The organism is Pseudomonadota bacterium (genome assembly GCA_034660915.1).
In the GTDB taxonomy this organism is placed as follows: domain Bacteria; phylum Desulfobacterota; class Anaeroferrophillalia; order Anaeroferrophillales; family Anaeroferrophillaceae; genus DQWO01.
Genome location: JAYEKE010000032.1, coordinates 1 through 49,679 on the forward strand (window position 1 = coordinate 1; position 49,679 = coordinate 49,679).

A 49,679-nucleotide genomic window follows, 5' to 3' on the forward strand; every position below is an offset into this window, starting at 1 on the left:
GGACAATCGAAATGATTGCCCTGAAGGTATATTAAACGCTATAGGGTGGAATTGGCAAAGACAAAGGAGCTACTTGTTTTGGATGGATTTAGTACTGGAGGGCTCCGCGCTAGCGGTTCAGTTCAACTTGTTATTATACTGAAACATGAATTATTGAATAATATTTTTTCTTTAATTGACAATATTTAATATTTCAGTATATTGCAATAATATATGCTTTTGAAACATATTCTAATTCCCAATATCTAGTTTTAACCGGAGAAAACATTATGGGAGATAAGAGAAAGGAAGTCAAGGAATTTTGGCAGATTTACAAAGATATCGTGATTAAAACAGGAGTTCCGGTTGAAAAGGCTGTCTGGTATGTTCGCTGGGCGGAAAAATTCGCGAAGTCTATAAAGGGGAAGCCGCTACGGATGCGGAATCGGCAGGATGTGGAAATATTTCTTGCCGATCTGGGGGAAAATGGCAGCCCTTGGCAGGTGGAACAGGCCAAAGCGGCGCTGGGCATTTTGTATAGTGATTTTCTGAAAATTGATCTGGAAAAAGAGTCTCCTGAACCGGAGACCTTTCGTGATGCCGGTTCCCTGGTAGCCGAGGCAAAAAATCGCTATATTGATGCCTTTGAAGGACTCAGAAATGCTTTGCGTGTCCGGCATTATTCTCTGCGTACAGAGCAGTCCTATGGAAGCTGGCTGGCCCGGTTTCTTGCTTTTCATGATCTAAAGTCACCGAAGGAGCTTGGCAGTGAGGCAATCAGAGAATATCTTAATTACCTGGCCCGGGTGCGCCAAGTGTCAGCAAGTACCCAGAATCAGGCTTTAAACGCTATCGTTTTTTTCTACCGGGAAGCGTTGGGTAATGATGCTGGAGATTTCAGTGATTTTGTCCGGGCCAGAAAGCCACGGCGTCTGCCGGTGGTCCTGTCCCGGGAGGAAGTGGAAAGCTTGCTGGTCAACCTGGACGGTGTGTACCATCTGCAGGTCGGTTTGTTGTATGGGGGTGGCCTGCGTTTGATGGAATGCCTGCGCCTGCGGGTGAAGGATGTTGATTTCAGCCAGGGGCAGATCATGATTCGGGATGGCAAGGGCCAGAAAGACAGGCTGACGGTCCTGCCGGAGAAATACGTGCCCTTGCTGCAGGGACATCTGGTCATGGTTCGCAAACTGTTCGAGCAGGACAGTGAACAGGGAATTGCCGGTGTCTATATCTGGCCTTCCCTGGCGCGCAAATATCCGAACGCGTCCAAACAGTGGGGTTGGCAGTACCTGTTTCCAGCCAGGCGTTTGTCGGTTGATCCGCGCAGCGGCGAGGTCCGCCGGCATCATCTGCACGAAAGCGGCTTGCAGCGGGTGGTTAAGAAGGCGGCGGAGAAGGCCGGACTGGTGAAAAATGTCGGCTGCCATACCATGCGCCATTGTTTTGCCACCCATCTGCTGGAAGGCGGTTATGATATCCGTACGGTGCAGGAACTCATGGGGCATGAAGATGTTTCGACGACCATGATTTATACCCATGTCTTGAATCGGCCGGGGATTGCGGTTCGCAGTCCGGCTGATTTTTAAAGGCAGCCTTTACTTCGTACTGAACTGATTGGTAGCAGAGCAGGAACTAATGCCGAAAACAGAACCATTTGAACAGCACGCGGATCTCTATGATGCCTGGTTTGATCATCATCAGGATATCTATGAGGTTGAACTCAAGGCCATCGGGCGATTTATCCATGACGGGCAGGGCCAGGGGCTGGAAGTGGGTGTTGGTTCGGGGAAATTTGCCCTGCCCCTGGGGATTAAAACCGGGGTTGATCCTGCTGCCGTGATGCTGAAAAAGGCTGCCGCCGCCGGCATCAAGGTCTTTCGCGGGGTGGCCGAATTGCTGCCCTTTGCCGATCAATCCTTCGATTTTGTCCTGATGGTGACCACCATTTGTTTTGTTGACGATCTGGTGCAGTCATTCAGGGAAGCGTTCAGGGTTCTTAAGAACTCTGGATTTATTGTGGTCGCCTTTGTGGATAAGAACAGTAATCTTGGCCGGCAATATCAGCAACGGAAAGAAAACAGCAAATTCTACCGGGAGGCGGAATTTTTCTCACCTCCCGAGGTTCTCACAGCTTTGGAAACGGCTGGCTTCCGAAAATTTGAAGTGGTCCAGACACTTTTAGACTCTGAGACAACGGCCGAGATTGAAAATGGTTATGGCAAAGGGGCCTTTGTGGTGATAAAAGGGATGAAGTAAATAAAAATCTTTTTCAGGGAGGTGGTTTATGGATCATCTGTATATTCTCTGGACCAATGATCAGCTGGAAACCGCAGAGAAAATGGTGTTTATGTACGGGAAAAACTCTCTGCTGCGTGGCTGGTGGGACCAGGTGACCATCATTATCTGGGGCGCGACGACAAAGCTGGCGAGTAAAAATGAACAGATTCAGGCCGGTCTTAAAGATCTGCGGGGGGCCGGGGTTGAACTGCTGGCCTGCAGGGCCTGTGCTGATCAGTTGGGGGTAACCGAGGTCTTGGAAACGCTTGGGGTCAAGGTTGTTTATACCGGGGAGCTTATGACTCGACTGCTGAAGGATAATGAAAAACTGCTTACCGTGTAGCTGCTGAACGGATGGCATGGGTGATGCAGGAGTATCTCCGCTGGTTGCCGGTTTTAAAATTTGCCGCCAGGGCTTGAAAATGTTATCGTGTGGATTATATTGGTTAATAGATCATAATGGACAGTCCTGTTGGTATGGACTGAATATGGTAAGAATTTAACTGGAGGTGGGAAAAATGAAACTGAAACAGATTTCAATCTTTCTGGAGAATTCACCGGGTCGTCTCTATGAAGCAACCAGGGCGCTGGGTGACGCGGGGATTAATTTGCGGGCTTTGACGCTGGCGGAAGCGTCCGATTACGGGGTCTTAAGATTGCTGGTTTCCGATGTTCCCAAGGCCAGGCGGGTGATGATGGAAAAACATTTTCCCGCCCGGGTGGATGAAGTGGTGGCAGTGGAGATCAACGATAAGGCCGGCAGCCTGGCGGATGTTTTGAAACCGTTGAAGGATGCCAATATCAGTGTCCAGTACATGTATGCTTTTGCTGGTTTTGTCAGCAATTCGGCGGTGATGATTTTCCGTTTCAGTGAGACGGATAAAGCTATCGATATTCTGCAGCAAAACGGAATGAAGTTGTTGGACTCCAAAGCTTTTGGAATCCTTGAAAGTGCTGAATAATTATCAGGATGAAGGTTGAAGGAGGCCAACTATGACCAGTAAAACGAAAATGAGCTTTAAAAAATTTGCCGTGATTGGTGCCGGGCCGGTGGGCTGTATTGTTGCTGCTTTCCTGGCTAAAGGAGGCTATGATGTCACCTTGTGTGATATCGTGCCGGAGCTGGTGGCGCCAGCGGCTGATTCCGGAATTGTTATTGAAGGGGTGGAAAATTTTCAGCAGCAGGTTAGCCGCGGTATTACCAATATTGATGATCTGGCGGAAGATCCCCCTGATGTTATTATCATTACGGTCAAGGCAACGGTTCTTCACCTGATTGCCTCGTCCATCCAGGGGTTTTATCGTCAGGGCATGTATGTGGTGAGTTGGCAGAACGGCATCGATACCGAGCTGGTCCTGGCTGAAAGCCTGGAAAAGAAAGCAATCCTCCGGGCAGTGGTTAACTATGGCTGTGGCCTGGTGAAGCCCGGCCAGGTTCATATGGCTTTTCACCATCCACCTCATCTTTTGCAGGAACTTGATCCGGCCAGCAAACCGGCGGCTAAAGCCATTGCCGCGGCCCTGTCCAAAGGTGGCCTGGCCGCCGAACGGACGGAGAACATTATTGATATGGTCTGGCGGAAGTCAATTATGAATGCCTGTATGAATCCCGTCTGCGCGGTGACCGGGATGACCATGGCCGAGGCCATGCGCGACCCGATTGTCTTTCAGCTGGTTGACGAGTTAGCTAAGGAAGCGATCAAGGTGGCCCGGGCCAATGAAATTTCCCTGGGCTGGGAATACTACCCTTATGCGATCAATTATATGAGCAATGCCGGCGACCATAAACCGTCCATGTTGATGGATATTGAGAATAAACGTCGGACTGAGGTGGATTTTATCAACGGTAAAATCGTTGAATATGGTCAGCGGGTGGGGATGGAAACCCCGTATAACCTGATGATCCGCGGGCTGGTGAAGGCGCTGGAGTCAAGGTGAGATTTGTTTGTTTTCCCGGGGACGCAGGCCCAGCAGGCGGCGGATGTCTTCCAGGATCAGGTAGAGGTTGGGAATCAGAATCAGGGTAATGCCGGTGGCGAACATAATGCCGAACCCCAAGCTGATGGCCATGGGGATGAGGAATTTCGCCTGCATGCTCTGCTCCAGGATCATGGGAATCAGGCCGAAAAAAGTGGTCAGTGAGGTCAGCATGATGGGGCGGAAACGCCTGGTGCCGGCACTGATGGTCGCCGGCAGCAGTTTCATTCCCCGCCGGCGGTTGGTATTGATGGTGTGGATGAACAATAAAGAGTCATTGACTACTACCCCGGATAGAGCGACAATTCCGAAGATACTGAGGATGCTTAAATCGTAGCCCATGATCAGATGTCCCAACAGGGCACCGACCATCCCGAAGGGAATGGCGGTCATGATCAGCAGCGGCTGGCTGTGGCTGCGAAAGGGGATGGCCAGCAGGGCATAGACCCCCAGCAGCGCCAGCAGAAAACCTTTTTTCATGCTGTTGACGGAATCACGCCTTTCTTTTTCTTCTCCTTCCATGGAGAAGCTGAGTCCGGGATAATCTCTGGCCAGCTGGGTCAGCTCGGTCTGCTGGATATCGGCAATAATTTCCTCGGCGTTGGCGGTTCGGTCCTCCACATTGGCGGTGATATCAATAACTCGCTTGCGGTTGTAGCGATTGATTTCGCTGTACCCTCGGCCGGCGGTTATCTCGGCGGCCCGCTCCAGGGGTAGTTCACCGCCGTCCGCGGTCCGGATACGCATGTCTTCCAGACTGCTGAGATGTTCGCGGTCGGCCTTCGGATAGCGGACCATGATTTTGACTTCGCTGCGGCCGCGCTGCAGACGCAGGGCTTCAGCCCCGTAAAAAGCAGCGCGTACCTGGCGCCCAAGATCTTCTTCGGTGATGCCCAGGGTGCGGGCTTCAGGTTTTAACCTGATTTTCAGTTCTCTTTTTCCCTGGGAAAAATTATCGGCGATGTCTGAGACTCCCGGATACATTTCCAGGGTCTGCTTTATCTGGTCCGCGGCATTCTTAAGGATGTGAAAATCATCATGGGCGATCTGGATATCGATATTGGCTCCCATATGTACCAGGTTCGAGGTAAAAACCAGGGATTCGATGCCGGGGATTTCGCCGACCCGTTTTCGCCAGCGTTGGGACAGCTCCGTTGCCGTAATTTCACGATTTTCACTGGGAATGAGCACCAGGGCGATATCGCTCAGGTTTGAACTGCTGGCGGCATAACCTCCTGCCGGGCCACCCTTGGCAATGTTGCCGCCGACCACCGCGTAGAGATGGCGAAAAATGCTTTGTCCGTCCGGCAGGGTTTTATCGTAGTCAGCGATGGTGGCCATACCCTGTTTGACCAGATGTTCTTCAATCCCGGCGGTTTGTTTCACCGGAGTTCCCTGGGGCATTTCCAGGGAAACCATGATGATGTCGCTTTCCACTGCCGGCATGAAGCGAAACTTGATAATGCCGCCACCCACCAGGCCGAGAGAAATCAGAAGAATGGACAGGGCAACCGCCAGGGTTGTGTAGCGATTATGCAGAGACCGGCGCAGGAACCGGCGGTAGGGCCCCTGGATGAAGCGTTCCAGGGCTTTACCGAATTTTAGCCGCAGGCGTTCAATGGTGCCAAAAAAACCGCTGGCCGGGGGACGGAGTTTTCCCCATGACAGGTGGGCCGGCAGGACGAAAATTGATTCAATCAGGGAAATCAGCAAAACACTGATAACCACCATGGGGATGACCTTGATAAATTTCCCCATGATGCCTTCAATGGTCAGCAGGGGGATGAAGGCGGTAATGGAGGTGAGGACGGAAAAAACCACCGGTCCGGTAACTTCCATTGTTCCTCTGACAGATGCCTGGTTGAACGGCTCACCCTTTTGCCGGTGGGCATAGACATTTTCGCCGACGACGATGGCATCATCAACCACAATACCCAAAGCCATGATGAAGGCAAAAAGTGAGACCATGTTGATGGAAACATCCATAAAAGGCATCAGCAGCAGGGCGCCGCAGAATGAGATGGGAATGCCCAGCATGACCCAGAGCGCCAGGCGAATTTCCAGAAACAGGCTGAGAGCAATGAAGACCAGCGCCAGGCCGTAAAGGGCATTTTTGCGCAGCAGGTTCATCCGGCTCTGGAGTAGTTCAGAGGTGTCATTCCAGGTGTCCAGCTTCACCGATTCCGGCAGTTGCAGCTGTTTATCATGAACATACTTTTTCACCATTGCCGAAATGTCCGTCGGTTTTTGCTTGCCCACCCGGAATACTTTAATCATGGCCGCCGGCTGATTATTGAAACGGGCTTCTTCGTCGGTTTCAGCAAAGGTATCTTTTACCTGCCCCAGTTCTTCCAGAGTAACTTCGGTGCCGTCGGGATTGTTGATGATGACAATGTCGGCATATTGAGGTCCCCAGTAGCGTTTTTCTTTGGTCCGGACCAGGATCATGCCGCCTTTGCTTTTGATCTCTCCCGCCGGCAGGTCCTGGGATGCCTGGCGGATACGCCGGGCAACCTGTTCAAGGGTTAGATCGTAGCGTCTCAGGTTGATCTCGGGAATTTCAATGGAAATTTCGTAGGGACGGACGCCGCCCAGGTCCACCTGGGTGATCTCCGGTTTTTCCAGCAGGTCATCCCGAATCATTTCTGCCTGTTCCCGCAATGTCCGGGGGGAAAGATTGCCATAGACTACCACCGAAATGACTTCCTGGCGATTGAGCAGGATGCTGACAATTGGTTCTTCCGCGTCCTGGGGGAAGGTGATGATCCGGTCGACGGCATTCTTGATGTCCTGCAGCACCTGATTGGCATCTTCCCCGTCTTCCAGGACCGCCATGATGGTACCGATGCCCTCGGCCGCCTGGGATTGAATGTCCTTGATGCCGTCGATGCCGGTAAGATTTTCCTCGACTTTCAGGATGATGCCGTCTTCAATCTCTTCGGGACCGGCTCCGGGATAGGCAACCGAAACCAGCACCCGGTCGAGGATGACCTCAGGGAAAATTTCCTGTTTGAGGGAAATTCCCATAATCAAGCCGCCGACGATGAGAACCAGCATCAGCAGGTTGGCGGCCACGTGGTTGTTGGCCATCCATTTTACCGCGCCGCCGTTCATGACTGATTTTCCCGGGTTACCGGCCTGAGTTTCATCCCGTTTGCCGCTCCGTTGAGGTTGGTCAGCACTACCCGGTCGCCGTCATTGAGCCCGGCGCTGATCAGGACGGTTTTCAGCTGCCGGTGGATTACCGTTACCGGTTTGATCTGTAATTTAAACAAAACCGGGACTGTCCCCGAGTCTTTGCGTTTTAAAAGGGGGCTGTCCCAGGGTTGTTTTGCGACCCAGACGGTTTCCTGATCTCTCAGGGCCTCGCGGGGCAGGGAAATAACCTGCTCCAGTTGCTGTCCATGAATGTTGACATTAACAAACATGCCGATTTCAAGCTCCGGCAGGTAGCTATCGGTTTTCTTCCGCAGGTGGAAAGGATCGTCAACGGCTATTACCACCCTGGACATCCGGCCGCGGGGATCAACATCACCAAGAACCCGAACCAGCCGTCCGTGATATTCATAGGTCTGCTGCTGGTCTGTAAAAGTCACGGTTGCGGGAGACCCTGTCTGCTGTTGCCGGCCCCGGGGTATGTCAATCCAGCGAAAAACCCCCCGGGGCAGGGGCACAATAATCTCAGCGTTGTCGGTTCCACTTATTTCAACTACCGGGTTGCCGATTTTGACATACTGTCCTAAATCAATTTTTTCGCTGCGGATAAAACAATTAAAAGGGGCATGGATTTTTGTCCGTTCAAGGTTGATTTTCGCCTGTTCAAGCTGGGCCCGGGCCGCTGTCTGCTGGGCGATGCTTCCCTGTAGCTGGGGTTCATAGAGGACCAGCGGGTTAGGTTCTTCCTCGCTGTCTGGTTGCAGCCTTTTCCATTCCTGACGGGCGACCCTGGCCAGGCTTTTTATTTTCAGTACCTCCACATCTGCTTTAATCAGGTTGGCGGTTGCACTTTGCACGGCCAGTTGATAATCCACCTCTTCGATGGAAAACAGCAGCTCGCCGGTGGAGAAAAAACCGCCAACCACCAGTTTGGGGCTTACATTTTCCACTTTGCCGCTCACCTGTGGGGCAATGGTAGCCGCCTGGCGTGGCTGTACGGTTCCGGTACCGAAGATGTTGATCTGCCTTTTTTCCGGATGAACAATAATAGTTTCAACCAGGGCACCCGGCTGGGTTTTGACTTCTTTTTTCGGGGGCCGCCGGTGGCTGACCAGGTATTTCATCCCCACTATTCCAACTCCCAGGATGAGTAAAGGGATGAAAAAGGTGAAAAACTTTTTTCGTTGACTCATGAGGAGGTTCCTTGTTTCATGGATTTTGACCGGCGGTTCCTGAATGTTTCAGTCATCCACTGCCCGCCAACCGCCCGTACCAGGCTTATGCGGTTGGCCATCAGCTGTTGCCGGGATTCCAGCAGCCGCCGTCGGGCGGCAAAATGAAATTGCTGGGCGGTTAATACCGGTAGATAATCCGTAAGGCCCTGCAGGTATCTATCTGTTGCCAGGCGTAGTGCCTGCCTAGTGGCAAATTCTTCATCTTTCAGGTGTTTAATCTGTTCGGCAATCGTTTTATTGCTGATCAGGGCATCCTCAACTTCTCCCACCGCCACGATAACTTTCTGCTGATAGCCGGCAAATAATTCCTGCACCACCGCCCGGTTTCTTTCAACTTCCGCCCGCCGCCGGCCACCATCAATCAGCGGTTGGGTGAAGCCGGCCAGCAATTGCCAGAAAGTGCCGATCACCGGCGTGGTGCCGAAGGCAGTTTGTGACCAGCCGATATTGCCGGTTAACCTGATGGTGGGGAAACGATCGGCAATTGCGGCCGCCAGTTTCGCGTCGCCGGCCTGCAGCCGCAGCCAGGCGCTCTTGATGTCGGGGCGCTGCTGCAGCAGGGTTGCCGGAACGCCGGTATTGAACATGGCCGGATTATCCGGCAGGGAAACCGCGAAAGTTTGCTGTTTTTCGATGTTGAATTGGCCCATTAGAACTGCCAGGGCCTGTCTGGTAGTCAGCAGGTTTGCTTCATCGCCTGGCCGTCTGGCCCGGGCGGATGCCAGATTTTGCCTCGATTGATAAACATCAAGGGCTGGTACCAAACCCTGGCGGTAGCGAAACTCAACCCGATCCAGAGTGTCGGAGAATGATTTGATGGTTTCCTCGGTCAGGGCAAGCAATGCCTGTTTTTCGATAATCAGGTAGTAAAGATCTGCTACCTGACAGGAAAGACTCAGGTAGAGGATTTTAATTTCTTCCTTGCCGGCTGTGGCTTCCAAGCTGCCTGCCTGACGTCGTTTAGCCAGTTTTTGCCAGAGGTCAATTTCAAAACCGGCCGCCAGGGAAAGTCGGTAATTGTTTTCGGTGCTGTCTTCAAGGATTCCCGGCTGGTGATCGCGATGTGCCTGCCCTTCAAAATTGAGATAGGGCCTTTGGGCCGAGGCCTGGATTTTTACCAATGCCTGTGATTGCCGGAGACGGGCGAAGGCCTGATCCAGGTCAAGATTCTGTTTGAAGGCGGTTTCTATCAGCCGGTTCAGCCGGGGATCGTTCAGTGCCTGCCACCAGGGCTCAGTGGTGCCAATTCCGGTGGTGCCGGTAGATTTATGCTTGAAGGCCGCGGGGACGGTTGTCAGCTGTTGCCTGGCAGGTTGAAACAGGCCGCAGCCGGTTGCCAGGGCAAGGAGAGTGCCGCAGAAAATAATCTTTCCGGTCAGCCATTGCCTGGTCATGGTGCCTCCAGCCCGGCGGTCAGGAAAGGGAGCAGTTGGTCGATAAGGGAGTCGGCATCCTGGTTTAGGGTGATATTGTCGGGAACCATCTCCAGTCTTCCTGTTGTCCGCATGATGTGGCTGATGGTCCCGACGGTAAATTGCAGCCGCCAGTAGAGGGTTTCAGGATTAAGGTCCGGCAGGGCTTCCTTCAGGGTTTCAAACAGCAGAAATCCCAGTGGTTTGATATGGTGAAGAAAAAGGTTTCTGACTGTATCGTCCGGTTCCGTCATTGCCCGTCCCACCAGGGCGATAAAATAATTGCTGCCGTTTTTGCTGTCCCGGTATTTCAGGGTGGGTTCAATGAACGCTCTGATAATATCGGCTGCCCGCAGCGGCTTTTTCTCCCGCTGGGCCAGCTCACGAACTGCTTTGATATTGTCCTGTCTGATTTTGTTGAGGGGGATCAAGTGGCGTTCAAATATTGCTTTCAGCAGCGCTTCTTTGGAACCAAAATGATAATTGACCGCAGCCAGGTTGACTCCGGCTTCCCCGGTTATTTTCCGCAGTGAGGTATGGTGGTAGCCGTGGAGAGCAAAAAGTCTTTCAGCCGCGTCCAGGATGCTCTGTTTGGTGTTTTTTTCAGCCATGGTTTTCTTTGGTGATTTTTGCCTTAATATATTTATACAAACGTTTAAAACAAATGTATTAATAAGTCAAGAAAAAATACTTAACTATGACCGCTGGTAAACTTTTTGCAGGCTGCCCTCGTCCGAGAAGGAAAAGGAAAATGCAACGATGAAAGGAGGCGGACATGCAGAAAATACAATTATTTATACGGATTTTGGTGGCGGCATTTTTACTGGCTGGCCTGGTATCCTGTGCTTCTACACCCGGCTACTACAATACCCAGAGGGGCGCGGCCATTGGTGCTGGAATTGGTGCCCTTGCCGGGCAGGCGATTGGCAGAGATACCGAAGGGACTTTGCTCGGTGCCGGTATAGGCACGGTGGCCGGGGCCATTCTTGGCAACGCGGTTGATCAGGATCAGCAGATGAATCGGGAAACTATATATCATGACCGACGGACTGAGAACTACGGTTATCGACGTAATAGATCGTACAATGATTATGACCAGCATGGTTACGATGATAATGATGGGACGTATGTGGAAACCATTCCCGGACCCGTGGACCAGCATACCAACTGCCGCAAGGTAACCAGGCGGGTATGGGATAAAGGGGTTCTGGTGAGTGAAAAAGTGGAAGAAGTGTGCGAAGGGGAAAAATACAGTCGTGATTATTAATGATTGTAGCCTTGCTGGATAGCGGCAGCATCAACCGTAAAAAAGAAAATCAAAATAACTTGCTAAAATGGTCGGAAAAGGGTATTTTCACCTGTTTTGCGTTGGTAGAGCGATTAACCTGGATGTACGGGCTAGGCTCATAGCGGTATTGGCCGCCTGGTTGGGGACAGTTTTTAAAACTGTCCCCCATTGTGATTCGCGGCGGACAATCGGGGACATTGCTTTAGCGGTGTCCTCACAAGCCGGCCATGGACGGCAGGCGAGAATGAGTGAGAGCCATGCCGGTACATCCCCAAGAACAATTACTTATTTTTTGAAGTTGGGCCGCCAAAGCGGACTGAGAACGTTTTTAGGATTTTCAGGAACAGGTATGGAAAGTGAGTTGAAAATGAAAGTATCTTTATATGTCAAAATAGGCTTGGTTTTGATGGTCTTCATGCTGGCGCCTTTGTCAGCCGGGGCCTTTCCTTCAAACAAGGCGGCCCAGGGGCAGTCCACGCAGCAGCTGAACGCACCAATTCACGGGAAAATAGTGGAAACCATGGATAGTGGTGGCTATACGTACGTGCTTCTGGATACCGGCAGTGAAAAACTTTGGGTGGCAACTCCGCTGATGAAGGTTTCAGTGGGACAGGTAGTGGATTTGTCTCAGGGGATTGAAATGGCCGGTTTTGCCAGTAATACTCTGAAGCGGACCTTTGACCGGATTATTTTCTCATCCGGTAAGGCTGTCGCTTCCGAGTCCGGGATGGCCAAAGTCGGGATGAAGAAAAAGTGTGCTCCGGGAAACTGCCCCATGCCGTCTGACAAAGATGTAATGAAGATTCCCCATGGTGGGGCGCCGTCCCTGGAAAAGGCAGCAGTGGTTGCCGTCGAAAAGGCCAGTGGCGACAATGCTTTTACTATCAGTGAATTATACGCCCGGAAAGACAAGCTTGACGCAAAAAAGGTGCGGGTCCGGGGGAAAGTAGTGAAGGTCTCCCAAAATATCATGAAAAGAAACTGGATTCACCTGCAGGATGGTACCGGTGATGCCACCAAGGGTACATATGATCTGACAATAACCTCGGAAAATGCACCGAAAGTAGGTGAGGTGGTGGTAGCCGAAGGAATATTGCACCAGAATAAAGATTTTGGTGCTGGCTACCGCTATGAGGTGATTTTAGAAGAAACGACTTTTCAGTAAATAGCCGGTTTGAAGCCCTTCTTTGGCATGTTTGTCCCCAAGTTTTTTACGGTCTGATTACTAAGAAGTGATATCCAGTTTCAGTTTTTCCTGAAAAATCCTCTTCTTTCAGATCAAAACCTATCCAATCTGCACTGTCTTCTTTATATAACTTCGCGGATCAGGTGCAAGAAATGGCGTAGCTATTTCTTGTCACCTGAATCCTTTGGTTCGGCTAGTGATCTTGCTTGGAAAGCGCTTCAAGCATTCTGGCCACGCGATCTCCTATGGTTTCATAAAGTAGTGTGACCATGGAATCACTGTATTCTCTGGTTTGTGTCTGGACCTCGCCAAGCTTGTTCAAAACACTATGACAGCTTTCAGCCATTCGTTCTCGCACCATCGGCCAACCAAGACCAGCCTTCTTTGCCATATTCTTCCAGTCACCAATCATGAATGCGTTGACTGATTCGCAGCCACCAATTTTCATCGCGAGATTTTTGGAAAGGTCAGGCCATGCAAGAGTAGAGACAAGATCATAATAGGGAGATAGTCGTCGTTCGCCACCAGAATACAAAAACGAGTAGTTCTTGCCGTGAGCATCGGCATTGCCGATCAACACATTGAAAATCAGGCCGTTGATAAAGCTGGGAATATCAAGAACTGGTGCAGTGGACCAGTCCCGAAGCAGCGAAATACAGTCGTTAAGCATCGGGCCGCCCTCTGCCTGGTACTTTCGCTCCGGCGGAAATCCCAATGCCTGGCAGAAGTCCTCTTGGTGGAGTCGGGTCGTACTGCCATCTTCATCAGTCGCACGGTCATATCTTCGAACTAGAATGCACGATTTCTTTCCAATCGGACAATATTCTGTATTGGACGTGTTCAAGCCAACTGCCTGCGCTAGAGTCATACAGAAAATCTCGTTGGCGGCCAGGCCCGGAAAACGATCTGGTTCTGGTTTCAGTATGTGGGTGCTGGGAGTACCGCCAAGAGGGAGACATATTCTGTTGTTATGAACGATAACGGGCAATTTGTCCTGTGCTCCGGCGAGTGAGAGTCGCAGTCCATCTCTGCCAACCATTAAGGGACGACGGGGTAACTCGGCTACGAGTTGTCGCAACTCCGGTTCGCTCAGTTCGCGATACTGGGCATTTTTCGGATCTGTCGGAGCAATGCCTTCAGGAAGCAGGCTGACAGCGCCAGCGCAATCCCCTCCTATCCTCTCTAGCATTGCAAAGTCATTGGTGTCGCTGATCCCAAAAATCTCTGCTATGATTTCTCGTGGTCGCTCTTCAGGCAGTATACCTGCAAAGAAAGGCCTGGCCTTTTTCCCCGAGAACACCTCACTTTGGAGAGGCAGTGAACGAGAGAGGGGCATGGCGCCCGGCTTTTCCAACCATGCCTGATTGTAGGAGAATCGCATCAAACCACTATCGTCTTGTTCGAGAGTTCCGACTCTCTCGGCATTCAGATAAACGATCAGGTTATTCATGGCTTTTCGCATTGTCCAGTGTCATCACTAGGGATAGTGATCTGGAGTTTGAGCCCCAGGGCATGGAGAACCTGTAGGATCTTTCCGATTTGGCAGGTTGGCTTGCCCTTCTCAAGATCAATAATGAAGCGCAGACCCGTACCACAGGTCATTGCCAGATCCTTCTGGGTAACCTTTAACTGTCTGCGTCTTGCGTGAATAGCGGCGCCAAGCTGCTCTGGATTCTTAGGAGTATTCATGTTACCGATCGGCAATATAGCGTATCATGGAGTGCCTGTCAAGTAAAATATTACCGTTCGGTAATATTTTACCCCCACACAAGTCTTTTGCTTAAAATGTTACCGAACGGGAATATCGGTGGCTCAGAAAGCTGCCTGTGGGAACAACGCGAACTCAAGGCTTTATTTGCCTCATCCGACCTAATGACCTGTATCAGCCGCCTGAAAACGGCAACGGGACTTTCAATTTATCGATGATTTCGCGCCGTTTTCAGGTCGGTTCTGTATGCGATTGTTCGGCGATTTTTTGCCGATAAAACTGTTATGGGATGGATGAGTTTCAATTTAATTTTACTCTGACCCCAATTAATATGACCCCAATTAATATTAACACAATTAATCCAATTAATGGCAGTCCCGGGCGAATTTTTCCGCCTGCCGCTGGTAGATCTCCAGTTGCTTTGGTTTTGCTGCCAGGACTTTTTGCTCCAGGTCCAGGGCAACACAGGGAAATCCCCGGCGCCAGTAACCTTCTGCCAGGGTGTCGAGGATATGGGGTGCCGGCTTGATGGCCGCAGCCTCTTTTGCCAGCTGGAAACCACGCTCAATATTCTGGATTTGCGGATCAGCAGCAGTCAGCAGCAGCCAGGCGAAATTATTCAACAGCTCCGGGCGCTTGCGGTCCAGTGCCAGGGCGGATTCAAAATAATTCCGGGCCGACTTTAACTGTTGCTCTTCGAAATAGAGTGATCCCAGGCTGATTAAGGCATTGACATCATTGGGATGTTCCCGGCAGTAGTTCTCCATCACTTTAATCAGAAAACGATTGTTCAGTGATTGCTGTAAATTTGCGGTGTTTAACCGGGATCCCAGCAGGACGAGAGAGGAGACGCAGAGGATGAAAACCAGCAATGCCGCTTTTACCTTGTGCCGGTGCCGCCTGATAAGGGCTGGATTTCCAATGCATTTACGTAAATAATCGATTCGCTGGGGAATGTTATAATGATGCCAGTTTGCCCGCTGGCCGTAATCGCCAATCAGCCAGGCAAGTTTTTTGAAAGCGCTGATCAAGGGTTCAGCTGTGCCCAGGGCGGAGAAAACATAAAGATCGGCTTCCCGTTCAAAGTTTCTGAGGAAATAGCCAAAAACAAAGCGGAAATACAGCAGGTAAATCAGCAGCAGCGGAATCGTGGATGCCAGCGAAATAATATTCGCCTGCTGGTGGGGCGAAGATAAAAGTAGATGTTGTATCAGAATTGTGGTCAGCAGCCAGCTGACCAGGAGCTCAAAAAAAGCATAGTTAAGCAGAAAAATGCTGAGGAAAAAAAGCAGAAATACCAGCAGGTGATGTCTCTTGACATGACCGATTTCATGGGCAATGACGGCGTTGATTTCTTCCGGGTTGAGGATTTCTATCAGCCCAGGGGTAATCAGCAGGTAGCGGCTGAAAAAATAAGGGCCGACGACCGCGGCAGTTACCATCCTTCCCTCAACCGAAGGCCAAAGCATAATTTCTTTGTATTTGACTCCCTCCCGGTGGCAAAAATCGGCTAATGATGTTCGCAGTGCCGACGGTGGCAGGGGGCGGCAGCCCCACAACTTGACCATCAGCGGCGGGGCGATGGCCGAGAGAATAAGAAGAAAAAAAGCAAAGAAGGCAATATCTATGGCTGGTGACTGCAGGAGATGCCGAAAAAGCTCCGGGGCTAAAAGCTGGATAAGATCAGTAATCCCCATGATTGCCAGCCAGGGGGCGATGATGCCGAGAGCGAAAAACAGTTTCCGGAAGCAGTAGGTCGAGCGTTTTTTTTCAAAGGTCAGCAGTTTGCTGAAAACCTTGTGGGCGTGTTCCCAGATGATGAGCTGATAGATAAGGAAAAGACCAAAAGCGATGAGATTGTTCAATGCCGAGCTGGCTGAAGCCAGGGGAAGGGTGGCAATTACTGATTTGATATTGACCATGTAGACGGTCAGGATATAGGCGGCCACCGCCAGAATATTGAGTTGGGTAATGCTGCGGTCGTAGGATAGGGGAAGTTGTTCAGCCGTCATTTTATGGTTTTGAAATCGGCGGATAATCGCTGAAAATCTGATCCTGATTATCAGGGTGAACAGGAGGTAGAGGGCGGCTTGCAGGATGAGGGTCTGGCCGATGGTAAAGCTGGGACTTTCCGGCGGTACCTGGGTGCTGTACACCAGGATAATGACAATATAGATGATAAAAGAATGATACATGGAAGCTTGCGCCTAGTTATCCCTGATATCGCCGGTATTTGAAAGCTTATCGGTGACTTCCCTGCCATTGGGATAATAGACGAACAGGTGAAACTGGTAGGTTGGGAAATCTGTGAGGTTTTTGTCAGGCTTTCTGGTGCCGGTCAGCCTTTTTAAATTTTCAACAAACTGCCTGCCCAGTTTCAGCGCATAGGCCGGCGGTGTGGACTGGTCAACCAGCAGGGTCAGAGACAACTCATGTCCCTGTTGATTGATGGCTGCATTACCCACCAGGGAGTGGGAAGTTATTTCCTGAATAAGTTGGTTTTTAATCTGGATAGAAATAGTCGGGATGCTGAGTGGTGAGCTTTTTGATTGAATAGCCGGCTGCTGGCCGGCCCCCCAGAGAATCAGGAGGATGATTTCGATCAGGACTGTAACCGCTAAGCTTATGACCAGTGGTCGGGAAGTGATGAATCTTTGCAACCTGATTGTCGTGCTTTTGGTTGCTGGTCTGGGTTTGGCTTGAACTGCCGGTTTGTCCGCCATAACTTCAGATGCCGGTGGCTTTTCAGCTTGGAGTTCAGTTTCACTTTCGTCTGGAAGTAATGTGGCTTCTGCTGTTTGTTCCTGTTCCTGAATCCTGTCATCTTCAGGGTTCAGGAAGAAAACTTTATGGCAGGATGGACAGCGGACATGGGCACCGGCTGCCGGAATTTTTGCTTCATCTATCCGGCATCTGGCCTGACAGTATTCGCAGATTACTTTCATGAAAATTCCCCGGTAAATAATTTCAGACAGGCTTTAGGTGATGGATTTTTTGGCTTCAAGCTTGGCTTCAATCAACTGCCGGTGTGAAAGCTGCAGCATAGTACCCAGCTTGTGCATCAGGTGATCTTCATGTTGATCCAGAATGCCGTCGGCATAGACGATCTGCCAGATGTTTTCCAGTAAACGGAACTTTTCTTCCGTTGGCCAATGCCTGTTGATCATTGATGTTACCGGGTAGAGATCGACACTTTCAGCCTGGTCTTTTCGGGCTCGTTCAATCAGTTTATCACTGTCAGCTTCGGACAGGGAAAACCGTTTTCGGATGACGGTTTGAATTTGCAGTTCCTCCTGGGGCTGAATTATTCCATCAGTATGGGCGACTTCCAACAGCAGCATGCAGGTTGCCAGTTGCAGCTCATCTTCTACCGCCGCTGTATCGTGTTCTCCCCGGCTATTTTGAGTCAGGATGTTTTTGAAAAATTTAAGCATTTGTTCCTCTTTTTCGACTTCTTTCTGATTTAATTTACCAAAGATTGAGCGTAACCAGGTCAAAGCGGTCAGATTGGCGGCAATGCCACCACAAACCATGGCTATCGCAATGGAAAGGTAACCAAAATTTAACAGGTAAACAAACACATATGCCAGGGGAATAGCAACTACAAAAATTCTGATAAAATTCATGGTAATTCCGGGCAGCCCTAATCCCATCCCCTGCATGGCTCGATTGGCGGTGATATTGATTGCCATCAGGGGGAAAGTGAAAACCTCAATCCTCATATAGGCGGCTCCGATGCTCAAAAGATCCGCCCGGGAGGTGAAGATGCCCAGGAATCTGGTTGGGAAAATAAAAAAAAGTATTCCCATGCCCAAGGCGTAGATAATATTTACTTTCAGGGCAAAATGAAAGGTTTTAATCAACAGGGGGAATTGTTTTGCCCCGTGAAACATGCCGGTCAGGGTCAACAGGGCAATGGCGGAAGCGACCAGGGGCATGACCACGGCGCTTTCGAGACGGGATGCCATGCCGAAAGCCGCCACATATTCGGTGCCGAAATGGGCCATGAAGCGGTTGAGAAACATGATGTAAAATGCCATCAGCAGCATGGTCAGGCTGGCGGGAATGCCGACCTTGAAAATTTCTCTTACGGTAGCCAACCGGCTGGAGAAACGTTTAAGGGAAAGTTGTAATGTCGATTTTTTTCGCAGATACCAGGTGAAAAGCAGCAGGCCGCATCCCTGGGAAATAATGGTGGCTATGGCTGCTCCGGAAACCCCCTTTTTGAGGATAAAAATAAACAGTGGATCAAGAATGATATTCAGCAGCAGGCCGCTGATCTGCACTTTCATCGGGGTAAGGGTATCACCCTGGGCGGTAAAAGTGCTGTGAATGGCGTAGGAAGAAAACATGAAAAAACTGCCGGCTGCAATAATATTCATGTAGCTGACCGCAAGCTCGAGTACTTGTTCCTTTGCCCCCAGTAACTGCAAAATCGGGCGAGACATGCAGAGGAAAAGGAGAAACAGCCCCAGGGCGGAGGCCAGGGCAATGCCCAGCCCGTGCATGGCACTGTTTTCCGCTTCCGCCTTTTCCCCGGCACCCAATTGTCGGGAAATGAGCGAATTCAATCCCACTCCCATGCCGCTATTCACCGAAACCAGAATAAAATAGAGCGGAAAGGAAAAAGTCAGCGCCGCCAGTGATGCAGTTCCCAGGCGGCCGACAAATACCATATCGACCATATTATAAGTGGTTTGCACCACCATGGCGGTAATGGTGGGCAGCGCCAGTTTGAAGAGGGCCTTTCTCGGATGCCGGCTGAATTCGTCGATGCGGTTGAAGGTTGTCATGGGTTGCTCAATATATAGCTTGGTTGGCTGATTAGGACATCGCAAGTTCTATATGAAGAGATGATGAAGGTCAAGGTATTGCTACACAGGCTTTTGTGCCGGGCCGGGGCTGGTGACTTTTCATCGTTTATGCCTGAATTTTGAGCTTAACAATAGAACGAAGGGTGAAAAATGAAGAGTGAAATAATGAGCTTGATTTATCGCTGCTTACCTGTGAAGTGGTTTGATAGATAGTGAATGAACAACAGACGGCATTTTATGGCATGTTTGTTGCTGCAGCATATTTCGCGCTCATAATGTTATTCAGGGCCGATATGAAAAATATTGCTTGTATCATTCATGGGATGCTGGTAATTGGACTGGCAAAAGTTTAGTCCCTTACAGGTTATTTTCTTGTTTGAAAAATAAGAAAATGTTAAGTGCTTCACGGGTTATTTGCCGTCAGGCAAAGGTTCTGATGAAGAAACTTATGCAAAGCTCTGATTGGAGTGCTTATTTGCGGGCAAAGTCCGCGTTAGTCTGAACGTGAGGTATAAATATGGAAAAATGGTATTTAGCGATGAGCATTTTTGCTGCGGGTTTTTCATCTGTGTTTATGATTTTGGGTATGTTGGTAATTTCCCTTAAAATATCTAATGCTATCTTGGGTCGCTTTCCTTCTTCCCAGGAAAAGAAGTAATTGTATTAAGGAAAAATGAGTGATTTGAAAAGCCTTTCCTTATCTTTCATGAGGTGAAAAATGGAATCTTTGCTGCATAAATTGTTATTGTCAACCGGCATCTATCATTTAACCTTTGGTAATGTGATCATGTGGCTGGTGGCCTTTATTCTGATTTTTCTTGCCATCAGGAAAAAATATGAACCCCTGCTGCTGGTTCCCATAGGATTTGGCATCTTTGTGGTCAATCTGCCCATAACTCACTTGATGGAAGCCCATGGGATCCTCGGGGTGTTCTATCATTATGGCTTGGAATGGGAGATTATTCCGCCGCTGATTTTTCTCGGATTGGGAGCCATGACTGATTTTGGTCCCTTGATTGCTAATCCTAAAACGCTGCTTTTGGGAGCCGCGGCTCAATTGGGTGTTTATGCGGCTTTTTTTGCTGCTCTGGCTATGGGATTTACAATTCCGGAAGCGTGCTCAATCGGGATTATCGGTGGCGCCGATGGGCCAACCACTATTTTTACGACGGTAGCCCTGGCACCGCATCTGTTGGGGGCAACAGCGGTGGCGGCTTATTCCTATATGGCCATGGTGCCGATAATTCAGCCGCCTATCATCCGCTTGTGTACCAGCAAAGAAGAACGCCTTATTCGCATGCGGCAATTGAGGCCGGTTAGTGGCAGACAAAAAGTTATCTTTCCCTTGTTAACCTGCCTGCTGATTTGTCTCTTTGTGCCGGCTTCAGCTCCTTTGATGGCCATGTTTATGTTGGGGAATTTTTTCCGTGAGTCCAAGGTTGTTGAACGACTGTCATCCACGGCTCAGAATGAGTTGATGAATATTGTTACCATCTTCCTGGGGCTGGCGGTTGGTGGTACCATGAATGCGGAGAAATTTCTAACTCCGAAAGCGTTGCTGGTTTTTGTTGTGGGTCTGGTTGCCTTTTCTTTCAGTACCTTTGGCGGCATTATGCTGGCTAAGCTTATGAATGTTTTTTCCAAAGAAAAAATAAATCCCATGATTGGGGCTGCCGGGGTGTCCGCGGTGCCCATGGCCGCCAGGGTGGTGCAAACGGTTGGTGCTAAGGAGGATCCGCGCAATTTTCTGCTCATGCATGCCATGGGGCCGAATGTCGCCGGAGTTATTGGTACGGTAGTGGCTGCTGGTTTGTTTCTCACCATGGCTGGTTAGACCATTTTTTAAAATCCCGCCGGAATAAATACTTGCCCGGCGGGATTTTTTTGTTATATATTATTGCATGCATGCTAAAGTATGCAACTTGGTGACACATGCGATAGTTGATGCAAAATTAATGGTGCCGTGGTTGTTTGGATAATCGGGCGACAAAACTTTTTTTTCTGCTCAAGATATGATACCTTCGCGAAAAGTTGTAAAATCAATAGTACCGTAAAAGCTTCATTTTCGAGGCGGCCAAAACCGCTATGAGCCAAGCCGGAACATCCCGCAATATATCCCCGGCAATGCAACTTAGGAAGTTGAATATAGCACCTATGATACTGGTAGTTGTGAATCAGCCGATTTACAAGCAATTACATCGGTGATTTTTTCTGAAATCACGATGAAATTAATTACAGGCAATCTCAAATGAATCAATGCATGAAAAATATTGCTTCACTGGAAAGATGGACCATAGAAAATTCAGTGGATTTATACGGAATCCGCAACTGGGGGGGTGGGTATTTTGATATATCCGCAAAAGGAGAGATCATTATCAAGTCCAAAGGGAGCGAACCGGCCAATGCCATCAGCTTGATGGATATCATCTCCGGGATTGAGGACCGGGGGCTGGGTATGCCGGTCCTCCTGCGATTGGGAAATATTCTCCAGTCACAGATTTCTCTGCTTCATGAAAGCTTCAAATCTGCCATCGAAGATTTTGGCTACAAAGGGGATTACCGGGGCGTTTATCCTCTTAAAGTGAACCAGCAGCAGCAGGTGGTTGAGGAAGTGACTCATTTTGGCTCCATTTATCATCATGGCCTGGAAGTCGGCAGCAAAGCCGAATTAATTGCCGCCATATCATTGTTGAAAGATACAGAAGCCTGCCTGATATGCAACGGATACAAGGATGAAGAATTCATTGATCTGGGACTTTACGCCCGGAAAATGGGTTTTAATTGTTTCTTTGTCATTGAAATCCCCAGTGAGCTTCCGTTGATTCTTGATCGTGCCGCCAAGTTGGACATTAAGCCCCTGCTCGGTCTTAGGAGCAAACTCTCAACCCGTGCCGGCGGTCACTGGACGGAATCCGGTGGTGACCGGAGCATTTTCGGTCTAAACATGACCCAGATTATCGAAACCGTGGAGTACCTGAAAGAACGGGGTATGATCGATTGCCTTCAGCTCCTGCATTATCATCTGGGATCTCAAATTCCCAATATACGTGATATCCGCTCTGCGGTTGCTGAAGCCTGTCGGGTTTACGTCGGTCTTGTTGATGAGGGTGCGCCAATGGGTTATCTGGATCTCGGCGGCGGTCTGGCGGTGGATTATGACGGTTCCCACACCAATTTTACGAGCAGCCGCAATTATTCTTTGGAGGAATACTGCGCGGACATTATCGAAATCATCATGGGGATTTTTGATGAGCGGGATATTTCCCATCCTACCATTATCACGGAATCCGGCCGGGTAACGGTTGCGTATTATTCCGTACTGTTATTTAATATCATTGATGTAAGCAGCTTTGAACCATTGCCGGTTCCTGAAAAGCTTGATGAAGACAGCCATGAAATGATCAGCAACCTGATGGAGGTCCTTAATTTAATCAATCTCAAAAATCTGCAGGAATGTTATAATGATGCGCTCTACTATCGGGATGAAATCCGGCAGCTTTTTAAACACGGCAATATTTCCCTTCGTGAACGGGCAATGGGCGAAAATATCTTTTGGCATGTATTAAAAAAAATCGCTGCGGACGTGAAAAAACTGAAAAGGATTCCCACCGAGCTGGAAGGCATTGAAGACGTACTGGCGGATATATATTATGGAAATTTTAGTATTTTCCAGTCTCTGCCGGACGCATGGGCAATTGATCACCTGTTTCCTGTTATGCCGGTTCACCGGCTGAATGAAACTCCCGGCAGAAATGCGATATTGGCGGATATTACCTGCGACTGTGACGGGAAAATCGATAAATTCATCGATACCCATGGTGTCAAAAAATCTTTACTGCTTCATGCCTTGAAACCGGATGAGAATTATTATCTGGGAGTCTTCCTCGTGGGTGCCTACCAGGAAACCCTGGGTGACCTCCACAATCTTTTAGGGGATACGAATATTGTCAGCATTGAGATAAAAAAAGATGGGGGTTTTAAGTTTATCCGGGAAATCGAGGGCGACTCTGTCGCAGATGTGTTGTCCATTGTTGAATATGATACCAAAGCCATTGTGGTAAATTTTCGAGAAGCGGCTGAAAGGGCTGTCCGCAAAGGACTCATCACACCACAGGAACGTCAGCAAATTATGAAAGCCTATCAGGCAGGTCTTCGCGGGTATACTTATATTGAAAGCTAGGGAGTGCTCATTTGGAAACGTTCATTTCCTGATGAATGCATTCAGTGATCAGCAGTCAGCATTCAGTAAAATATCGCAAAAACAAGTGGTTAAGCTGATAGCTAACAGCCCATCCGGGAATATTAGTTTCCGGATGGAAGCTAGGGAGTAAATTATGTCACGAGTATTAATTATCGGTGCTGGGGGGGTCGGTCAGGTGGTCACGCACAAATGCTCCCAGGTTCCGGAAGTTTTTTCAAATATCTGCCTGGCCAGCCGAACCATTGAAAAAGGTGAAAAGATTGCGTCTCAGCTGTCACGACCCATTGAAACCGCGCAAATTGATGCGGACAATGTACCGGAACTGGTTGGTCTGCTCAAAAGATTTAAGCCGGATCTGGTGATCAATGTGGCTCTTCCTTACCAGGACCTTCATATCATGGACGCCTGTCTTGAAACTGGCGTAAACTACTTGGATACTGCCAATTACGAACCGCCGGATGAGGCCCGGTTCTGTTATCGATGGCAATGGGACTACCATAACCGCTTCAAGGATCGCGGCATTATGGCGCTGCTCGGCAGCGGATTCGATCCTGGAGTTACCAACGTATTCTGTGCCTGGGCGGATCAAAATCATTTTGATGAGATTTTTGAAATTGATATTATTGACTGCAATGCCGGTGACCACGGCCAGCCATTTGCAACCAATTTCAACCCGGAAATCAATATTCGAGAAGTCTCAGCCAAGGGCAGATATTATGAATCCGGGAATTGGGTGGAAACCGAACCGCTTTCGGTTGCAAAAGAATTTGATTTCCCCGAAGGCATAGGTCCCCGTAAAATTTATCTGATGTATCACGAAGAGCTGGAATCCATTGTTAAACATATTCCTGGTATCCAGCAGGCCCGGTTCTGGATGACATTTTCGGCCAATTATCTAAAGTACCTTGAAGTGCTTAAAAACGTTGGTATGACCAGGATTGATCCAGTACTTTACGAGGGCCGTGAAATCATTCCCCTGCAGTTTTTAAAGGTGCTGCTGCCGGACCCTGGATCTCTGGGCCCGTTAACTCACGGCAGAACCTGCATCGGCTGTTTTATCAAGGGCAAAAAAGACGGAAAAGACAAACAATACTATATTTACAACATCTGCGATCACCAGAAATGTTATGAGGAAGTTCAATCCCAGGCTATATCCTATACCACTGGGGTTCCGGCAATGATCGGCGCCATGATGATGCTTACCGGCAAGTGGCATGGAAAAGGCGTATTCAACATGGAACAGTTCGATCCCGCGCCGTTTATGGAAAAACTCAATATTTACGGACTGCCATGGACCGAAATTATTCTCTAGAGCTGGATTTGGAACAGGTCCCCACCCCCTGTTTTGTGCTGGATGAGGCCGCCTTAAAAAGGAATCTAAAAATCCTGGCATTGGTTCAGGACCGCACCGGATGCCGTATTCTTTTGGCTCTTAAAGGGTTTGCCATGTTCTCCGCGTTTCCCTTGATCCGGGAAACGTTAAAAGGGATCTGTGCCAGTTCCCCTCATGAAGCCAGGTTGGGCCGGGAAGAATTTAACCGTGAAGTGCACACCTTTGCGGCTGCCTACAGCGAGGAAGATTTTCGCCGGATACTGTTGCTTTCAGACCATATCATCTTTAATTCTTTTAATCAGTGGTACCGGTTCAAACCCATGATCAGGGAAGCCGGCCGTGATATTTCCTGTGGCATCCGGGTCAATCCAGCACATTCCGAAGTGCAGATCCCGATTTATGATCCGTGTGCGCCCTGCTCGCGCTTAGGTGTTGTAAGTGAACAATTTGAGGGGCAATCCCTTGATGGTATATCCGGACTGCATTTTCATACCCTGTGCGAAAAAAATGCCGATGCTCTTGAACGCACCCTGGCAGTGTTTGAAGACAAATTCAAACAATATATTCCTGAAATGGAATGGATCAATTTCGGCGGCGGCCACCTCATCACCCGCAAAGACTATTGTGTCGATATGCTCTGTGATCTGATTTTAAACTTCAAGGAAAAATATCAAGTGGATGTTTATCTGGAGCCAGGAGAAGCCGTGGCTTTGAACGCCGGTGTGCTGGTGGCTTCCGTGCTGGATATTGTAAAAAATTATATGAATATCGCCATTTTAGACACATCCGCGGCCACCCATATGCCGGATGTTCTGGAAATGCCGTACCGGCCGGAAATCATAAATGCCGGGCAGCCGGAAGAAAAAACATATACCTATCGCCTGGCCGGTCTTTCCTGCCTGGCCGGCGATATCATCGGTGATTACTCTTTTGATAAACCGCTGCAGGTCGGGTCAAAATTGATATTTTGCGATATGGCCCATTATTCCATGGTTAAAACCAACACTTTTAATGGCCTCAAGCTTCCGTCCATCGCGATTTACAAAGCCGATACCGATGACTTTACTGTCATCCGGCGGTTCGGATATGATGAATTTAAGCGCCGACTCTCATAGGAGCAAATGTGGCTAAAACGCGAAAAATACCGCATTTTCTGGCTTCCGAAATATCCTTACCGGCTCCTGGAAACGCGCTTTTCCATATAATCCCGGTGCCTTATGAAAAAAGTGTTTCCTATGGAACCGGTACCGCCCAAGGGCCGGCGGCTATCCTGGAAAGCTCGCAACAGCTTGAGCTTTTTGATGGTACTGGCATTCCGGCCGAGCATGGTATTTATACCCATTCGCCCATCGACTGCAAAGACAGCGCTGAAATTGTGCTGCATAAGATAGCAGATATTGTCTCAGAGGTATTAGATCTTGAAAAATTTCCTGTACTGCTCGGTGGCGAGCACACGATTAGTGCCGGGGCTTTTACCGCCATCAAAAAAAACTGCGACGACATCGGAATTGTTCAGTTTGATGCCCATGCTGACCTGCGCGACACTTATGAAGGAACGACCAACAGCCATGCCTGCGTGATGCACCGGGCTCTGGACATGAATATCCCTGTTTTTCAGATCGGTGTGCGCAGCCTTTCATATGATGAACATTTGCTCAGAGAAAAACTTAATATCGGCCACCTTGATGCGGCAATCATAAATAAGTTCGGTATACCAGATTCTATTCTACCGCCGGATTTCCCGGACAAGATTTACCTTACTTTTGACGTGGACGCTTTTGATCCATCTATTATGCCGGCCACGGGGACCCCGGAACCCGGGGGGCTGAACTGGTATCAGACCTTCCAGATGCTTGAATCCATAATTACCGGCCGCAATATAATCGGACTTGATGTAGTAGAACTGGCGCCCATTGACGGCATGCACGCACCGGATTTCAGTATGGCCCGCTTTATTTACAACCTGTTTGGTGCCATGGTCAGAAAATAAAAGGAGATAATCTTTCACAGAGAAAAACAAATACAAAAATTAAATGCTTGGAAACGGAGAATTTATGAATGAAGCAGATCAACCGGAATATAAATTAAAACTAAGAAAATTAACGTTCGATGATTATCCCAACATTAAACAGATTATGGATCGTGTATATTCGGGGTTGGGTGGGGCCTGGGAACCGGAAGAATATCGCAGGCTAATCGAGTATTTTCCTGAAGGACAAATCTGTATCGAGGATAAAGGCAGGGTTGTGGCCGCGGCCCTTGCCATCCTGGTCAATTCGGAAGAATTTGAGAACCGCCGGCATACCTATGAAGATCTTGTAGATGGCGGCAAAATGACAGGTCATGATCCGCAGGGGAATGCTTTGTACGGGGTGGACCTCTTTGTTGACCCTGATTATCGAGGCATGCGGTTGGGCCGGCGTCTGTATAATGCCCGCAAGGAATTGTGCGAAACGCTGAATTTGAAAAGCATTATCTTCGGCGGCCGGATTCCTGGTTACGGTAAATATTCCGATTCCATGACCCCTTCTGACTACATTAAAAAAGTCAAAACCAACGAAATATATGATCAGGTTTTGTCTTTTCAGCTTTCTAATGATTTTCACTTTAAAAAGATATTAAAAAATTACATTCCTGAAGATTCCCTGTCAGATTCCTACGGGGTGTTGATGGAGTGGAATAATATTTATTATGAAAAAAGACAGAAGCTTTTCGGTGGCAGAAAATCATACCCGCGTATCGGGGTGGTGCAATGGCAGATGCGGCCGTTTAACAACACTGATGATTTTCTGCAGCAGGTGGAATTTTTTGTTGATGCCATGGCCGGTTATAAATGTGATCTGGTTTTATTTCCTGAGTTGCTCAATGCGCCGATTTTGAAAAATTTCAACCAGGAAAATCCGGCCGAGGCCATGCGATCCCTGGCTGAATATACAGATGACATTCGCGCCGCTTTTGTCAATCTGGCCATTACCTACAATATCAATATTATCGCGGGTAGTATGCCTCAGATACAAGATGATTCTCTGTATAATGTTTCGTATCTATGCCGGCGGGATGGTACCAGTGACGCGCAGTACAAGCTGCACATCACGCCTGATGAATCCCAATACTGGGGGTTGAAGGGCGGAGATATGCTGCGGATATTTGATACCGACATCGGTAAAATTGGTGTCCTCATCTGCTACGACGTCGAGTTTCCGGAACTTGCGAGACATCTTGCGGACAAGGGAATGACCATGCTGTTCGTACCATACTGGACGGATACCAAAAATGCCTATCTCCGGGTCCGGCGATGCGCCCAGTCGCGGGCCATCGAAAATGAATGTTATGTGGCGATTTCCGGCAGTGTCGGAAATTTGCCAAAGGTTGAAAATATGGATATTCAGTATTCGCAGTCAGCGGTGTTTACCCCGTCTGATTTTGCTTTTCCGCATGATGCCATTGCTGCTGAAGCGACACCCAACACCGAAATGACGTTGATGGTGGACCTGGATCTTGATTTACTGAAAGAATTGCGTCAGCAGGGCAGCGTTCGAAATCTTGAAAGCCGCAGAAAAGAGTTATATGAGATTGTTTGGAAGCTGGAGGAAGCGGGAGAAGGATAGCCATTCTGTTCATGGCCGGCTGCCGATAAAAACCTTTCCGGAAAAAATAGTTGACCTATGGGATTTATTTGTTATATTTGCATATATATTAAAGTATTTAATTCATGGTTCCCTCAAGAGGATAAACAGGATTGTTTCAACCTTGCCGGTGGGTGAGACTCCGGGGGGCGATAGTAAAATCACTTTTCGTAATTGTAAGAGGTCTTTTCATGGTTAATAACAGCGAGGTATCAGCGGTGAAAAAACCGACTACCGGTATTGATATCTTTCGAATTCATGCCGCCTTTTGCACTATTTTTTCATCGCCTATTCGTTTGCAGCTGATGGACTTTCTGGGAAGTGGTGAAAAAACGGTTACCGAACTGGCGGCAGAATTGAATGTTTCGCTGGCAAATGTATCTCAGCACTTGCGCTTGATGCGTAGCCAGGGAGCGGTGGATACCCGGCGTGACGGAAGAACCATTTATTATCGGATTGCCAATCAAAAATTTTTGCGGGGGATTCAGACCGTACGGGAAGGCCTACTGGAAGAATTTAAAAAAAAGGGGGCATTGTAAAATGAAAATTTGTCTAAAGTTAATTGTCGCTATGGTTCTGGTATTCGTTTTCAGCCTGCCTGTCGGCAGACACGGCCTGCCATGCCCGGCTGCTTACGGGGTGGCGCCAGAGAAAGAGGCGGTCACCGGCAAAAAAATTATGGTCCAACCGACTGCGGATCATCGGAAATTCAAGCAGCTAAAAGAGGGGTTTAACCGGGGACCGGAGGTTACCAAAGCCTGCCTTACCTGTCATACCGAGGCGGCCAAACAGGTTCATGATACCATCCATTGGACCTGGAGCAAGAACAAAAAAGGGCAGTTAAATAAAATGGGGAAAGCCTATACCCTCAACAGCTTCTGAATTACCCCGATTTCTAACTGGTGCAGGTGCACCAGCTGTCACGCTGGTTATGGCTGGAAGGATGAAAATTTTGATTTTACTTCTGAAGTCAATGTCGATTGTCTCGTTTGTCATGATAGCACCGGAACTTACAAAAAATTTCCAACTGATTGCGGCCATCCGGCCTATGAAGAAAAAAAGTTCGGAAAAAAGATTTTTAAGCCGGTAAAGTTAGCTGAGGTTGCTCAGAATGTGGGTTTGCCCAGCCGGAAAAATTGTGGTGTCTGTCATTTCTATGGCGGGGGAACCGATGGAGTGAAACATGGTGATCTGGATTCATCCCTGTTCAGCCCCGATAAAAAGCTGGATGTCCATATGGCTGTCAAGGGTCCCAATTTTTCCTGTACGACTTGTCATACAACCGTGAATCACCATATAGTCGGCCGGTATTACTCTGATCCGGCCCCGGTGGTCCATGAACTGGCGTTGCCAAAAGATTATGGTAACCGTATTTCCTGTGAATCCTGTCACAGCCCTTCGCCCCATAAAGACAGTAAACTCAATGACCATACCGACAAAGTTGCCTGCCAGGCCTGCCATATTCCCCGCTATGCCCGGGGAGGGGTATATACCAAGATGTGGTGGGATTGGTCTACCGCCGGTCAGTTTGATGAAAATGGTAAGATGATTGTCAAACGGGCAGCCAACGGAACCATAGCTTATCATACCAAGAAAGGCGATATGAGCTGGGCCAAAGATGTAAAGCCCGACTATGCCTGGTATAATGGCAAGATGGATTATCTCAGCCTGGCGGATACCTTTGATGATCGTCAGCCGGTATCCCTGAACCGGCTTGAAGGCAGTTATGATGATCCAAAATCCCGGATTTTCCCCTTTAAGATATATCGGGGTAAACAGGTCTATGATCCCGCCGCAAAAACGCTGGTGATTCCCAAGCTTTTCGGCAAGAAGGGCAGCGGGGCTTACTGGGCCGAATATGACTGGGATAAAGCGGTTGTCGCCGGCATGCGGGAAGCCGGGGAACCATACAGCGGCAAAATCGGGTTTGTGGAAACCAAAATGTTCTGGCCCATCACCCATATGGTGGCCCCAAAGGAAGAATCCCTCACGTGTGATGAATGTCACCGCCGTAATGGTCGCCTGGCCGCTTTGGCCGGTTTCTACCTGCCGGGACGGGATAAATCGGATTGGCTGGATACCCTTGGTTGGATTATGATCCTGCTGACTCTGGTCGGAACGATTATCCATGCGGTGATAAGGATATATAGCCGGAATAAGCAGAAAAAGGAGCAGATAAAATGAAGATGAAAATTCAAATGTACGCGCGTTTTGAAAGGCTCTGGCACTGGCTGCAGGCTTTCCTGGTCATCATGCTGTTGATAACCGGCTTTGAAATTCACGGATCGCTGAAACTGCTGGGGTTTGCTAAAGCGCACCAGGTCCATCTTTTCTGCGGCTGGGCTTTACTTATCCTCACTATCTTTGCCATCTTCTGGCATGCGACCACCGGGGAGTGGAAACAATATATTCCCACCTTAAAAAATCTGGATACAATAGCCAGATACTATGTCTGCGATATTTTCAAGGGAGAGCCTCATCCTCATTGCAAAACCAGGGAGCAGAAGCTGAATCCTCTGCAACGGCTTTCCTACCTGGCTTTGAAAATTTTTATCATGCCGCTGCAACTGCTCAGTGGTCTTTGGTATTACTACTATAATCAATGGCCGGCTTTCGGTTTAAGCGGCAACCTTGAGACCGCGGCTGTGGTACATACCGCGGCTGCATTCATGGTTTTAGCTTTCCTTGTTATTCACACCTATTTATCAACCACGGGCGGTACCGTTCTATCCTATACCAAGGCCATGCTGACTGGCTGGGAGGAAGCTGAGGACTGAAAAATACCAAAGGTCTACGGTTGCTGTGAAAATATATTTTTGGCCGGTGGTGATTTTGGCGATTTGCTGAAAGAGCTGCCGGCTTTTTTGTTTTACCTAAGTTAAGCGATTAGCTGTTAACTATCAGCGTTTAGCCCTGAAAAATAAAGGCGTTACGTTAATGAGAAATAACACCCAACGGGTGAAAGTTTGTAAGTAAATATTCGACTTTGTCTATAGATTGACAAATTTTTATTATTTCTCACAGAGACACGGAGTCACAGAGGGCAAATGACTCGGGTTCTCTGTGACTTTGTGCCTCTGTGAGAGTATTTTTATCTTTTCTGAAAACGTAGTCGAATGTTTACGTTTGTAATAGTAAAACATCCTGTAATCATTAAACTAATAGCTAACCGCTAAAGGCTAATCGCTCAGTTTAGGTTTTAGTAATATGTCAACTGTATGAGTTATGAAAACAGCTTGAAAAAATTTGTTTTTAAGGATGTTCCGGCATGGCTCTCGCTCATTCTCGCTGCACATCGTGTGCAGCTCCGAGGTGCCCGCCGCGAATCACCGTCGTGGTGATTCGTTCGGCGGTCAATGCCGCCTGCCTGTCGGCAGACACGGCTGTGAGCCAAGCCCAAATATCCTGATAATGTCTCCTGGCAACACAAGTCAGAAAGTTGAGGTGATATCCTTAATATGGAGAGATTGTCATTGCGGAATAACCCCTCGATGTTATATAGTTCGTGTTCATCCGGAAACATCAGTTTCCGGATGGAAACTAGTTCCACTGAACTCGATATGGGGACAGAATTTAATTCTGTCCCATTGCGAAGCAGGGCGAAACTCAGATGGAGGTTTTGACAGTTATGGACGAACAAGGAATGCAGATAGCGCAGGAATCTATCAATACCATCCGGATGCTGGCAGTTGATGCCATCCAGAAAGCTAATTCCGGTCATCCGGGAATGCCCATGGGAGCGGCGCCCATGGCGTATGTCCTCTGGCAGCAATTTCTCAATCATAATCCGGCAAACCCGAAATGGCCTAATCGTGACCGTTTTATCCTTTCGGCCGGCCATGGCTCCATGTTGCTTTATGCCCTGCTGCATCTGAGTGGCTATGATATTTCCCTGGATGATTTGGAGAATTTCCGCCAATGGGGCAGCAAAACCCCCGGCCATCCGGAATTCGGCCATACCCCCGGAGTGGAAATGACCACCGGCCCCCTGGGGCAGGGATTGGCTTCCGGAGTAGGCATGGCGATGGCCGAGCGACATCTGGCCAGCCGGTTTAACCGGCCGGGATTTCCCCTGGTTGATCATTCTACTTATGTTATTGTTGGTGACGGTGATTTAATGGAGGGGATTTCCCATGAAACCGCGTCTCTGGCCGGAACCCTGAAACTGGGAAAGCTTATTTGTCTCTACGATGACAACCATATCTCCATTGAAGGCAGCACCGAGCTGGCGTTTACCGAGGATCGGGTGACCCGCTTTAATGCCTATGGCTGGCAGACCCTGGTGGTGGAAGACGGTAATGATCTGGAAGCTATTGCCGCCGCCATCCGGAGCGCCCATGATGATGACCGTCGACCATCTCTGATTGCCATCCGCACCCATATAGGCTATGGCAGTCCCCATAAACAGGATACCGCCAGTGCTCACGGTGAACCTCTGGGGATTGATGAAATCAAATTGACCAGGGAAAACCTTGCTTGGCCTTTCGATCGGACATTCTATGTGCCGGAAGAGGTGCGAAAACATTTCCCGCGGGCCTGCCGGCAGGGAGCAGAAAAAGAGCAGGCCTGGCATCAGCTGCTGGATCAGTATGGAAAAGAATATCCGGATCTAGCCGGACAGTGGGAATCGATGGCAAACAGGGATCTTCCGGCAGATTGGGAAAACAATCTTCCCGATTTTCCGGTTGACGTCAAAGGCATGGCCACCCGGGCTGCTTCCGGCAAGGTTATTAACTCCCTGGCTCCCAGCATGCCGGCGCTCTTTGGGGGGTCTGCCGATCTTGCGCCTTCCAATAAGACCACGATCAGTAACTCTGCCGATTTTGCCGCCGGTCAGTATGATGGCCGCAATATTCATTTCGGGGTCAGGGAACATGGAATGGGGGCGATGTTGAACGGTATGTCCCTGCATGGCGGCACCATCCCCTATGGCGGCACTTTTCTGGTTTTTTCCGACTATATGAAACCGGCAATTCGCCTGGCCGCGATGATGGCCCGGCAGGTTATCTATGTTTTCACCCATGACAGTATTGGCTTGGGTGAGGATGGCCCCACCCATCAGCCCATCGAACATCTGGCCGCATTGAGAGCCATTCCCGGGTTAACGGTTATCCGGCCGGCCGATGCCAATGAAACGGCGGCGGCCTGGCAAGTTGCTTTACAGCAGCGAAGCGGTCCTACGGCCCTGATCCTGACCCGGCAGAATGTGCCAACCATGTCACTGGAGCGGAATTTTGTTTATGAGGGTGTTGCCCGGGGTGCCTATATTGTCAGTGGTCCGGCTACCGACCAGACGGAGATTATTCTTCTGGCAACCGGTTCGGAAGTTTCCCTGGCCCTGGAGGCCGGTAAATTACTTGGGCAGCAGGGTATTTCTTCCCGGGTGATCAGTATACCCTCCTGGGAATTGTTTGATCAACAACCGGCGGCCTATCGTGAAAGTATTCTGCCATCATCAATTCCAATCCGAGTTAGCATTGAAGCCGGCGCAACCCAGGGTTGGCATCGTTATGTGGGGGATAAAGGGATCGCCATTGGTATCGATCATTTCGGCGCTTCAGCACCTTACCAGGTACTTTATAAAGAATTTGGCCTGACTGCCGACCAGATTGTTAAGAAAGTACTGGCGGCACGCTTCCAAGTAACTTAACGCTAAGTTATTGAATTTATTAGACCCAGCTTTTTGCATGATTTGACCAATTTTACCGGTAAATTTAGGTTTCTTTGTAACTGTTCAGTCAATTTGTTTAATTTTCTCGCAAAGCCGCAAAGACCGCGAAGAGTTCAACTTGCCATATCGTCAGTCATTTTTCTTTGCGCTCTTTGCGTCTTGAATGAGCAAAGCGAACGGGCGCGAGACAAAAAAATTACGCTGAATGATTACGTTTCTTTATGATAAACTGCTGCCGAAGGCAGTGTGAAACGCTAATTTAATGGTCTCTTCCTGGAGGGTGGACTTATGAGTACCCAGCTTAACCAGCAGTTAACTTTTCTCGGTTCTTATAATGATCGGGTGGTCGCGAGATTGGAAACCTGGGAAAATGCCAGGTTCTCCGAGCGTTTGTGGCAGCATGATGGAACTCTCTGGATTTCTGATCCGAATCTGGCGGCCGCGACGCCGGAACTGGCTGATCGCTTGGGCTGGCTTGATTTACCTGAATCCATGGCGGCTGAAGCCGGAGAACTGGCCGATTTTGCCGCGGAAATCAGGGCCGCCGGTGTGACTGACGTTGTGCTTCTGGGCATGGGGGGCAGCAGCCTGGCGCCAGAAGTTCTGATGACGATTTTTGCTAATGTTCCCGGATTTCCCGTCCTGCGGGTATTGGACAGCACCCATCCGGATGTTATCAGCGTCCTGGACAGTTCCATTGACTTGGCAAAAACCCTTTTTCTGGTATCCAGTAAATCCGGCGGGACCATCGAAACCCTCTCTTTTTATAAATATTTTTTCCATCGGGTAGCCGGAGAGTTGAGAAATCCCGGCGACCATTTTGTTGCCATTACTGATCCTGGTTCCAAGTTAGAGCTGATGGCCCGGGAACAGCAGTTTCGCCGGATTTTCTCTTCACCAGCTGATGTGGGTGGTCGTTATTCGGTGCTGACTTATTTCGGCCTGTTGCCGGCAGCCCTGATCGGAATTGATCTGGCAGAATTTCTCAAGCAGGCGGCACAAATGGAGGCGGCCACCGGTCCCGGGGTGCCGGCAGCTGAAAACCCGGCGCTAGTTCTGGGGGCGGTTCTGGGTGAGCTGGCCCTGGCTGGTCGCAACAAAGTGGTGTTTCTTTCAACGCCAAAACTGGAACATTTCGGGGTCTGGATTGAACAGCTGGTGGCGGAAAGTACCGGCAAGCTCGGCCGGGGTATTCTGCCGGTGGTCGGTGAACCGCTGTTGACGCCGGCTGCTTATGGCCAGGATTGCTGTTTTGTTTCCCTGCAATTGGCCGGCGATCTGCCGTTATCCCTGGAGTCAGGGATTGAAAAATTGAAGGCTGCAGGGTTCCCGGTAGTTGTCATAAATATAGAACGGATTATGGATCTCGCCCAGGAGTTTTATCGCTGGGAAGTGGCCACGGCGGCCGCCGGTGCCGTACTGGAAATCAATCCGTTCAATCAGCCCAATGTTGAAGCGGCAAAGATAAAAGCCCGGGAACTGATGGAGACCAGCAAAAGGACGGGGGAATTGCCGGTTTCCACGCCGCTGATCCAGGATGGCCAACTGACGTTATCCGGGCAGCCGTTGCCGCAACCGTCCCGATCAAGCAGTGAATATCTGCAGCAATTTTTACAGTTGGTTAAACCCGGTGATTACCTGGTGCTCATGGCATACCTGCCCATGAGGAAGAAAAATGATGTACTGTTGCAACGGTTGCGGCTGCTACTCAGGCAGCGCTGTCGGGTGGTAACGACCCTTGGCTATGGCCCCAGATTTCTCCATTCGACCGGACAGCTCCATAAAGGGGACGATAACCAGGGCGTTTTTCTCCAGCTTACGGCTGATCCTGATCAGGATATTCCTATTCCTGGTGAACCTTACAGCTTTGGAACCCTCATCGCCGCCCAGGCCCAGGGAGATTTTCAGGCGTTGGTGGAAAATGGTCGTCGCCTGTTGCGGATACACCTTAGCGGTTCTCTGGAAGGCGGGCTGAACCGTCTGATTTCACTGGTGGAAGCCGGCTGATGGCTGATTTTATCCTGGCTGGTGACATCGGTGGGACTAAAACCCGTCTGGGGATATTTGCCAGAGGTAAAACCAACAGACCTCTGCTGCGCTACAAAGCAACCTATAGCAGCAGTAAATTCGAGGGGCTGGAAGAGATTATTGCTGATTTCCTCGGCCGGCACCGGATTTCCATTGGGGCTGTTTGTCTTGGTGTTGCCGGGGCGGTGGTCAAAGGGAGGGTCAAGGCCACTAACCTGCCATGGAAGGTATCCGAAGATAGTTTTTCCCGAATATTCAGTTGGCCGCGGATCAGGTTGGTGAACGATCTGGTGGCGACCGCCTACGCGGTGCCGTTATTGCGTAAAAATGAGCTGTTTCCTTTGCAGCGCGGTTCGGGTTGGCCTGGTCTTAATATTGGTCTTATGGCTCCCGGGACCGGTCTGGGGACCGCACTTTTAATTGCTTGTGACGGCAACTATGTGCCGGTGTCATCCGAAGGTGGTCATGTGGGGTTTGCCCCGCAGGAAGATGATGACCTTGAGTTGTGGCAGGCCCTGGCGGAGCAGTACGGCCATGTGAGTCTGGAACGATTAATTTCCGGACCCGGTCTGTATAATATCTATTGCTGGTTGCGGGATAGCGGTCGTTATGATGAACCGGCATGGTTGGCGGAACAACTGAATCCGGAGAATGCCCCCCGGCTCATTGCCGAGCAGGGATTGAAAGAAGTTGTCCCCCTTTGCAGTGCCGCTCTGGAAAAGTTTATAGCGATTATGGGAGCCGCGGCGGGTGATTTGGCTCTTGTTGGCATGACCCATGGCGGCCTTTTCCTGGGTGGTGGTATCCCGCCAAAAATCCTGGCCAAACTTCGTGAACCACGTTTTATTGAAGCTTTCAACGACAAAGGGCGTTTAAGCGATATTATGCCCCGTTTTCCGGTATCGGTCATTCTCAATGACCAGGCTGCCCTGCTGGGGGCGGCCCATTGCGCTTTTACAAATTTGGTGACCTGATTCCTGTTTTTTAATAGCTACCTAAATTAAGCGATTAGTGTCTTACTCCTGAAAGTCTGTCCAAAAAAACAAGAAATTGTTAAGTGCTTCACGGGTTCTTTGCCGTTAGGCAAAGGTTCCGATGAAGAAACTTATGCAAGGCTCGGGAACACATTCAGGATGTTCGGGCTTGGCTCATAGCCTGTCTGCCGACAGGCAGGCAGTATTGGCCGCCGAACGAATCACACGAGGTGATTCGCGGCGGACGCCCGGGGACATTGCTTTAGCGGTGTCCCCCATAGCCGGCCTGTCTGCGTGCGGCACGCACAGGCAGGCCATGGACGGCCGGCGAGAATGAGCGAGAGCCATGCCGGAACATCCTGATACCTTAATTTGGGATGCGGGCGTAGTTTGCATTAGGTTCGTATAGTTAAATTCCCCGCACAGACAACCTGGTTTCGTCCATTCTCCTTAGCCTGCAGGAGGGCTTGGTCGGCGGTCTTGATCAGTTGTTCAGGTCCGGTTGTCCCCTTCTTTCCTGACATCTCCGGCAACAAGGCGGCCACCCCGATGGAGATAGTTATTTTGTTTATTTTTCTGTCGGGCAGTTCGAAATTATGTCCGGCAATATTTTTTCTGATGCGTTCAGCAATTTCCCGGCCGGCACTGCAGGTTGTATGGGGAAGCAGGACCACAAACTCCTCACCGCCATAACGGGCAAAGATATCGCTTCGGCGCAGGTGGGAATTGATGATGCCGGCAATTTTTTGCAGGACCTGGTCTCCGGTTTGATGCCCGAGTTGATCATTGATATTTTTAAAGTGATCAAGATCAAAAAACAAACAGGTTAACGGTTGGCCATAGCGGTGAGTTCTGGAAACCTCATCAGCGATCCGGCGGTCAAAAAATCTACGGTTAAAAATTCCGGTTAAAGGGTCTGTCAAAGCCACTCTTTTCAGTCGCTCATGGTTCAGGGTGTTTTCCAGGCACATGGAAACAACTGAGCCCAGATGGGTGAGGAAGTCGGTATGTCCATCATCCGTATAGCGTGTTGGCAGAAAACTGCCGAGGTTGAGACTGCCGATCATTACTTCCCGTCTTTTTAAGGGCAGTAAAGCGACCGACGCCGGCTTCTGGGAATATCCGGGGAACAGGATGTGATGTTGCTGGTCTTGATAAGGTCCCAACAAGGGTCCCATGGGGGTGGGGAACAGCTGTTTGATAATTTCCGGGTCAGGGAGAAAAATAAGCTCTCTGTAGTTACTGCCGGGGGGCTCAACGTTTCTGATCAAAAGTTGCAGTTCATTTTTTTGATCAGTCAGGGCCAGAGATATACAGTCAAGCTTGAAAATAGAACGGTAATCATTAATAAGCAGGGAAAAGAGCTCAGCAAAAGATTCGGCGCCAATCAGGCGAAGTTCAAGTTTATCAAACCGCTGCTTTTTTTCCTCATTTTTATTGGCCTGCTGCAGTAAGTTCTGCATCTGCTGTCGTAACCGTTGATTCTCTTTGAGGATATTGCTGGTCATAGCAGTAGAACCGTTGGCCTTATGTTTTTCGGTTGTAATGAGAGTTGGGGAAGAGATACCTGTTTTGTTGCTGTAGAATGTGGTAAAAGTTCATGCATGAAAGATACCATGACCGTAGGGGTGGCCCCCTGTGGCCACCCTGATAATGGGCAACCCCCTGTGGTTGCCCATTATCAGGGTAGTTGCAAAATCGTTATTATGTTGTGAAAAGTGAATTAAAATTCAGGAAGGATGTTGTGAGCCAGCATGCAGCCTTTAATCCTCTTTATTTTTCAGCATAGTGATAATATCCTCTTCCTTGGGGAAAATTCCGGTAGCCTTTTTCGAATAAATCAGCTGGTCATCGACGGTAACTTCAAAACCCCCGCCACCGGATTTGAGTAACTGCACAGTGCTTCCTGTGAAACCCTAAATTTTTTCCGCCAGCCTGGCGGCTCGTGCCCGATAGTTTCACTCTCCACAGTATTCGATTGTAATGTGCATGGCTTCCTCCAGAGATTTAAGACAGCCTTCACCATTAATGGACGGTATCTTCCAATCCTTTACTGATGATTTCCTTGATATAATCAAGCAGAGATTTATGTTCCTTATATGGCACTTTAAGGTTTTCCTGATGTAAATCAGAACCAATCGGTTCTTCCCCATTGCGCAGCAAAACCCAGCCGCGCTCATTGTAGCTGAGAACCAGCTCTTCTTCCAGGGTATAGCGTTTAACATTCTGGTTTTCCATGGTATGCCTCCTTTTCTAAGAACAGTTTATAGCAAACCTGTGCTGAGCTATTAGCGGTTAGCCATTAGCAATTAGCTTTTAAAAATCAGGGATTTACGTTGATTAGCAAGTAAGCATTTGACTTTGTTTATAAATTGGTAAATTCTTGGACCTAATATCAGTCAATTTTTTTAATTCTCGCGCCAAGCCGCAAAGACCGCGAAGAGTTCAATTTGCTATATCGTCTGTCGTTTTTCATTGCGCCTTTGCGTCTTGAGTGAGTGAAGCGAACGGGGGCGAGACAAAAAAATTAGGCTGACGCGGAGTCACAGAGAGCAAATAACTGGTTTTTCTATACCTCTGTGAAAGTATTATTGCTTTTTTGAAAACGTGCCCGAATATTTACATTAGCAACAACATCCAACGGATGAAGGTTGGCGATATTAAACATATTGTAATTATTGAGCTAACAGCTAACTGCTGAAAGCTAATCGCTTAATTTAGTCAAATATTATAGCGGGCGGCGATCGGCATCCGCCGTCCCATGCCGAAAGCCTTGCTGGTGATTTTCAGCCCCGGAGCCGCCTGCCGTCGTTTGTATTCGTTGCGTCTTACCGCCCGGGCAACCCATTGAACATTTTCCGGCTCAAATCCTTCAGCGATGATGTCAGCCGCAGATAATCCCTGATCTATAATATATGCCAATACCTGGTCAAGAATATCATAGGGCGGCAGGGTATCCTGATCTTTCTGGTCAGGCCGTAATTCAGCCGAAGGAGCTTTGCTGATAATCTCCCGGGGAATAATCTCCCGGGATTCATTAAGCTGTTCGGCCAGTTGGTATACTAAAGTTTTTGGCAGGTCCGAAATAACCCCCAGCCCGCCGCACATGTCGCCGTAAAGGGTGCAGTAGCCTACGGCCAGTTCACTTTTGTTGCCGGTGGTCAGCAGCAGATGACCGAACTTGTTGGACAGGGCCATCAGCAGGGTCCCCCTGATGCGCGCCTGGAGGTTTTCTTCAGTGACATCAGCAGCCCGGTCGGCAAATAAAGGGGAGAGTGAATTCAAATAGCTTTCATAGAGTTTTCTAATGGGTATGAGGTCAAACCTGATGCCCAGGTTTTCAGCCAGTTTCCCGGCATCACTGATGCTGCCGGCGGAAGAATAGGGAGAGGGCATGCCGATTCCCCAGACGTTTTTCCGCCCCAGGGCTTCCACGGCCAGACAGCAGACCAGGGCCGAATCAATGCCGCCTGAAAGCCCGACAATGGCCTGTCGGAACCCGCATTTTCGACAATAATCCTTTACTCCGAGAACCAGGGCCTGGTGAATTTTTTTCAGTTCATCATCGGCTGTCGATGATGATGCCACAGCGCTGCTGCCAGCCGCAATTTCCGCCAGGTTAACGCATTTTACCTCCTCAGCGAAGCCCCCGGCGGCCATGGTTACTTCACCGGCCCTGTTAACCGTAAAACTATGGCCGTCAAAGATCAGTTCATCATTACCCCCCACCTGGTTGACCAGAATGAAAGGCAGCTGGTGCTTCCGGGCATGGTAACGAATGATCTCATGGCGCAGCCGGTCTTTGCCCACCTGATAGGGTGAAGCGGAAATGTTAATCATCAGGGTTGCCCGCTGTTTTGCCAGCAGGTCAATGGGGTCCAGGGCATACGATGGGGATTCCTGTATTTCCGGGTCGTTCCAGGCATCTTCACAGATAGAAATTCCCAGCCGTTCGCCCTTGAATTCATAAATCAGCACTTCCGTTGCGGGGATAAAATAGCGGCGCTCATCAAAAACGTCATAAACCGGCAGCAGAGATTTTTTCTGGGTAAAGAGAACCTTCCCGTTTTGCAGTAGTACGGCAGCATTGAAAAGCTTCGGCCTTCCGGCATCCAGCTCCCGGACGACGGTGCCCAGCAGCAGGCCCATGTCAGGGAAGCTTTTGGAAAACAGGCAGATTTTCTCCAGGCCTTTTTCGGCTTCGCTGATGAATGCCGGACGATCAAGCAGATCCCGGGGTGGATAGCCGGTAAGATAAAGTTCCGGGAACACTGTCAAATCCGGCTGCTCAAAAATCAGCTTTTCCAATACCTGTTTCAGCCGGGCAATGTTTCCCTCAATATCCCCCACTATTGGATTGAGCTGGGCAATGGCAATATTCATTGGCTTAGAAAAGGGCCGGTTGGCTGGCCTGTTCAATGGCCGGGAAAGTGATGGGATAATTACCGGTAAAACAGGCGTCACAGAAACAATCCTGGCCGCTAATTACCTGTTTCAATCCGTTGCTGCTGATGTATCCGAGGCTGTCGGCGGTAATGTATTTCCGGATATCCTCCACCGTATGGCTGGAGGCGATAAGCTCATTTCTGGTTGGGGTGTCGATCCCGTAATAGCAGGGATAGTCGGTAGGTGGGGAACTGATGCGCACATGGACTTCTCGGGCGCCGGCAGCGCGGATCATTTTAATGATCTTCCTGGATGTGGTTCCCCGGACGATGGAGTCATCTATGACCACCACCCGTTTATCCTTAATGACGCTTTTTATGGCATTCAGCTTTATCTTGACGCCGAAGTGGCGGATGGAATTCTGGGGTTCAATAAATGTTCTGCCCACATAATGATTCCTGATCAGTCCCAGTTCCCAGGGAATACCGCTTTCCTTGGCATAACCCAGAGCCGCCGGGGTGCCGGAATCAGGAATTGGAATGACCATATCCGCTTTTACCGGGTGCTCTCTTGCCAGCTGGCGACCCAGGCGGATACGGACATCATAGACCGTTTCCCCGAACATGATACTGTCGGGGCGGGCAAAATAAATATATTCAAAAATACAGTGGGCCATTTTTTTGGCGGGAAAGGGGAAGTAGGATTTGATCCCCTTTTTTGAAATGGCCAGAATTTCTCCCGGTTCAATCTCGCGGATAAATTCCGCTTCCAGCAGATCAAAGGCACAGGTTTCCGAGGCGACAATGTAGCTGTCTTTCAGCTTTCCCAGAACCAATGGACGTACAGCCCGTGGATCCCGGGCGGCAATCAATTGGTTTTCATTCATGAACAGGAGAGAATAAGCTCCTTTTACCTGCTTCAGAGAATCAGCAATCCGTCCTATAAGTTCTGACTCCCGGGAACAGGCAATCAGATGCATGATGACTTCGGAATCCATCGAGGACTGGAATATGGAGCCATTATTGACCAGCTCACGCTTAATCTCCTCGGCATTTACCAGGTTGCCGTTATGGGCAATAGCAAGGGTGCCGAGGGAGAAGTTGATCATGAACGGCTGGACATTTTCCATACTGCTTGACCCGGTGGTGGAGTAGCGAACATGACCAATTGCCAGGGTGCCGGAAAGTTTTGCTATGTTTTCTTCAGAAAAAATGTCAGCAACCAGTCCCATGCCTTTATGAATGGTATACTGTTCACCGTCTGTGGCAATGATGCCGGCGCTTTCCTGCCCCCGGTGCTGCATGGCATAAAGTCCCAGATAGGCCAGATTGCTGGCCTCAGGATGGTTGGAAATCCCGATAATACCACACATTTTATCTTCCCTTGGAATGAGAAAAAAGGACCAGTCAGGCTGAAAAACAAGAAGCGCTAAGATGGGCTTTATAACAGTATTGACGATGCAATTCAACTATTAAAGGTGCAGGGTATAAGGTGCAGGGTGCAGGGTTTAGTAGTAACTTATTCCTGAAAACCTGTCAAAAAAAAACAAGAAATTCTTTTTAACCACCCATTCGCTACGCTCACTGGAGAACACGAAGAACACGAAGAAAAAAAGATTGCATCTTTGTGCTGCCGTGAGTTTTTTATCTTTTTTGGCAATATGAATGATTTCACCATGAAGGCATGAAGTTCATGAAGATTCTTTACAACACAACACTTCATGTCTTCATGGTAAAATAAAATCTGGGTTGTGGGCGTAGCCTGCGTTAGACTATATACAGTCTTGTTTACTTGATTGTTTTTTCTCACGGAGACACAGAGCCACGGAGATAAGTAACAGAAGTTTGGTTTTCCCCGTGTCTTTGTGACTTTGTGAGAGTCATCTCTTTTCCATTAGTAATCGAATATTTAGTGCGGCCGGGCATAGGTCGTATACTCTAGCGGGTGCGAGTCCTGCTCCAGAAGGCTGGCCAGCCACTGGGTAGCGAGTCCTTGGATCGAGGAGAGTAATTTCTGAGATTAAGCGTAGGATAGCAAGACGATAGGCCGTAAGCCGTAAGGTTGAAGGGATTGAGCCTCGTAAGCGAAGATAAGAGCGCATTGCCTCACGTAAAACCATACCTTGATAAAGTACTTGCCTCATGTAAAATGTAACCCAATACTTATTTTAAAAGAATGGGTGGAGGGTGCAAAATGAGGCTGGCAATGAGTTTTAGAACAAGAAGAGAATTATTGATACAAATCATTCCGCGATATCGGGAAGCAACCCGCAATCAGAAAAAAATCATCCTTGATGAATTTGTTGCCTCCACAGGCTATTCAAGGAAATATGCCATTCGGCTATTATCTTCGAAAAAGCATTCAGTTATAAAAGAAATAAAAAGACCTCGCGCCTATTATTATGGTCCGGAAGATCAGTGCAATTGTGGGGACAGGATACCTAATTATTGAAAACCCATCAATAATTGAGGTCCAGTTCCCACGAACTTTTTTTGCAGTCTTGGTTACCCGATTGTTTTTTCTCACGGAGACACAGAGCCACGGAGATAAGTAACAGAAGTTTGGTTTTCCCCGTGTCTTTGTGACTTTGTGAGAGTCATCTCTTTTCCATTAGTAATCGAATATTTACCTCAGGAGCGGTAGAGCATGAATCAGAATATCAGAATGGTTTCCTGGAATGTCAATGGCATCCGGGCGGTGGAAAAAAAAGGTGAGATGTCCAGTTTTTTAGAACGCTATGAGCCGGATATTTTTCTTCTGCAGGAAATTAAAGCCCGCCCTGAGCAGCTATCCCGGGAGTTGACGGCTCACCCGGAATATCAGCAGTTCTACCATCCGGCGAAAAAATCCGGTTATGCCGGCACTGGCATATGGGTAAAGAAAAATCGGTTTTCTGAACCGGAATTTTTAACCGGCATGCCTGATTTTGATGATGATGAAGGCCGGGTGGCCCAGGTGAAAATTGGCAACAATCATATTTTCGGGGTTTATTTTCCTAATGGTGGTAAGTCGGATGCAGCCTGGCAGGGAAAGTTGACGTTTTATGAAGATTTTTTGGCCTACATCAACGGTTTGCGTGCGAACGGAGACAACGTCATTTTTGCCGGCGACGTCAACTGCTGCCATGAAGCCATAGATATTGCCCGGCCCAAAGAGAATGACGGCAAGATCGGCTACCATCCCGAGGAGAGAAAACGGATATCAGCCTGGATTGATAATGGTTGGATCGATGTCTGGCGCCAAACCTACCCTGATAAAGGTGATGTCTATTCCTGGTGGAGTTTTCGCTCAGCGGCAAGGTCGCGGAATGTCGGTTGGCGCCTTGACTATTTTTTCGCCGACCGGGATTTCTTTCCCCGGGTGCGAAAAATTGCCTATCTGGGGGAGCAGATGGGTAGTGATCATTGCCCGGTGATGATGGAGGTGGACAAGCTGCAAGAATAGAAAAAGCTCCTCTTCGGGAGTGTCCTTCATGTTGTGATTCACAACTAATCATTCAGGTAAATATTTTTAACTTCTTACGGTTGCACACACAGATAGTCCAGGGTTTGCCGCTGACTGCTGTGATTAAAGCAGAGCATCAGCTAAAGTCATCCAGTACAGTGCGGATCTTTTGGGCTAACTGGGTGGCGGTATAGGGCTTATTGAGGTAATCCCTGGCCCCCATCCGTAAAGGATCTTTTTGCAGCTTGTCAGAAAAATAGCCGCTGGCCATAACAACCTTTACCTCCGGGTTGAGTTCTCGTAAGGCAGTCAGGCATTTGAATCCGCCCATGCCGGGCATGCTTATATCAAGGACGACCAGGCTGATTGCAGCCCTTTGGTGACGGTATGTTTCCAGGGCTTCTTCGCCACTGGCGGCGAGAATGGGTTTATAGCCGAATTGAATCAAGCTTCCAGAGGCAATTTCTCGCAGAAATTCTTCATCGTCCACCACCAGGATGGTTTCATTACCCTCCCAGATGTCCTTTTCCGCAACCATTATTTTTTCCGGGGGTGTTTCGGCAGCCGACGATAATGGGAAAAAAAGTCTGAACGTGGTACCTTGATGAATCTGGCTGCGACAGGTGATATGACCGTTATGGGCTTCCATGATGCCAAACACCGTTGACATCCCCAGGCCGGTGCCTTTACCCACCTCCTTGGTGGTAAAAAAAGGATCAAAGATATTTTTCAGGGTGTCTTCGTCCATTCCCTGTCCGGAATCCGTTACTTGCAACTGGACGAACTTCCCACTGAACAATTTGCCGCAAGCGGCGCATTGTTCATGGTCAACCTGAACATTCTTGACTTCCAGATGAATTTCACCGCCCTGGGGCATGGCATCGCTGGCATTTGTGCATAGGTTAAAAATAATCTGGTTTATCTGGTTCGCGTCAGCCGTTATAGTATTCAATTCCTCGGCAAACGACAGGTGGATGCTGACCATCTTGGGAATAACCCTCTTAATCATGGTCACTGCTTCTTCAACCACCTGCCTGAAATCAAGCAGCTTCCGTTCTGGTTCCGCCCTGCGGCTGAAGGTCAGCAGTTGTTTTACCAGATTTGCAGCTTTTTCGGCAGCCACCATTACTCGCTCATGTTCCTTGACGGTTGCTTGACCGTGTTCAGCCTTTTGCTGCCCCAGTTCGGAATAGCCGATGATGGCGGTCAGTATATTGTTGAAATCGTGGGCGATGCCGCCCGCCAGGGTGCCGATCACCTCCATTTTTTCGGACTGGCGCAATCGCTTTTCCAACTGTCTGGTAGTACTTAGATCGGTAATATTAACCACAACCCCGTTCACCTGTCCGGAAAAAGAGTCCTTGATGGTTGCCGCGCTCACCAACACTTCCAGAAGATTGCCTTCCTTTGTATATCTTCGGGTTTCAAAACCGAGAGACTGACCGTTACGAAACAGATCAGCAATTTTCTCTTTGGTTATCTGCTGTTGATCGTTGGGGACAAAAGGGATTGGTCGTCCTTTAAGTTCATCGAATTGCCAGCCAAAGACCCGGGTGAAGGCGGGGTTTAGATATGTTGGGCAGCCTTCGTGATTATAGACGATCATCGGATCCGGGTTGGCTTCCAGGATGCCCCGTAGCTGGCTCTCACTATCTTTAAGTGTCTGTGCAGCCTTTTTGCGGTCGCTGATATCAGTAGCCGTTACGATGGCCAGATCATCGCCACCGTCATCATGCGACAGTGGTGCGTACTTGATAAGGCAGTCGAAAACCGTGCCGTCCTTTCGTTGCCAGCGGGTTTCAATGGGAGAGAAACTCTCCGGTCCTGGTTCTATGGCCTTTTTCAATTTCCGGCCAACCACTCTCGCCTCGTCCATGTCGGCATAGAGGACCGTAATATCTTGCCCTTCCAGCTCTTCATCTTCGTAGCCCAGCATGCGGGTCATGGTCCGGTTATGCCATCCTAATTTTCGTTGGTTGCGAAGCAGACCGATTCCCACCGGCGAAGCATCCAGAATAGCATGCCGCAGCTTCTCGGAACTGGACAGGGCAGAGGTGCGCTTGGCAACCAGGTGACGGAGCCGGGTATTCCAGGCCCAAAAAAGCATTAAGACCAATAGCAGCAGAATAGCTATAGTTATTACATGAGGTAAATACCGCTGCCAAGGATAGGCAGGAGAAGTGACCTTGACTCCCAGCCACTTGCGAGCAATTTTGTCTAAGATACCCTTTTCCCTGGCGTTGGAGATGCCTTTGTTGATGATACTGAGCAGCACTCGGTCGCCATCATTGACTCCCATACAGTTTTGCCCGACATAAAGGGGTTCCCCAATTTTTTTAATCTTCTCGGCAAGTGAATGTTGATAAATATGATAATAGACAATCGGCTCATCACCGATGAGGACATCTGCTTGGCCGGAAACCACTAGATCGGTAGCTTCCTTAAAGTTCTTGGTATAGATATAACGGCACTTGATCCCCTTACTTTCAAGATATTCCTGAGCGTAATCCCCGGCTTGCATAGCAATAGTTTTTCCCTGTAAGCTTGTCAGACCATTGATATCCGTGCGCTCGGCAACCACAAAGATTGAGGCCGGTACTTCAAACATGACGGTGGTGAAATCAAAACTGAGATCGCGCTGGTCACTGTAAAAAAAACTGGTGAGGACATCCGCTTCCCCAAACAGAATGAGTTTCTGCGCTTCTTTAAAATCAGCATCCACAAAGCGGGCTTTGAATCCGAATTCAGTCGCTATCCACCGTGCCAGTTCGATACACATACCGGTACGCTCGCCTTTTCCGGAAATGAACTCAAAAGGGGGATAATGAGTTTGACTGACGAAAGTGATCGTTTTGGTTTCGTCGAGGTAGTGTCGTTCAGCCGAGGTTAGCCGCTGGGCGGTTGCGATGCTTACCCAGGCAAGAAATAAGCAGATGACTAGCAGTGTTAACCATTTTTTCCTGGTCGCAAAATAAGCTGTAATAGTTTTCATGATATTTCCCCCTTTTTATCTTTTTTCTTCTGGTAACTTTTTACCTTTTTCCTTTTGTTCACGACAGAACGACGGGGCTTCACAGCGATTTTCGATAAAATAACCCTTCGTACAAAAAAGAGGAAGATATTGTTTCACAGTCGGCTTCGGTAACACCGGCTTGTCGCATGGTTGGCCGCCAGTTGTTTTTAATTGTTTCAATCATGTTGTTGAACAGCTCTGCCGCGTCTTCCCTGGACAGCAGAAAACGTCCATGCCGGCTCATCAGATTTTCTCGATTGGCATAACGGCCCTGGGTGCCGCAAGACATCGCAAGGTTACGTCTTTCTACCGAAATCAAGGGAGTTGGGGTCAGGTCAAATGCGGGACTTAATCTCCAGTGTTGATCCTTTGCCAACACTGCATGGTTGCGTGGGTGGTCGTCCAGGTTGGACACTGCCGCATTGAAACACATTCTAAGAAACAGCTCGCGAAGATCAGCTTCCGGTTTATTGCTCACCCGCCTGATTTCATCTGCCAAAAGTACATAAGACCAGTCTTGCCGAGAGAACACGGAATCATCACTTCGCAAAAGAGTCAGCGCACTGACCATGCGATAGCGATGGTAGCTGTTCTCGGATCGTTCACGGTCGAAACGACGTACCAGCAGGACATCCCGCCCGCCGACATTGGCAATATCGCTTTCAGCCACAGTAAGACCGCAGGCTTTCGCAAGTTTCAACATTCCATGCTCGACTTTGGGGTGGTTCCAACGGTCGTCAAGCGTGCCAAACTTGGCAATCCACAAGCCCTGTCCATGCTCGACTACGGCTTTTGGCCTGGCTCCTCCCAGTGAGGTTCCGTATTGCAAAAGTCCTTCAACTTGCCTGGCGGTTGATCCCTCAATATTTGGTTCGCCGCGAACTATGGCATCGGCTACGGTTTGAATGGACTCTAAATCAAGGATACGGTTATATCGGTGTGTTTTTGGCTGAGATTGAACGTTTAGTCCAAACCCCAGTGCGCCGGCATGGTCGTCCGGGGCGGACATGAGATAATCAAATTCTTCGAGATTGGTGTGGCCTATATTTCGTTCAATGACACACCTTCCCCAGTAATCAGGCATGGAATCGCGTATTGCACCAAAAAATCCCTCCATCCGTGCAGTTTCATATTCCCTGCTGTGCAGGTGCAGCTCTACCGGGTCAAGTTCAACTGCATCCCCGCGTTCAAGATACTTGCGCCCATAAATGAAGCGACCAACCGGTTCACCATCCCGATTTGGCGATACGTTGAAGCGTCCTGCCGTTACAAAATTTGTTGTACCAGGCAGAACAATGTAAACGTAACACTCTCGCTCAGAAGTCATTGTCCATGGCCTTTCGTCGTTTCGGCGCAGTCTTCGGGCTTCTGACCCGTTCCAAAATCTTTCCTTCTTCATCGTTGTCCGGATCGGAAATTTCTCGCATATCCCGGTGAAGGTCGAGAACCCACAAAGCTCCCATGTAAGCGGCTATTGCCGTACTGGGTTTGCCGTTCTCGATATCAGCCATGACATATCGTGAGATGCCAATACGCTCAGCAAGTTCTTTCATGGAAAGTCTTCGTCGCAGGCGGGCGGTGCGGATGTTTCGGCCTAGTTGTTTAAGGATATCCTCTACTGCTGCTGGTGGGGATTTTGATATTTTGCTAGTGCGTGCCATGTTGTTTATAATCATCTCACATATTTTTTATGTTTATAATAAGCAACATATATTAGATTGTCAAGAAGGATATTTCTTTGCTACGATGTAGCAACTATACCCTAAGCTGAGCTATAACGCTCTTCCATCGGGTACATCTGCCAGATGCCGCAGGGGCAGACGGCGGCACAAAAACCACAGCCAATGCAAAGATCATCATTGACCACATACTCATAGCCGCCATCTTCAGTTTCCTGGCGGGAAATGGCTCCCTGGTAGCAGGTCTGCTCGCAGATGCCGCAGTCACGGCAAAGTCCACAGGACATGCATT

The 49,679-nt window shown here is 49.1% G+C and carries 42 protein-coding genes; 22 read left to right on the forward strand and 20 right to left on the reverse strand.

Going from position 1 to position 49,679, the window contains the following annotated elements:
• The first annotated feature begins 269 nt into the window (after window positions 1-269).
• From U9P07_01700 to U9P07_01720, 5 genes are all read left to right on the forward strand, one after another.
• A complete protein-coding gene (locus U9P07_01700; GenBank protein MEA2108119.1) occupies window positions 270-1,565 on the forward strand; it encodes an integron integrase in 1,296 nt (431 codons plus the stop codon).
• Between the two features lie 49 nt (window positions 1,566-1,614).
• A complete protein-coding gene (locus tag U9P07_01705) occupies window positions 1,615-2,235 on the forward strand; it encodes a class I SAM-dependent methyltransferase (GenBank protein MEA2108120.1) in 621 nt (206 codons plus the stop codon).
• A 28-nt stretch (window positions 2,236-2,263) separates the two neighbouring features.
• Entirely contained in the window at window positions 2,264-2,599 is a 336-nt protein-coding gene (locus U9P07_01710) for a DsrE family protein (GenBank protein ID MEA2108121.1), read from the forward strand.
• 175 nt (window positions 2,600-2,774) lie between these two features.
• Window positions 2,775-3,218, forward strand: coding sequence for an amino acid-binding protein (locus U9P07_01715; protein ID MEA2108122.1), 444 nt, complete (start codon window positions 2,775-2,777; stop codon window positions 3,216-3,218).
• Between the two features lie 31 nt (window positions 3,219-3,249).
• A complete protein-coding gene (locus tag U9P07_01720; protein ID MEA2108123.1) occupies window positions 3,250-4,194 on the forward strand; it encodes a 2-dehydropantoate 2-reductase in 945 nt (314 codons plus the stop codon).
• Here U9P07_01720 and U9P07_01725 read toward each other — a convergent pair.
• Genes U9P07_01725 through U9P07_01740 form a run of 4 tightly spaced genes read right to left on the reverse strand, consistent with a single transcriptional unit; the run spans window position 4,186 to window position 10,647 of the window.
• Window positions 4,186-7,347: an efflux RND transporter permease subunit gene (locus tag U9P07_01725; protein MEA2108124.1), complete on the reverse strand. Its 3,162-nt coding sequence runs from the start codon at window positions 7,345-7,347 to the stop codon at window positions 4,186-4,188. The two genes, U9P07_01720 and U9P07_01725, sit on opposite strands and share 9 nt — an antisense overlap.
• A complete protein-coding gene (locus U9P07_01730; protein ID MEA2108125.1) occupies window positions 7,344-8,582 on the reverse strand; it encodes an efflux RND transporter periplasmic adaptor subunit in 1,239 nt (412 codons plus the stop codon). Before U9P07_01730 ends, U9P07_01725 begins: the two co-directional genes overlap by 4 nt.
• Window positions 8,579-10,018 carry an efflux transporter outer membrane subunit gene (locus U9P07_01735; protein MEA2108126.1) on the reverse strand — a complete coding sequence of 480 codons (1,440 nt, stop codon included), beginning with the start codon at window positions 10,016-10,018 and terminating at the stop codon, window positions 8,579-8,581. The genes U9P07_01730 and U9P07_01735 overlap by 4 nt, the downstream gene beginning before the upstream one ends.
• Entirely contained in the window at window positions 10,015-10,647 is a 633-nt protein-coding gene (locus U9P07_01740; GenBank protein MEA2108127.1) for a TetR/AcrR family transcriptional regulator, read from the reverse strand. The genes U9P07_01735 and U9P07_01740 overlap by 4 nt, the downstream gene beginning before the upstream one ends.
• A 164-nt stretch (window positions 10,648-10,811) precedes the next feature.
• Between U9P07_01740 and U9P07_01745 the strand changes: the two genes are divergently transcribed.
• Window positions 10,812-11,303, forward strand: a complete 492-nt coding sequence (locus tag U9P07_01745; GenBank protein MEA2108128.1) for a YMGG-like glycine zipper-containing protein — start codon at window positions 10,812-10,814, stop codon at window positions 11,301-11,303.
• 87 nt (window positions 11,304-11,390) lie between these two features.
• Here the strand turns inward: U9P07_01745 and U9P07_01750 are convergent, their stop codons facing one another.
• The gene (locus U9P07_01750; protein MEA2108129.1) at window positions 11,391-11,522 is read right to left on the reverse strand and encodes a hypothetical protein; all 132 of its coding nucleotides are present in this window, start codon (window positions 11,520-11,522) and stop codon (window positions 11,391-11,393) included.
• A gap of 46 nt (window positions 11,523-11,568) precedes the next feature.
• Here U9P07_01750 and U9P07_01755 point away from each other — a divergent pair, with 46 nt between their 5' ends.
• Window positions 11,569-12,489: a DNA-binding protein gene (locus tag U9P07_01755; protein ID MEA2108130.1), complete on the forward strand. Its 921-nt coding sequence runs from the start codon at window positions 11,569-11,571 to the stop codon at window positions 12,487-12,489.
• Window positions 12,490-12,703: 214 nt separating this feature from the next.
• Here the strand turns inward: U9P07_01755 and U9P07_01760 are convergent, their stop codons facing one another.
• The 5 genes from U9P07_01760 to U9P07_01780 form a co-directional block, all read right to left on the reverse strand.
• Entirely contained in the window at window positions 12,704-13,960 is a 1,257-nt protein-coding gene (locus U9P07_01760) for a type II toxin-antitoxin system HipA family toxin (GenBank protein MEA2108131.1), read from the reverse strand.
• Window positions 13,957-14,199, reverse strand: coding sequence for a helix-turn-helix transcriptional regulator (locus U9P07_01765; protein ID MEA2108132.1), 243 nt, complete (start codon window positions 14,197-14,199; stop codon window positions 13,957-13,959). The genes U9P07_01760 and U9P07_01765 overlap by 4 nt, the downstream gene beginning before the upstream one ends.
• Window positions 14,200-14,583: 384 nt before the next feature.
• Entirely contained in the window at window positions 14,584-16,413 is a 1,830-nt protein-coding gene (locus U9P07_01770; protein ID MEA2108133.1) for a M48 family metalloprotease, read from the reverse strand.
• 12 nt (window positions 16,414-16,425) lie between these two features.
• Entirely contained in the window at window positions 16,426-17,163 is a 738-nt protein-coding gene (locus U9P07_01775) for a zinc-ribbon domain-containing protein (GenBank protein MEA2108134.1), read from the reverse strand.
• Between the two features lie 33 nt (window positions 17,164-17,196).
• Entirely contained in the window at window positions 17,197-19,011 is a 1,815-nt protein-coding gene (locus tag U9P07_01780; GenBank protein MEA2108135.1) for an MATE family efflux transporter, read from the reverse strand.
• 739 nt (window positions 19,012-19,750) lie between these two features.
• Here U9P07_01780 and U9P07_01785 point away from each other — a divergent pair.
• The 14 genes from U9P07_01785 to glk all read left to right on the forward strand — a co-directional run bounded on the left by U9P07_01785 (window position 19,751) and on the right by glk (window position 36,865).
• On the forward strand, window positions 19,751-20,866 hold the full coding sequence (locus tag U9P07_01785; protein ID MEA2108136.1) for a sodium ion-translocating decarboxylase subunit beta: 1,116 nt from the start codon (window positions 19,751-19,753) through the stop codon (window positions 20,864-20,866).
• A 426-nt stretch (window positions 20,867-21,292) separates the two neighbouring features.
• A complete protein-coding gene (speA, locus tag U9P07_01790; protein MEA2108137.1) occupies window positions 21,293-23,212 on the forward strand; it encodes a biosynthetic arginine decarboxylase in 1,920 nt (639 codons plus the stop codon).
• A 154-nt stretch (window positions 23,213-23,366) separates the two neighbouring features.
• Window positions 23,367-24,545, forward strand: coding sequence for a saccharopine dehydrogenase family protein (locus tag U9P07_01795; protein MEA2108138.1), 1,179 nt, complete (start codon window positions 23,367-23,369; stop codon window positions 24,543-24,545).
• Complete coding sequence (nspC, locus tag U9P07_01800) at window positions 24,524-25,681, forward strand: carboxynorspermidine decarboxylase (GenBank protein ID MEA2108139.1); 1,158 nt, start codon at window positions 24,524-24,526, stop codon at window positions 25,679-25,681. The genes U9P07_01795 and nspC overlap by 22 nt, the downstream gene beginning before the upstream one ends.
• 8 nt (window positions 25,682-25,689) lie before the next feature.
• A complete protein-coding gene (gene speB / locus U9P07_01805) occupies window positions 25,690-26,556 on the forward strand; it encodes an agmatinase (GenBank protein MEA2108140.1) in 867 nt (288 codons plus the stop codon).
• A 64-nt stretch (window positions 26,557-26,620) separates the two neighbouring features.
• Window positions 26,621-28,174: a bifunctional GNAT family N-acetyltransferase/carbon-nitrogen hydrolase family protein gene (locus tag U9P07_01810; GenBank protein MEA2108141.1), complete on the forward strand. Its 1,554-nt coding sequence runs from the start codon at window positions 26,621-26,623 to the stop codon at window positions 28,172-28,174.
• Between the two features lie 209 nt (window positions 28,175-28,383).
• A complete protein-coding gene (locus U9P07_01815; GenBank protein MEA2108142.1) occupies window positions 28,384-28,731 on the forward strand; it encodes a metalloregulator ArsR/SmtB family transcription factor in 348 nt (115 codons plus the stop codon).
• Window position 28,732: 1 nt separating this feature from the next.
• Window positions 28,733-29,074 (forward strand): hypothetical protein, encoded by a 342-nt coding sequence (locus U9P07_01820; protein ID MEA2108143.1) that lies wholly within the window; start codon window positions 28,733-28,735, stop codon window positions 29,072-29,074.
• A 9-nt stretch (window positions 29,075-29,083) separates the two neighbouring features.
• The gene (locus U9P07_01825) at window positions 29,084-30,376 is read left to right on the forward strand and encodes a tetrathionate reductase family octaheme c-type cytochrome (GenBank protein MEA2108144.1); all 1,293 of its coding nucleotides are present in this window, start codon (window positions 29,084-29,086) and stop codon (window positions 30,374-30,376) included.
• Entirely contained in the window at window positions 30,373-30,969 is a 597-nt protein-coding gene (locus U9P07_01830; GenBank protein MEA2108145.1) for a cytochrome b/b6 domain-containing protein, read from the forward strand. The genes U9P07_01825 and U9P07_01830 overlap by 4 nt, the downstream gene beginning before the upstream one ends.
• Before the next feature lie 491 nt (window positions 30,970-31,460).
• Window positions 31,461-31,601 carry a hypothetical protein gene (locus U9P07_01835; protein MEA2108146.1) on the forward strand — a complete coding sequence of 47 codons (141 nt, stop codon included), beginning with the start codon at window positions 31,461-31,463 and terminating at the stop codon, window positions 31,599-31,601.
• 201 nt (window positions 31,602-31,802) lie between these two features.
• Window positions 31,803-33,842, forward strand: coding sequence for a transketolase (gene tkt, locus U9P07_01840; GenBank protein MEA2108147.1), 2,040 nt, complete (start codon window positions 31,803-31,805; stop codon window positions 33,840-33,842).
• A gap of 309 nt (window positions 33,843-34,151) precedes the next feature.
• Window positions 34,152-35,870 carry a glucose-6-phosphate isomerase gene (locus tag U9P07_01845; protein MEA2108148.1) on the forward strand — a complete coding sequence of 573 codons (1,719 nt, stop codon included), beginning with the start codon at window positions 34,152-34,154 and terminating at the stop codon, window positions 35,868-35,870.
• The gene (gene glk / locus U9P07_01850) at window positions 35,870-36,865 is read left to right on the forward strand and encodes a glucokinase (GenBank protein ID MEA2108149.1); all 996 of its coding nucleotides are present in this window, start codon (window positions 35,870-35,872) and stop codon (window positions 36,863-36,865) included. The genes U9P07_01845 and glk overlap by 1 nt, the downstream gene beginning before the upstream one ends.
• Window positions 36,866-37,039: 174 nt before the next feature.
• On the opposite strand, the gene U9P07_01855 is transcribed toward glk, so the two are convergent.
• The 6 genes from U9P07_01855 to purF form a co-directional block, all read right to left on the reverse strand.
• Window positions 37,040-37,213 (reverse strand): hypothetical protein, encoded by a 174-nt coding sequence (locus U9P07_01855; protein MEA2108150.1) that lies wholly within the window; start codon window positions 37,211-37,213, stop codon window positions 37,040-37,042.
• Window positions 37,214-37,260: 47 nt separating this feature from the next.
• Window positions 37,261-38,373 (reverse strand): sensor domain-containing diguanylate cyclase, encoded by a 1,113-nt coding sequence (locus U9P07_01860; protein MEA2108151.1) that lies wholly within the window; start codon window positions 38,371-38,373, stop codon window positions 37,261-37,263.
• 255 nt (window positions 38,374-38,628) lie between these two features.
• Window positions 38,629-38,763 carry an Rdx family protein gene (locus tag U9P07_01865; GenBank protein ID MEA2108152.1) on the reverse strand — a complete coding sequence of 45 codons (135 nt, stop codon included), beginning with the start codon at window positions 38,761-38,763 and terminating at the stop codon, window positions 38,629-38,631.
• A 127-nt stretch (window positions 38,764-38,890) separates the two neighbouring features.
• Window positions 38,891-39,103, reverse strand: coding sequence for a hypothetical protein (locus U9P07_01870; protein ID MEA2108153.1), 213 nt, complete (start codon window positions 39,101-39,103; stop codon window positions 38,891-38,893).
• Window positions 39,104-39,586: 483 nt separating this feature from the next.
• The gene (locus tag U9P07_01875) at window positions 39,587-41,329 is read right to left on the reverse strand and encodes an NAD+ synthase (protein MEA2108154.1); all 1,743 of its coding nucleotides are present in this window, start codon (window positions 41,327-41,329) and stop codon (window positions 39,587-39,589) included.
• Window positions 41,253-42,623, reverse strand: a complete 1,371-nt coding sequence (purF, locus tag U9P07_01880; GenBank protein ID MEA2108155.1) for an amidophosphoribosyltransferase — start codon at window positions 42,621-42,623, stop codon at window positions 41,253-41,255. Before purF ends, U9P07_01875 begins: the two co-directional genes overlap by 77 nt.
• A 1,274-nt stretch (window positions 42,624-43,897) precedes the next feature.
• Here purF and U9P07_01885 point away from each other — a divergent pair.
• Window positions 43,898-44,695, forward strand: coding sequence for an exodeoxyribonuclease III (locus U9P07_01885; protein MEA2108156.1), 798 nt, complete (start codon window positions 43,898-43,900; stop codon window positions 44,693-44,695).
• A gap of 136 nt (window positions 44,696-44,831) precedes the next feature.
• Here the strand turns inward: U9P07_01885 and U9P07_01890 are convergent, their stop codons facing one another.
• The 4 genes from U9P07_01890 to U9P07_01905 all read right to left on the reverse strand — a co-directional run.
• The gene (locus U9P07_01890; protein ID MEA2108157.1) at window positions 44,832-47,687 is read right to left on the reverse strand and encodes a transporter substrate-binding domain-containing protein; all 2,856 of its coding nucleotides are present in this window, start codon (window positions 47,685-47,687) and stop codon (window positions 44,832-44,834) included.
• 79 nt (window positions 47,688-47,766) lie between these two features.
• Entirely contained in the window at window positions 47,767-49,035 is a 1,269-nt protein-coding gene (locus U9P07_01895; protein MEA2108158.1) for a HipA domain-containing protein, read from the reverse strand.
• Window positions 49,025-49,369, reverse strand: coding sequence for a helix-turn-helix domain-containing protein (locus U9P07_01900; protein MEA2108159.1), 345 nt, complete (start codon window positions 49,367-49,369; stop codon window positions 49,025-49,027). Before U9P07_01900 ends, U9P07_01895 begins: the two co-directional genes overlap by 11 nt.
• Window positions 49,370-49,470: 101 nt before the next feature.
• The coding region (locus tag U9P07_01905; GenBank protein MEA2108160.1) for a 4Fe-4S binding protein at window positions 49,471-49,679 on the reverse strand (209 nt) is incomplete at its 5' end.

What these genes read in the sequence shown, in the direction of transcription:
- U9P07_01830 (MEA2108145.1), top strand. Translation starts at nt 30,373, where the DNA reads ATGAAGATGAAAATTCAAATGTACGCGCGTTTTGAAAGGCTCTGGCAC.
- U9P07_01710 (MEA2108121.1), top strand. Translation starts at nt 2,264, where the DNA reads ATGGATCATCTGTATATTCTCTGGACCAATGATCAGCTGGAAACCGCA.
- U9P07_01760 (MEA2108131.1), bottom strand. Translation starts at nt 13,960, where the DNA reads ATGAATAACCTGATCGTTTATCTGAATGCCGAGAGAGTCGGAACTCTC.
- U9P07_01855 (MEA2108150.1), bottom strand. Translation starts at nt 37,213, where the DNA reads ATGGCTCTCGCTCATTCTCGCCGGCCGTCCATGGCCTGCCTGTGCGTG.
- U9P07_01845 (MEA2108148.1), top strand. Translation starts at nt 34,152, where the DNA reads ATGAGTACCCAGCTTAACCAGCAGTTAACTTTTCTCGGTTCTTATAAT.
- U9P07_01745 (MEA2108128.1), top strand. Translation starts at nt 10,812, where the DNA reads ATGCAGAAAATACAATTATTTATACGGATTTTGGTGGCGGCATTTTTA.
- U9P07_01785 (MEA2108136.1), top strand. Translation starts at nt 19,751, where the DNA reads ATGGAATCTTTGCTGCATAAATTGTTATTGTCAACCGGCATCTATCAT.
- U9P07_01750 (MEA2108129.1), bottom strand. Translation starts at nt 11,522, where the DNA reads ATGTCCCCGATTGTCCGCCGCGAATCACAATGGGGGACAGTTTTAAAA.
- U9P07_01895 (MEA2108158.1), bottom strand. Translation starts at nt 49,035, where the DNA reads ATGACTTCTGAGCGAGAGTGTTACGTTTACATTGTTCTGCCTGGTACA.
- U9P07_01765 (MEA2108132.1), bottom strand. Translation starts at nt 14,199, where the DNA reads ATGAATACTCCTAAGAATCCAGAGCAGCTTGGCGCCGCTATTCACGCA.
- glk (MEA2108149.1), top strand. Translation starts at nt 35,870, where the DNA reads ATGGCTGATTTTATCCTGGCTGGTGACATCGGTGGGACTAAAACCCGT.
- U9P07_01700 (MEA2108119.1), top strand. Translation starts at nt 270, where the DNA reads ATGGGAGATAAGAGAAAGGAAGTCAAGGAATTTTGGCAGATTTACAAA.
- U9P07_01735 (MEA2108126.1), bottom strand. Translation starts at nt 10,018, where the DNA reads ATGACCAGGCAATGGCTGACCGGAAAGATTATTTTCTGCGGCACTCTC.
- purF (MEA2108155.1), bottom strand. Translation starts at nt 42,623, where the DNA reads ATGTGTGGTATTATCGGGATTTCCAACCATCCTGAGGCCAGCAATCTG.
- nspC (MEA2108139.1), top strand. Translation starts at nt 24,524, where the DNA reads ATGGACCGAAATTATTCTCTAGAGCTGGATTTGGAACAGGTCCCCACC.
- U9P07_01770 (MEA2108133.1), bottom strand. Translation starts at nt 16,413, where the DNA reads ATGTATCATTCTTTTATCATCTATATTGTCATTATCCTGGTGTACAGC.
- U9P07_01810 (MEA2108141.1), top strand. Translation starts at nt 26,621, where the DNA reads ATGAATGAAGCAGATCAACCGGAATATAAATTAAAACTAAGAAAATTA.
- U9P07_01730 (MEA2108125.1), bottom strand. Translation starts at nt 8,582, where the DNA reads ATGAGTCAACGAAAAAAGTTTTTCACCTTTTTCATCCCTTTACTCATC.
- U9P07_01815 (MEA2108142.1), top strand. Translation starts at nt 28,384, where the DNA reads ATGGTTAATAACAGCGAGGTATCAGCGGTGAAAAAACCGACTACCGGT.
- U9P07_01890 (MEA2108157.1), bottom strand. Translation starts at nt 47,687, where the DNA reads ATGAAAACTATTACAGCTTATTTTGCGACCAGGAAAAAATGGTTAACA.
- U9P07_01860 (MEA2108151.1), bottom strand. Translation starts at nt 38,373, where the DNA reads ATGACCAGCAATATCCTCAAAGAGAATCAACGGTTACGACAGCAGATG.
- U9P07_01870 (MEA2108153.1), bottom strand. Translation starts at nt 39,103, where the DNA reads ATGGAAAACCAGAATGTTAAACGCTATACCCTGGAAGAAGAGCTGGTT.
- U9P07_01775 (MEA2108134.1), bottom strand. Translation starts at nt 17,163, where the DNA reads ATGAAAGTAATCTGCGAATACTGTCAGGCCAGATGCCGGATAGATGAA.
- U9P07_01780 (MEA2108135.1), bottom strand. Translation starts at nt 19,011, where the DNA reads ATGACAACCTTCAACCGCATCGACGAATTCAGCCGGCATCCGAGAAAG.
- U9P07_01820 (MEA2108143.1), top strand. Translation starts at nt 28,733, where the DNA reads ATGAAAATTTGTCTAAAGTTAATTGTCGCTATGGTTCTGGTATTCGTT.
- U9P07_01705 (MEA2108120.1), top strand. Translation starts at nt 1,615, where the DNA reads ATGCCGAAAACAGAACCATTTGAACAGCACGCGGATCTCTATGATGCC.
- U9P07_01795 (MEA2108138.1), top strand. Translation starts at nt 23,367, where the DNA reads ATGTCACGAGTATTAATTATCGGTGCTGGGGGGGTCGGTCAGGTGGTC.
- U9P07_01755 (MEA2108130.1), top strand. Translation starts at nt 11,569, where the DNA reads ATGAGTGAGAGCCATGCCGGTACATCCCCAAGAACAATTACTTATTTT.
- tkt (MEA2108147.1), top strand. Translation starts at nt 31,803, where the DNA reads ATGGAGGTTTTGACAGTTATGGACGAACAAGGAATGCAGATAGCGCAG.
- U9P07_01715 (MEA2108122.1), top strand. Translation starts at nt 2,775, where the DNA reads ATGAAACTGAAACAGATTTCAATCTTTCTGGAGAATTCACCGGGTCGT.
- U9P07_01725 (MEA2108124.1), bottom strand. Translation starts at nt 7,347, where the DNA reads ATGAACGGCGGCGCGGTAAAATGGATGGCCAACAACCACGTGGCCGCC.
- U9P07_01900 (MEA2108159.1), bottom strand. Translation starts at nt 49,369, where the DNA reads ATGGCACGCACTAGCAAAATATCAAAATCCCCACCAGCAGCAGTAGAG.
- U9P07_01885 (MEA2108156.1), top strand. Translation starts at nt 43,898, where the DNA reads ATGAATCAGAATATCAGAATGGTTTCCTGGAATGTCAATGGCATCCGG.
- U9P07_01740 (MEA2108127.1), bottom strand. Translation starts at nt 10,647, where the DNA reads ATGGCTGAAAAAAACACCAAACAGAGCATCCTGGACGCGGCTGAAAGA.
- U9P07_01835 (MEA2108146.1), top strand. Translation starts at nt 31,461, where the DNA reads ATGGCTCTCGCTCATTCTCGCTGCACATCGTGTGCAGCTCCGAGGTGC.
- speA (MEA2108137.1), top strand. Translation starts at nt 21,293, where the DNA reads ATGAAAAATATTGCTTCACTGGAAAGATGGACCATAGAAAATTCAGTG.
- U9P07_01720 (MEA2108123.1), top strand. Translation starts at nt 3,250, where the DNA reads ATGACCAGTAAAACGAAAATGAGCTTTAAAAAATTTGCCGTGATTGGT.